Below are 56645 nucleotides of genomic sequence, written 5' to 3' on the forward strand. Positions count from 1 at the left end.
GAAGACGTCGAAGGCGGCGTGCTCGAAGGCGTTGAAGCGCAGCGACGTGCCGCCGCCCGGCACCGGCGCGGCGAGGTCGGTGCGGGTCCAGTCGAGGATCGGCATGAAGTTGTAGCAGACCGTCGTCACCCCGCAGGCCGCGAGGTTGCGCAGCGACTGGCGGTAGTTGTCGAACAGCGGGGTCAGGTCACCCTCGCCGATCTTGATGGACTCATGGATCGGCAGGCTTTCCACCACGCTCCAGCGCAGGCCGAGCGAGGGGTCGGCGGCGATCATCGCCTTGCGCTCCTCGATCTCCTCGACCGACCAGACCACGCCGTAGGGGATCTGGTGCAGGGCGGTAACGATGCCGGTGGCGCCGGTCTGACGGATGTGGTTGAGCCGGATCACATCGTCCGGGCCGAACCAACGCCAAGTCTGTTCCATGGTCTGCTCCTTGAAGAAGAGTGCTGTGCCGAGTCCGGCGTGTCTCGATGGGATTCGTGGAAGGAGGCGCGTCAGCCCGCCGCCGATGGCGCGACCGATTGCACGACGGCGCGGGCGCCCTCGGCGTAGAGGCGGCGCAGCGCGTCGGTCACCGCGGCGGTGAAGCGCGGATCGCGCGGCAGGTCGTCGCCGAAAACGGCGCTCAGCCCGAACAGGGCGGGCGCCAGACGGTCGGCGTCCGGCCCCGCTTCCGCCGCCAGCTCGGCGAGCTTGGCGGCCATGGGGTCGCGCACGTCGATGGGGCGGCCGGCCTCGTCGGTGCCGGAGACGTAGCGCATCCAGCCCGCCACCCCCAGCGCCAGCCGTTCGATCGGCGCCCCGGCGGCCAGCCGGTCGCGGATGGTGCCGAGCAGCCGCTGCGGCAGCTTCTGCGTGCCGTCCATGGCGATCTGCCAGGTGCGGTGGCGCAGGGCGGGATTGCAGAAGCGCTCGATCAGCGCGTCCTTGTAATGGCCGAGGTCGGCGCCCGGCGGCATGTGCAGCGTCGGACCGGCCTCCTCGTCCATCAGGCCGCGGATCAGCCGGACAAAGGCCGGGTCGGCCATGGTGTCCGACACCGTCTCGTAGCCGGCGAGGTAGCCGAGATAGGCGAGCGTGGAGTGGCTGCCGTTCAGCAGGCGCAGCTTCATCGTCTCATAGGGATGGACGTCGGGAACCAGCTCCGCCCCCTCCAGCTCCCAGGCCGGGCGTCCGGTGGGGAAGCGGTCCTCGATCACCCACTGGCTGAACGGCTCGGTGACCACCGGCCAGGCGTCGCGCAGGCCAAGCCCGTCCGAGACGCGGTCGCGGTCGGCGTCGGTGGTGGCCGGCACGATGCGGTCAACCATGCTGTTCGGGCAGGCGACGTTCCCGGCGAACCACGTCCCCAGAGCGGGGTCGCGCAGCTCGGCGTAGCGGCGCAGCAGGCCCGCGGCGGTGTCGCCGTTGCTCGGCAGGTTGTCGCAGCTCAGCACCGTGAAGGGCTCCACCCCGGCGGCGCGGCGGCGGATCAGCGCCTCCACCAGGAAGCCGGGCACGCTGCGCGGGCGTTCCGGGTTGGCGAGGTCGTGGACGATGTCCGGATGGGCCTCGTTCAGCGCGCCGGTCGCCGGATCGTGGCAATAGCCCTTCTCAGTGACGGTCAGGGTGACGATGCGGACGGAGGGGCGCGTCAGCAGCTCCAGCACAGCGGCGGGGTCCTCCGGGGCGACCAGCAGCCCGGTGACCGAGCCGACCACCCGCAGCCGCTCGCCGGCGGCGTCGCGCACGGCGACGGTGTAGAGGCCGTCCTGCGGCTCCAGCGCGTCGCGCGTGTCGGGGCTGCGCAGGCTGACCCCGGCGATCCCCCAGGGGCCGAAGGATCGGGCCAGGGCGGCGTCGGTGTAGACGGCCTGATGGGCGCGGTGGAAGGCGCCGATGCCCAGATGGACGATTCCGGTGGTCAGCGCGGCACGGTCATAGCCGGGACGCTGCACGCCGGGGCGCAGGGAGGGCAGCGTGTCGGGGCTCAGGCGCATGGAACACTCCGCATGACGGCTTTCAGGTCTCGAAAAAGTGGCTGTTGGTTCGGGCGATCTCGTCCACCGCGGCGAAAACGGTGCGCAGGTGGGCGCGCATGGCCTCCTCCGCCCCGTCGGGGTCGCGGGCGGCGACACGGTCCACGATGCTCTGGTGTTCGCCGACGATCTTCGCCGCCCAGCCTTCGCTGTGCAGCGACAGGAAACGCACGCGGTCGAGCTGGGCCTTGACGGCGACCAGCAGGTCCCACACCGCCGGACGCCCGGCGATGCGGGCCAGTTCGGCGTGGGTGGCCTCGTCGAGGGCGAAGAATTCGGCGTGGCGGTCGGGCGCCATCACCGCGCGGTGCGAGTCGAGGAGCCGGGTGAGCGCGGCGACGTCCGCCGCCTCCGCCCGCTCGGCGGCCAGACGCACGGTCCGGCATTCCAGGGTCTCACGGATGAACTGGCTGTCCGACACCGCGCCGAGCTGGATCGGCGCCACGAAGGTGCCAACCTGCGGCACGATGCGCAGGAACCCCTCGTCGGCCAGCCGGCGGAAGGCCTCGCGCACCGGGGTGCGGCTGACGCCGTAGCGGGCGGCAACGCGGGTCTCCGAAATCCCCTCGCCGGGGCGGATCTCCCCCGACAGCACGGCGGCGCGCAACGCCTCATAGACCCCGTGCAGGCGGGGGCCGCGGATGTCGGTGGGGGCGGCGGAGGTCGGCGTGTCGGTCATGGCGTCCATCGCGTCAACTTGCATACTAGTATGCCATCACGAACAGCGCCTGACAAGAGGTGCAGTGCGGGCCGTACGGACAAGCGCGATTTGCAGGCAATTGGTCCAAGGGCAATTATAGTTGCTATGGTCAATTTTCCGCTAAACGGAATAAATTGCGCAATCCCCTGACCACCGGGATGATGCGGGACCTATGGTCTGGAGCCCGCGGAGCACAGGCCGGCAAGGCAGCCAGCGGGCGAACCATTCATGGGAGGAATCGATGTCCAAACGCTTTTCCCTGCTGCTCTCCACCGCGGCGGTTCTGGCAACGCTCGGCACCCTGCCGGCCTACGCCGCCGACCCCGCCCTGGAAGCCAATGTCCGCAAGACGGTAAGCCCGCAGGCCCAGCCCTGGCTCGCCGATCCGGCGGTCGTCGACGCCGTCAAGGCCCAGAACACCGCCCACAAGGGCCTCGATCAGGCCAAGATCGACGCCATGGACAACGACTGGAAAGCCGCTGCCAAGGCCAAGTCCGCCAACCCCACCTATGACAAGATCGCCGCGAACCCCGTCACCAAGCGCCTGAAGGAGGTGACGGACAAGAGCAACGGCCGGATCGTCGAGATCCTGCTGATGGACAACCGTGGCCTGAACGTCGCCCAGACCGGCGGCACCTCCGACTATTGGCAGGGCGACGAGCCGAAGTGGCAGAAGGTCTACAGCAACGGCTCCGACCTCTACATGACCGATCCGGAGAAGGACGCCGAGACGAACGCCATGCTGACCGAGGTCAGCGTTCCCGTGCTCGATCCGGCCAGCAAGGAAAAGATCGGCGTGGCGATGATCGTGCTCGACACCAACAAGCTCGGCAACTGACGACGCGCCATCGGACCGGCGCAATCGCGCAGGACAGGCCCCCTCCCCCGTCGGGACAGGGCCCGTCCTGCGGTCAAGGTTGCCCTTTCATGGCCATGGGCCTCCTGGCAATGGGCGGAAAGCCGGGCGCGACAAGCCTTCCGCCCGCCCTTGCGGGCGGGAGCCTGCTGGCGCAAAGGCGGCTTCGACAGCTTTCCGCGGGTGTTCGGCGGAACTTCACGGCATAACGGATGTCCCCTGGACCGCAACGCCCCCCGCCATGCCGACACAAAACCAAGCCCCCGTGACCGAGGCCGAATGGTGGATCTGGACCGCCGAGGGCGCCCTCTTCGCCAAGAGCTGGACGCCGGAGGCCGCCGGCGCCGCGCCGATCATCCTGTTCCATGACTCCCTCGGCAGCGTGGACTTGTGGCGCGGCTTCCCGCAGCGGCTGGCCGCCGAGACCAACCGCCGCGTCATCGCCTACGACCGGCTCGGCTTTGGACGCTCCGACGCCCATCCGGGGCGGCTTGCGTTGGACTTCGTCGCCGCCGAGGCGCGGGACAGCCTTCCGCCGCTGTGCGACCAGCTCGGCGTGGCGGCGTTCGTCGCCTGCGGGCACAGCGTCGGGGGCGGCATGGCGGTCGAGACGGCGGCGCGCTTTCCGGAGCGCTGCCGCGCCCTCGTGACCATCGCCGCTCAGTCCTTCGTGGAAGAAAGGACGCTCGCCGGCATCCGCGACGCCAAGCGCGATTTCCAGGACCCCGCCAACGTCGCGCGGCTGGCGCGCTATCACGGCGACAAGGCCCGCTGGGTGCTGGATGCCTGGACGGAGACGTGGCTGTCGCCGGAATTCGCCGGCTGGACGTTGGACCGGGCCCTGGCGGCGGTGCGCTGCCCGGTTCTGGCCCTGCACGGCGACCGCGACGAGTACGGGTCCAGCGCCCACCCCGAACGCATCGCGGCCGGGCGGGGAGCCGCGAAGCTTCTCCCCGACACCGGCCATGTGCCGCACCGCGAACAGGAAACGCTCGTCGTCGACGCGATCCGGAGCTTCCTGGACGGGCTTTGACGCGTCCGCTCAGGCCGCCAGGGGCGACAGCATCGCGCTGTGCGCCAGGATGCCCAGCGTGTGGCTGGCGATCATCCGCTCTTCGTCGGTGGGGATGACGAAGACCGGGACGCGGCTGTCGGCGGCCGAGATGCGCGTGGCCCGGGCGCGGTTCGCCGCCCCGTCGATGTGAACGCCGAGCCAGCCCAGCTTCTCCGCCACCCGCGCCCGCACCGGGGCGGAGTTTTCGCCGACGCCGGCGGTGAAGACCACCGCGTCCAGCCCGCCCATGGAAGCGGCCAGCCCCGCCGCCTGCTTGGCGACCTGGAAGCAGAACAGCTCCACGGCCTCCGCCGCCTGCGGATTCTCGCTGTCCAGCAGGGCGCGCATGTCGTTGGAGACGCCGGAGACGCCGAGCAGGCCGGACTTGTGGTAGAGCAGCCGCTCCAGCTCGTCGGGTCCCATGCCCTTCTCGCGCATCAGATAGATCAGCACGCCGGGGTCGAGGACGCCGGGCCGCGTGCCCATGGGCAGGCCGTCCAGAGCGGTGAAGCCCATGGTGGTGTCGACGCTGCGGCCAGCGCGCATGCCGCACAGGCTGGACCCGCTGCCGAGATGGCAGACGACGACGCGGGCCTCGGCCAGCTCCGGCGCGATCTGCGGCAGGCGCTGGGCGATGTACTCGTAGGACAGGCCGTGAAAGCCGTAGCGGCGCACGCCCTCGTCGGTCAGCTCGCGCGGCAGGGCGAACATCTGGGCCTGCCAGGGCCGCGTGCTGTGGAAGGCGGTGTCGAAGCAGGCGACCTGCGGCAGCTCCGGATAGACCTCGGCCAGCGCGGTCATCGCCGCGATGTTGTGCGGCTGGTGCAGCGGGGCCAGCGGCACCAGGGCCTCCAGCTCCGCCAGCACTGCCGGGGTCAGCCGGACCGGCGCGTCGAAGCGGGTGCCGCCATGCACGACGCGGTGGCCGGCGGCGACCAGCCGCACGTCGCGCAGCTCGTGCCGCATCCAGGTCAGCAGGAAGCCGAGCAGCCCGGCGCGGTCGCCGGGGCCGACCTCGTCCAGGATGCCGTCGGCCAGGACGTGGCGGGCGGCGTCCTTCGCCTCGAAGCGCGGGGCGGTGCCGATGCCGGAGATCTGGCCGGTCAGGACGGCCTCCAGATCGCTCCTTCCGGCGCCGCAGAAGACGGAGAATTTCAGGCTGGAGGAGCCCGCGTTGATGACGAGACAGGCGTCACGGTGCGACATGGTGTGATCCTCACTCCGCGGCCAGGGGGGCAGCCAGGGGAGCGGCAACGGCGTTGAGCGCGAGGGCGGGACGGCGCGCGGCGGCCACCAGCGCCGCCACGGCGCAGGAGGCGAGGCGGGTGCGGACGTTGTCGGCGCGGCTGGTCAGGATGACCGGGACCCGCGCGCCGAGAACGATGCCCGCCGCGTCGGCGTTGGCGAGGAAGGAGAGCTGCTTGGCCAGCATGTTGCCGGCCTCCAGGTCGGGGACGAGCAGGATGTCGGCCTGTCCGGAGACGGGGGACGTGATGCCCTTGATGCGCGCGGCCTCGGCGCTGATGGCGTTGTCGAAGGCCAGCGGGCCGTCGAGGATGCCGCCGGTGATCTGGCCGCGGTCGGCCATCTTGCAGAGTGCGGCGGCTTCCAGCGTGGTGGCGATCTTCGGGTTGAGCGTTTCGACCGCCGACAGGATGGCGACGCGCGGCGTCTCGACACCCAGGACCTTGGCGAGGTCGATGGCGTTCTGGACGATGTGGACCTTGTCCTCCAGCGTCGGGTAGATGTTGATCGCCGCGTCGGTGATCAGAAGCGCCCGCGGGTAGGTCGGCACGTTCATCACGAAGACGTGGCTGATGCGGCGGCTGGTGCGCAGGCCGGTCTCCTTGCGGACGACCTCGGCCATCAGCTCGTCGGTGTGCAGGCTGCCCTTCATCACCGCCTCGGCCTCGCCGGTGCGGGCCAGCGCGACGGCCGCCGCGGCGGCGGCGTGGCTGTGTTCGACGTCGACCAGACGGTAGCGGGCGATGTCCAGCCCGTGGGCGGCGGCCAGCGCGCGGATCTTCGCCGCCGGGCCGATCAGGATGGGGTCGATCAGGCCGGCTTCCGCCGCCTCCACCGCGCCCTTCAGCGAGCTTTCGTCGCAGGGATGGGCGACCGCCGTGGCGACCGGCTCCAGCCCGTCGCACTTGCGCAGCAGCGCGTCGTGCTTGTCGTGGCGGATCATCTGGATCTGCGGCAGCGCGTGGGCGGCGCGGCGGACCTTGCGGGTCGGCGCCACCACCTCGGCGGTCCCGGTCACCACGACCTCGCCGTCCTGGTTGGTGCACAGGCAGTCGAAGACGACGATGTTCGTGTCGGCCCGCTTCTCGCGCACGGTGACGGTGGCGGTGATGACGTCGCCCAGCCCGACCGGGCGGCGGAAGCGCAGGTCCTGGCCGGCGTAGACGGTGCCGGCGCCGGGCAGCCGGGTCCCCAGAACGCCGGAAATCAGCGCGCCGGACCACATGCCATGGCCGATCACCTTTTGAAAGCGGCTGTCGGCGGCGAATTTCGCGTCCAGATGAACCGGATCGATGTTGCCGGAGACGGTGGCGAACAGCTCGACGTCCATCACGGTCAGTTGCCGCGCGATGCTGGCGGACTGCCCGACCACGATCTCGTCGAAGGTGACGTTCTCGATCGGGGCCGCCTCGGTCGGCACCACAGGAAGGTCGCCGCTGGTTTCACCATTGGCAGTCATTGCAGAACACTCCGGATGAGAGAAATAGGCATGATGCTGCCCGTTTCAGCCGATCCCTCCCGGCGCGCGCCTTGCTGAAAGGGGAAGCGCGTCTTGCCGTCTTCTTCTGTGAGCGTCTTTTTGTGTACTGATATATTAGCGCAAGAGGCGGTGCGGCGCAGCAAATCCGGCATCACCGGACACTTTGCCGCAGCCGCCTTCCCTTGGACCGTTACGCCTTGAGGATGCCGCGTCCGGCGAAGCGGGATGCTGCGCCGAGCATCTCCTCGATGCGGATCAGCTGGTTGTACTTGGCCAGACGGTCGGAGCGCGACAGCGAGCCGGTCTTGATCTGGCCGCAGTTGGTGGCGACCGCCAGATCGGCGATGGTGCTGTCCTCGGTCTCGCCGGATCGGTGCGACATGACCGCCGTGTAGCCGGCCTTGTGCGCCATGTCCACGGCTTCCAGCGTCTCCGACAGCGTGCCGATCTGGTTGACCTTGACCAGGATCGAGTTGCCCACGCCCTTCTTGATGCCGTCCGCCAGACGCGCCGGGTTGGTCACGAACAGGTCGTCGCCGACCAGCTGCACCTTGTTGCCGATGGCGTCGGTCAGCGCCTTCCAGCCCTCCCAGTCGTCCTCGGCCATGCCGTCCTCGATCGAGATGATCGGGTAGCGGCCGACCAGATCGGCCCAGTAGGACACCATCTGCTCCGGCGCCAGCGACTTGCCCTCGCCGGCCAGCTCGTACGTGCCGTTCTTGAAGAACTCGGTCGAGGCGGCGTCGATCGCCAGCATGACGTCGTCGCCCGGCTTGTAGCCGGCGGCCTCGATCGCCTTCATCACGAAGCCCAGCGCATCCTCGGTCGAGGCGAGGTTGGGGGCGAAGCCGCCCTCGTCGCCGACGTTGGTGTTGTGGCCGGCGTCCTTGAGCTTCTTCTTGAGCGCCTGGAAGATTTCCGAGCCCATGCGGATGGCCTCGGCGCCGGTCTCGGCGCCGACCGGCATGACCATGAACTCCTGGATGTCGATCAGGTTGTCGGCGTGGGCGCCGCCGTTGATGATGTTCATCATCGGCACCGGCAGCAGGTTGGCGAAGGCGCCGCCGACGTAGCGGAACAGCGGCAGCGCGGCCTCTTCCGCCGAGGCCTTGGCGACGGCGAGCGAGACGCCGAGGATGGCGTTGGCGCCGAGGCGGCCCTTGTTGGGGGTGCCGTCCAGCTCGATCATGGCGAGGTCGAGGGCGCGCTGGTTGGAGCCGTCGAGGCCGGCGATGGCGTCGAAGATCTCGCCGTTGACCGACTCCACGGCCTTCAGCACGCCCTTGCCGCCGTAGCGGGACTTGTCGCCGTCGCGCAGCTCCACCGCCTCGTGCGCGCCGGTCGAGGCGCCCGACGGGACGGCGGCGCGGCCGAAGGCGCCGGATTCGAGCCGGACGTCCACCTCGACGGTCGGGTTCCCACGGCTGTCGAGGATCTCGCGGGCGTGGATTTCGGTGATGGCGCTCATGGCGGGGTGTGGACCTTGATCTGGAGGGTGGATTTTTTGGGGAGGTGGTCGCAGCGGAGCCCCCACCCTTCCCGCTTCGCGGGCCCCTTCCCTCCCCCGCTGGGCGGGAGAGGGAGTTCACCCCCTCCCCTGCGTCAGCGGGGGAGGGTTAGGGAGGGGGCAATACGCCCCAACTCAACAGCTCTGCTACGCTTCAATGCGCCCCATGGAAGGTGCGGCTGATGACGTCCATCTGCTGCTCGCGGGTCAGCTTGATGAAGTTCACCGCGTAGCCCGACACCCGGATGGTCAGCTGCGGGTACAGCTCCGGATGGTCCATGGCGTGCAGCAGCGTCTCGCGGTCGAAGACGTTCACGTTGATGTGGTGGCCGCCCTGGCCGAAATAGCCGTCCAGCATGCCCACCAAGTTATCCACCCGCTCGCCCTCGGTCGGACCCAGCGCGCCGGGCACGATGGTGAAGGTGTAGCTGATGCCGTCCTGGGCGTGGGCGTAGGGCAGCTTGGCCACCGACGCCATCGAGGCGATCGCCCCCTTGCGGTCGCGCCCGTGCATCGGGTTGGCCCCCGGCGCGAAGGGCTGGCCGGCCTTGCGCCCGTCCGGCGTGTTGCCCGTCTTCTTGCCGTAGACCACATTCGAGGTGATCGTCAGCACCGACTGCGTCGGCACCGCGTCGCGGTAGGCCTTCTGCTTGCGCAGCAGACCCATGAAGGTCTCGACCAGCCACACCGCGATCCCGTCGACCCGGTCGTCGTTGTTGCCGAAGGCCGGATAGTCGCCCTCGATGACGAAGTCGGTGGCGAGGCCACGCTCGTCGCGCACCACCTTGACCGTGGCGTGCTTGATCGCCGACAGGCTGTCCGCGACCACGCTCAGGCCGGCGATGCCGCAGGCCATGGTGCGCAGCACGTCGCGGTCGTGCAGCGCCATCTCCAGCCGCTCGTACATGTACTTGTCATGCATGAAGTGGATGGCGTTGAGCGTGTTCATGTAGGCGCGCGCCAGCCACTCCATCATCGGCAGCAGGCGGGCGACCACCGTGTCGTGGTCGAGCACGTCGCCGGTGATCGGCGCGAAGGCCGGGCCGACCTGCTCGCCCGACACCTCGTCGCGACCGCCGTTGATGGCGTAGAGCAGCGTCTTGGCGAGGTTGGCGCGGGCGCCGAAGAACTGCATCTGCTTGCCGATGCGCATGGCCGAGACGCAGCAGGCGATACCGTAGTCGTCGCCCCAGTAGGGCCGCATCAGGTCGTCGTTCTCGTACTGCACCGAGCAGGTCTTGATCGACGTCTCGGCGCAGAATTTCTTGAAGCCCTCCGGCAGGCTTTCCGACCACAGCACCGTCAGGTTCGGCTCCGGAGCGGGCCCGAGGTTGTTCAAGGTCTGGAGCATGCGGAAGCTGTTCTTGGTCACCAGCGTGCGCCCGTCGAGCGCCATGCCGCCGATGCACTCCGTCACCCAGGTCGGGTCGCCCGAGAACAGCTGGTCGTATTCCGGCGTGCGCAGGAAGCGGACGATGCGCAGCTTGGTCACGAACTGGTCGATCAGCTCCTGCGCTTCCTCCTCGCTCAGCAACCCGTCGCGCAGGTCGCGCTCGACGTAGACGTCGAGGAAGCTGGAGACGCGGCCGAGCGACATGGCCGCGCCGTTGGCCTCCTTCACCGCCGCCAGATAGGCCAGATAGGTCCACTGCACCGCCTCGCGGGCGTTGGCCGCCGGGCGCGACACGTCGAAGCCGTAGGACTTGGCCATGGCGGCCAGTTCCTTCAGCGCCTTGATCTGCTCGGTGATCTCCTCGCGCAGGCGCAGCGTGTGCTCATCGATGCGGTCGACTTCCAGGCTCTTGTACTGCGCCTTCTTGTCCTCGATCAGGAAGGTCGCGCCGTAGAGCGCCAGCCGGCGGTAATCGCCGATGATGCGCCCGCGCCCATAGGCGTCCGGCAGGCCGGTGATGACGCCGGATTTCCGGCAGCGCAGCATCTCGTCGGTGTAGACGTCGAAGACGCCGTCGTTGTGCGACTTGCGCAGGCCGGGGAAGACCTCCTCCAGCTTGGGCGAGGGTTTGAAGCCGTAGGCCTCCAGCCCGTTCTTGACCATCCGCCAGCCGCCGAAGGGCATGATCGCGCGCTTCAGCGGCTTGTCCGTCTGCAGCCCGACGACGAGCTCAAGCTCCTGGTCGATGTAGCCCGGCGCGTGGGCGGTGATCGCGCCGAAGACCTCCGTGTCGGCGTCGAGCACGCCGCCCTTGGCCGCGCGCTCCTCCTTCAGCAGGGCGGTGACCTTGTCCCACAGGGCCTTGGTCCGTCCGGTCGGGCCGGTCAGGAAGCGCGAATCCCCGGCGTAGGGGTGGACGTTGCGGACGATGAAGTCGCGGACGTTGACCTCTTGCTGCCAGACGCCCGGAACGAAGCGGCGCCAGGGGCGCTCGGCTTGCTGTTCCGGTGTCTCGACGAGTCCGTCTCTCAGCAGGGTGTCCATGATGTCTCCTCACGAAAAGGCGTCTGGGCGGCACGCGCCGCGTCGCTGATCGACCCTGGAGGCCCCCCAGCGGAGGGGTCGGAAGACCGCCGGACCCCGCGCGGGGCGGGTGCTGCGGTGTGGCAACGGGCTGTGAAGCCGGCAGGGCCAAAAGTCATTCTGTAGTTTTGCTACATAAACCGGATCGGCGAGGCGCGCAAGGCAAAAGCGGTTGATTTTCCACGTTCTTTGATGAAGTTACTGTGACGGAACGCCGCATCGTCGGCGGTCCCGCTCTGTGGGAGAGCGCGGGCGATAGCGCCCTTCTATCTCGCGATGTAGTTTTGCTATCCGTGCTACAGTGGCGGACGGACGGAACGGGGAACAGGCCGATGCTGGCGAGGATCATGGCGGTGCGCGACGGGCTCCGTCCTTCGGAACGGAAGCTGGCGGACTGCGTGCTGGCCCAGCCGGGCGAGGTCATCACCCTGTCGATGGCCGACATGGCCGAGCGCGCCGGGGTCAGCGAGCCGACCATCGCCCGCTTCTGCGGGGCGCTGGGCTGCAGCGGCTTCCGCGAGTTCAAGATCAAGCTGGCCCAGGACATCGCCGCCGGCATGCCCTTCATCGACCAGGAGGTCAGCCCGGGCGACCGCGCGGCGGGCATCGCGGGAAAGGTGTTCGACCGCACCCTGGCGACGCTCATGCAGGTGCGCAACAACCTGTCGGCGGAATCGGTGGACCGCGCCGCCGACCTGCTGGCCGGGGCGCGGCGAATTGAGTTCTACGGCTCCGGCAACTCCGGCACGGTGGCGCAGGACATCCAGCGCCGCTTCTTCCGGCTGGGCATCCCCACCGTCGCCTACAGCGACGCCCACGTCTATTTCGTGTCGGCCCTGTCGCTCGCCCCCGGCGACGCGGTGGTCGCCGTGTCCAGCTCGGGCGGCACCCGCGACATGCTGGAGGCCGTGCAGAACGCGCTGTCGTCCGGGGCAACGGTCGTCGCCATCACCCGCTCCGGCTCGCCGCTGGCGCAGCTCGCCACGGTCAGCCTGCTCGCCGACGTCGCGGAAGACTTCGACATCCACTCGCCCATGACGTCGCGCATCAGCCATCTGGTCCTCGGCGACATACTGTCGATTGCCGTGGCGCTGCGCAAAGGCGACGCCCTGCGAGAGCGGCTGGAACGTCACAAGCAGGCGCTCAGCCGCCACCCTCGCGAGCAATAAATACTAGTATATTAGTTTGAGGGCAAGCCGCCCCGCCGGGTGCCGCGCGTCCTGTGCCGTTCTGCCGCAGCCACCCCACGCAAAAGGCACCCGCGCAGCAAAAAGCCCGGCCCCGTTTCCGGGACCGGGCCTTCCGCTTCCAGCCGCAGCCGAACCGTCAGTCGCCGGCGTGCATCGGCTCGGCACCCTGCAGGGGGTGGGCGCCGGCGCGCTTGCTGCCGAACAGACGGTAGACCGCGACGAAGAAGACCGGGACGAAGAGGATCGCAAGCACGGTGGCGGAGATCATGCCGCCCATCACGCCGACGCCGATGGCGTTCTGGCTTTCCGAACCGGCGCCGCTGCTGGTCGCCAGCGGCAGCACGCCCAGCACGAAGGCCAGCGAGGTCATGATGATCGGGCGCAGGCGCTGGCGGCACGCCTCGATGGCGGCGTCCTTCAGATCCATGCCTTCGTCGTAGAGCGCCTTGGCGAACTCCACGATCAGGATGGCGTTCTTCGCCGACAGGCCGATGGTCGTCAGCAGGCCCACCTGGAAGTAGACGTCGCTGGGCAGACCGCGCAGCGTGGCGGCGAGCACGGCACCGATGACGCCCAGCGGCACCACCAGGATGACCGACACCGGCACCGACCAGCTCTCGTAGAGCGCGGCCAGGCAGAGGAACACGATCAGCATGGACAGCGCGTAGAGCGCCGGGGCCTGCGACCCGCTCAACCGCTCCTCGTAGGACAGGCCGGTCCATTCATAGCCGACGCCCGGCGGCAGCTTGGCCATCATCGCCTCCATCTCCTGCATCGCCTCGCCGGAGCTGACTCCCGGCGCCGCGGAGCCCTGGATGTTGAGCGAGGACATGCCGTTGTAGCGCTCCAGCTTCGGCGAACCGTAGGTCCATTGCGCCGTGGTGAAGGCGGAGAAGGGGACCATCTGCCCCATGCCGTTGCGCACGTACCAGCGGTCGACGTCGCTCGGCTGCATGCGGTAGGGGGCGTCCGCCTGGAGATAGACGCGCTTCACGCGCCCCCGGTCGATGAAGTCGTTGACGTAGGAGGAGCCCCAGGCCGCCGTCAGGGTCGTGTTGACGTCGGTCAGCGACAGGCCGAGCGCGCTGGCCTTCTCGCGGTCCACCGTCAGCTTGAACTGCGGCGTGTCCTCCAGACCGTTCGGGCGGACGCCGACCAGCTTGCCGTTCTGCGCCGCGAGGCCCAGAAGCTGGTTGCGCGCCTGCATCAGCCGGTCGTGGCCGACGCCGCCGCGGTCCACCAGCTGGAGGTCGAAGCCGGTGGCGTTGCCGAGACCCGGAACCGAGGGCGGCATGAAGGCGAAGACCACCGCGTCCTTGGCCTTCGACAGGGCGCCCATGGCGCGCCCGGCGATGGCCGTCGGCTTGCGGTCGGCGGACTCGCGCTCGCTCCAGTCGCGCAGCCGGACGAAGGCCATGCCGGCGTTCTGGCCGCGGCCCGCGAAGTTGAAGCCGGCGATGGTGAACAGGCCCTCGACGCTGTCCTTCTCCTGCTCCAGGAAATAGGTCTCGACCTGCTTGGTGGTCTCCAGCGTGCGCTCGATGCTGGCGTTCGGCGGGGCCGACCACAGCACGAACATCGTTCCGCGGTCCTCCTGCGGCAGGAAGGAGGAGGGCATCTGGAGGAACAGGTAGGCCAGACCGCCGACGATCAGCGCGTAGGCGAGGCCGTAGCGCCCGAGCCGCGACACCGCCCCACGCACGCCGCGCAGATAGACACGGCTGCTGGCGTCGAAGCCGCGGTTGAACAGGCCGAAGAAGCCGCGCTTGGCGTGGCCGTGGCCCTTCGCCACCGGCTTCAGGATGGTGGCGCAGAGCGCCGGGGTCAGCACTAGGGCGACCAGCACCGACAGCGCCATCGCCGACACGATGGTCAGCGAGAACTGGCGGTAGATGGCGCCGGCGGAGCCCCCGAAGAAGGCCATGGGGACGAACACGGCGGACAGCACCAGCGCGATGCCGATCAGCGCGCCAGTGATCTGGCCCATCGACTTGCGGGTCGCCTCGCGCGGGGGCAGCCCGTCCTCGCTCATCACGCGCTCGACGTTCTCCACCACCACGATGGCGTCGTCGACCAGCAGGCCGATGGCCAGCACCATGCCGAACATGGTCAGCGTGTTGATCGAGAAGCCGAACAGCGACAGCACGCCGAAGGTGCCCAAAAGCACCACGGGGACCGCGATGGTCGGGATCAGCGTCGCCCGGAAATTCTGCAGGAACAGGTACATCACGACGAAGACGAGGATGATCGCCTCGATCAGCGTCTTGACGACCTCGTGGATCGACAGCTCGACGAAGGGCGTCGTGTCGTAGGGGTAGATGACCTCCAGCCCTTCCGGGAAGAAGGCCGACAGCTCCGCGATGCGCGCCTTCACCGCCGCGGCGGTGTCCAGCGCGTTGGCCCCGGTCGCCAGCTTGACGCCCAGGCCCGCCGCCGGCTTGCCGTTGTAGCGGGCGGTGATCTCGTAGGTTTCCTGACCGATCTCGATCCGCGCGACGTCGCGCAGCCGCACCTGCCCGCCGTCGGGATTGACGCGCAGCAGGATGGCGCCGAACTCCTCCGGCGTCTGCATGCGCGACTGCGCCATGATGGTGGCGTTGATGCGCTGGCCGGGCACCGCCGGGGCGCCGCCGAGCTGGCCCGCCGAGACCTGCGCGTTCTCCGCCTTGATGGCGTTGGTGACGTCGATGGTGGTCAGCTGGTGGCTGTTCAGCGCGTCGGGGTCCAGCCAGATCCGCATGGCGTGCTGCGGCCCGAACACGGTGATGTCGCCCACGCCCTCGACGCGGCTGATCGTGTCCTGGAGGTTGGAGGCCACATAGTCGGCGATGTCGCCCTGGCTCAGCCGCCCGTCGCTGGACACGAAGCCGGCGACCATCAGGAAGTCGTTGCCGGCCTTCGACACCTGGAGGCCGCGCTGCTGCACTTCCTGAGGCAGGAGCGGCACGGCGAGCTGGAGCTTGTTCTGCACCTGGACCTGGGCGATGTCCGGGTTGGCCTCCGGCTCGAAGGTCAGGGTGATGGTGACGTTGCCCGACGAATCGCTGTTCGAGGACATGTAGCGGAAGTGGTCGAGCCCGGTCATCTTCTGCTCGATGACCTGGGTGACCGTGTCCTCCAGCGTCTTCGCGGACGCGCCGGGGTAGCTGGCGGTGATGGACACCGTCGGCGGGGCGATCTTCGGGTACTGCTCGACGGGCAGGCCAAGGATGGCCAGACCGCCCGCCAGCATGATGACGATGGCGATGACCCAGGCGAAGACGGGCCGGTCGATGAAGTATTTCGACATGGATCGGTCCTCGGTTTCAGCGCGCCTGCGGTCCGGGCAGGGCCGCCACGGCGGCCTGCGCCGGGACCGGCTTGACCTCGCCGCCCGGCTTCACCTTCTGAAGCCCCTCGACCACGATGCGCTCGCCCGCCTTCAGACCGTCGGAGACCAGCCAGGCGTTGTTGATCGCCCGCTCGGTCTTGATGGTGCGCGGGTTGACCTTGTTGTCGTCGCCGACGACCCAGACGCGGGCCGAGCCGTCCGGACCGCGCTGCACCGCCTCCTGCGGCACGGCCAGCGCGTTCTCGGCCACGCCCTGCTCGACGCGGGCGCGCACGAACAGGCCGGGCAGCAGCTCCTGGTTCGGGTTCGGGAACACCGCGCGGAGCTGGACCGAGCTGGTGCCCGGATCGACCGACACGTCGGAGAACTGAAGCTCGCCGCGCTGGGGATAGGGAGCCTCCGCCGCGTGCAGGAACAGCGAGACGGGGATCTTGCCGGGCTCGGCCGGGCGGATGCGCCCGCTCGCCATGTCCTGGCGGAGCTGCATGAGCTGCGAGGCGGTCTGGGTCACGTCCACATAGATCGGGTCGAGCTGCTGGACGGTGGCGAGCGCCGTCGCCTGGTTGGCGGTGACCAGCGCGCCTTCCGTCACGGCGGACTTGCCGATGCGGCCGGAGATGGGGGCGAAGACCTTGGTGTAGTCCAGGTTGATGCGCGCCAGATTGTAGGCGGCCTTGGCAGCGGCGAGCTGCGCCTCGTTCTGCTTCAGCGCGGCCATGGCGTCGTCGTAGTCCTGCTTGCTGACGACGCTGTTCTTGACGAGGTCGTTGTAGCGGCCGGCCTTGTTGCGGGCGGCCTGCAGGTTGGCCTCCGCCTTCTGGATGTCGGCCTGGGCGACGGCGAGGTTGGCCTCGTAGGTGGCCGGGTCGATCTGGTAGAGCTGGTCGCCCGCCTTGACGTCGCCCCCCTCGGTGAAGAAGCGCTTCAGCACGATGCCGCTGACCTGCGGGCGGATCTCCGCCACGCGGAAGGCCGCGGTGCGGCCCGGCAGTTCGGTGGTGACGGACAGGCTCTGCGGCTGGATGGTCGCCACCGCGACCTCCGCCGGACCGGGCGCCGGCTGGCCCCCGGCAGCGTGCTTCTTGTCCTGGCAGGCACCCAGCACCACGGTCAGGGAGGCCGCCACGGCAAGAGACAGAAATGCGTTCCTGTTGAACATCCGTTCCTCGTGAAAACGCCGTGATGCGGCGATGAAATGTCCTAATGAGCCAGGAATCTTCCACGTTCCGCCCGGCTTTTTTCGGGACCGGCGGAAAAGGCCGGTGCGAAATGACCCCTTTATTCGTACTGTCTCATACAGTACACTGTACCGGACGATACATTCAGAACGACCGTTCGCGCAAGGGGGAACCGCAATGCCCGACAAGGGGGCATCCACACCGTTTCAGGGCGGAATCGCCGGCGCCGGAATCGCCAGCCTCGGCATCAACAGCTTCGACACGCCCGGCTGCGGCCCGCGCGGCCAGGCGCGTTGCCGGGCGCTGCTCGACGCCGCGGCGGCGCTGTTCGTGGAGAAGGGATTCGCGCTGACCTCGCTGTCCGACATCCTGCGGCAGGCCGGCGGGTCGCGCACCACGCTCTACGAGCATTTCGGCGACAAGGAGGGGCTGTTCCGCGCGGTGATGGAGCGCCACTGCGACCGCGTGCTGGAGGAGATGTCGGCCACGCGCGCCGCCGGGCCGGCGGCGATGGCCGAGGGGCTGGAGGAGAATCTGTACCGCGTCGGCCTGCACATCGCCGGCACGCTGACCATGCCGGAAACCACCGCCATCCTGCGCATCCTGGTGTCGGAGGGCGGGCGCATCCCCGACATCGCCCGGGCCTTTTTCCAGGTCGGCCCGGAGAAGACCATCGGCTGGCTCGCCGATTGCTTCCGCGAGTGGTCCGAGGCGGGGCGCCTGCGCATCGACGATCCGGAGGGAGCCGCCCACGCCTTCATCGGCATGGTGGTTGGCGACCTGCTGACCAAGCGGCTGATCCTTCCCGACGAGCCCGTCTCCATGGAGGAGTTGGAGCGTTACGTCCGTCAGTCCGTGCGGTTGTTCCTCGCAGGGACGCGGCCCTGACCGTGGACGGTGAGTGTGGGGAGAGCGGCGTATTGCCGTCTTGCCAGCGGGGACGGCAAAGGCCATAGCTCCCGCGACGATGCGCGCGCTTGCTGTGGCATTGCCCCCACCCCGGCCCTCCCCCGCTTCGCGGGAGAGGGTGCCCCTCCGCGAAGCGGCGGCAGTCCCCTCCCCTGCGAAGCGGGGGAGGGTTAGGGAGGGGGCAAGGGCCGCCAGCGCCTAAGGAAAAACCGATGGACCGGGGAAGCGTTAGGGAATTGATCGACAAAGACTCATCCACGGTCGGCCCACGCGGCCGGGCGCGCCGGCAGGCCCTGCTCGACGCGGCGGCGGCGCTGTTCGTGGAGAAGGGCTTCGAGAAGACCACGCTGACCGACATCATCGGCCGGGCCGGCGGCTCGCGCGCCACCCTCTACGAGCATTTCGGCGACAAGGAGGGGCTGTTCCGCGCGATGATGGAGGAGAACAGCGCCCGCATCCAGGAAGGGCTCGCCGCCATCCAGGCCGACGAACGGGCCGCACCCGAGGACGGGCTGACCCGCTTCGCCCTGCACATCGTCGCGGCGCTGTTCGACGACCGCACCATGGCCATCATCCGCGTACTGGTGTCGGAGGGCGGGCGCATCCCCGACATCGCCGAAGCCTTCTTCCGCATCGGCCCGGAAACCGCCCAGCGGCGGCTGGCCAATTATCTGGCGCGGCAGACCGCCGCCGGCACCCTGGCCGTCGCGGAGCCGGAGACCGCCGCCCGCGGCTTCATCGGCATGATCACCGGAAACATCCTGCTGCGCCGCCTGATCCTGCCGGACCAGTCCCTCTCGTTGGAGGAGGTGGAGCGTTACGTCGGACGCGCCGTTGCCCTCTTCCTGGCGGGCGCCCGCCCCCTTCCAAACAGGCGTCCGGACCCTTCCTAACAGGCTCCCGCCCGATGGTGGAGCACTGACCTTAGGCCGAGGGTCGCACGGCCGGGCACAGGAAAGCGTTAGGACCGAAGGACAGGCGTTGCAACATACTTCAGTATGTTAGGGTTCACACGATCGTTTCCCTCATCCCAACGGCCCCCGGGCCGGGACGGTCGATCGTGTCCATGGTTCGCTGGCTTCTGCTGCTCGTCTTCACCCTGGCCCCGCTGATCGGGTTCGAGGTCTATTCCCACACCCGGCTGCGGGTGGAGCGCGAGGCCGAACTCGGCCAGGAGGCGGTGCGCCTGCTCGACCTGATCCAGACCGAACAGCAGCGGATCGTCGACGACATCGAACACATCCTGGCCACGCTGGCGGAGGCGAACATTGCCGGCTCCGGCTGCCAGGACACCATGGAACGGCTGCGCCAGCGCCTGCCCAGCTATCTGACGCTGGGCTTCGCCGACCGGACCGGAATCATCCTGTGCTCCACCGACCGGCGCAGCGTCGGGACCGGCAGCGCCGACCAGCCGCAGATCCGGCAGGCCCTAGCCTCCGGCCTCTTTTCCGTGGGGGAGTATGTCGCCACCGAGGGGCCGCGCCGCCGCGCCCTGCCCTTCGCCCTGCCCTACGCCCGCGGGGGTGGCCAGGGAGATCAAACCGGACCGGCCGTCGTCACGGCGCTGCTCGATCTCGATTGGCTGCGCCAGTATCAGGCGCGCAAGCCGCTGCCGCCGAACGTGACGGTCCTGCTGGCCGACCGCGGCGGCACCGTCCTCGTCCGGGTGCCGGACCTCCAGGGAATCGTCGGCCAACCGCTTCCCGAGCGGCTCGGCCTTCTTCTCAGCGGCACGGAGACGGCAACGGCGCTGACCGAGGGGCTGGACGGGAGGCCCCGCGTCACCGCCTATTCCCCGCCCGGCGCCAACGGAAGCGGTCTCGCCATCGCCGTGGGGATCGACCGGGCCGCCGCGCTGCGCAGCGTCGACGTGGCCGCGCTGTGGTCCTGGTTCCCCTTCTCGCTCATCCTGCTGCTCACCCTGACCGGCACCGCCTGGGCCATCGGGCGCCTGACCCGCCAGCGCGAGACGGAGCGGTCGTTGCTGAAGGCGGTGCTGGAGCATCTGCGCGCCGGCGTGGTGGTGGCCGAGGCGCCCACCGGGCGGGTGATCCTGCACAACAGCGCGGCGGAACGGCTGATCGGCCAGCCCCTGGGCCGGATCGACCGCGTCGAGGACTATCCCCGCCCCTTCACCAGCGTCGCGGACAGGTCTTCGGAGACGTCCGCGGAGCTGCCGCTGGTCCGCGCCCTGCGCGATGGCGCGGTGGTGCGGCAGCAGGAGCTGCGCCGCGACACCCCCGCCGGCCCGATCACCTGTCTGGCCGACGCCGAGCCGGTGCGCGACCCCGACGGCTGCATCACGCTGGCCGTCGTCACCCTGACCGACCTCACCGAGCGCAAGGCCGGCGAGGAGGCCCTGCGGCGGAGCGAGACCCGGTTCCGCGAGCTGGTCGAGAACACGCCGGTGATGATGTGGATCAACCGGCCGGACGGCGGGCGGGAATACTACAACGCCGCTTGGCGCTCCTACACCGGGCGCAGCCTGGAGCAGGGCGAGCGCTGGTCCTACATCCACCCCGCCGACTATCCCCGGCTGCTCGACAGCCGCGAGCGCGGCATCGCCGCGGGCGAATCCTACGGCTTCGACGTGCGCATGCAGCGCCATGACGGGACCTACCGCTGGCACGTCTGCCGGATCAACCCGATGCGCCAGAACGATCAGATCATCGCCTGGGTGGGCACCGCGGTGGACGTGCACGACAGCCGCATGGCGCGCGATGCGGCGGAGCAGGCCGACCGTTCCAAGAGCCGCTTCCTGGCGGCCGCCAGCCACGACCTGCGCCAGCCCATGCAGTCCATGTTCTTCTTCGCCGAGGCGCTGCACAGCCACGTCCATTCCCCGCGCGGGCGCGACGCCCTGGCGATGCTGGAGCGCGGGATGGAGACGCTGAAGGGCCTGCTCGACAGCCTGCTCGACGTCTCGCAGCTCGACGCCGGGGTGATCGAGCCGCGGATCGAGGACATCGCGGTCAAGCCGCTGCTCGACGACATCGGCTCCTCCTACGCCCCGGTCGCCGCCGCCAAGGGTCTCGATCTCCAGGTGGTGAACCATCACGACCTGACCGTGCGCAGCGACCGCAACCTGCTGGGGCGCATGGTGCGCAATCTGGTGGAGAACGCCATCCGCTACACCGAGCGCGGGGTGATCCGCCTGGAGTGCCACCCCCTGGACGGCCACGCCGGCATCCAGGTGCGCGACACCGGGATCGGCATTTCCGGCGAGCAGATGTCCTGGATCTTCGAGGAGTTCTATCAGGTCGGCAACCCCGAGCGGGACCGCAACCAGGGGCTCGGCCTCGGCCTCGCCATCGTGCAGAAGCTGTCGGCGCTGCTCGGCCATCCGGTGGAGGTGCGCTCCGAACTCGGCAAGGGGTCGGTGTTCCGCATCTCCGTCCCCCTCGGCGAGGCCGTGGACAGCCCGGCCCCGTCTCCCCCGGCCCGCGTGCCGGAGCGCGGGCGGCTGGCCGTCCTGATCGACGACGACGCCATCGTCCTGATGGGGCTGCGCTCGATCTTCCAGGACTGGGGCTACGACACCATCGTCGCCTCCTCCACCGAGGAGGCGCTGGAGCGGCTGCGGGCAGCCGGGCGGCGGCCCGACGTGATGGTCGCCGACTACCGGCTGCGCGAGCACAAGGTGGGCACCGAAGCCATCCTGAAGATCCGCGAACTGGCCGGCGCACCGGTCCCCGCCGTCCTGCTGACCGGCGATTCCGGCCCAGACGTGATGCAGGAGGCCGAACGGCACGGGATCGGCCTGATGTTCAAGCCGGTCACCGCCCGCCTGCTGCAGGAAGCGCTGACCCGGCAGACCGGCACCGCCGCGTGACGGTGCGCAGCGGGCCGAATCTTCCGACGACCAGCTCTTCCAACAACCGGTTACAGCCCCCGCACCGTCTGGAGCCCCCGCCGCACCTGCTCCGAATCGTAGGGCTTGCGCAGGACCAGCACGTCGCGGAACTCCTCCGGGAAGATCGCGGACTCGCCGTAACCGGTGGCGAACAGGAAGGGGATGCCCAGCTCGCGCAGCCGCTCCGCCACCGGGAAGGAGGTCTCGGTTCCCAGATTGACGTCGAGAAGCGCCATGCCCGGCGGGTCGTCGGCGATGGCGACCAGCGCCTGACGGACGCTCGCCACCGTCTCCACCCGGTCGGCGCCCAGCTTCAGCAGCATGTCCTCCGCGCTCATCGCGATGATCATGTTGTCTTCCAGAAGCAGAACCGTCCCGCCCAGCGGGACATCCGCCGCCGCGCAGGGCGTCACCGCCGCCTCGATCACCGCCTCCGGGCGTTCCGGCGCCACGCTGACGTGGATGGCCGGTATGGTGAAGCGCGCCTTCAGCCCGGCCAAGGCGTAGGTCACCGTCGCCTCGCCCTTCAGCTCGTGCGGGACCGAACGCTCGATGATGGTGGTGCCGAACCCCTGGCGCGTCGGCGCCTGCACGGGCGGGCCGCCGCTTTCCTCCCAGCAGAGTTCCAGGGCGTCCCGGTCGTCGAAGCTCCAATGGACCTTCACCCGGCCGCCACTGTCGGCGAAGGCGCCGTATTTGGCGGCGTTGGTCACCAGCTCGTGCATGATCAGCGCCATCACGGAGAGGGCCGGCGGCGACAGCAGCACCTCCGGCCCCGACAGGACCACCCGGTCCGCCCGGCTGCCCAGATAGGCGTCGACCTCCGCCGCGATCAGGGGACGCAGGGGCGAGGGTTTCCAGTTCTCCGCCGTCAGCTGGTCGTGCGCCCGGGCCAGCGCCTGAATGCGCCCGCCGACGATCTCCGCGAACTCCTCGACACGGGTGACCCCGGCCCGGCTCTGGGCCAGCAAGGCGCGGACGAGGCTGAGGATGTTGCGGACCCGGTGATTCAGCTCGGCAATCAGCAGCTCCTGCCGCTCGCGGGCCGTCCGGCGCTCCTCCTCCGCCTGGTCGGCCAGCCGCAGCACCACCTCCATCAGCGTGACCCGCAGGGAGTCGGCGATGCGCAGGTCGGCCTCCGTCCAGGGCTCGGACTGGCCGTGCACCGTTTCCTTCCACGCCTCGAAGCTCTTGCGCGGAGTCAGGCGCTGCCCGTTGGGGCCGGGCTCGACGGGCTTGTCCGGGTTGCCGGCCCAGGTGACGGTGCGGACCGATTCCCGGCGGAAGAAGATGATGTAGTCGCGCGGCTTGCGCGACACCGGGATGGCCAGCATGCCGGCGGCGCGCTCGGTGAAATCCTGCGCCGGCGGGTGGACCTGCCCGATTTCGCCGGTGGCGAAGACGCGGCTGGCGTGCGTGCGGTTGAGCATGCGCACCAGCCCGAGCAGTTCCTCCGGCGTCGGGGTGGTGCCCTCCACAAGGATCTGGCCGCCCAGCACGATGGCGAAGCCGTCGCTGCGGATGTAGTGGCCGACCTCGCCGCGCAGCCGCTCCAGATTCTCCATGGAGGAGGCACCGTCCGCCATCACCGCCATGATGCGGGTGTGGAGCAGGCGCGCCTTGGCCTCGTAGGCCTCCTCGCGGTCGCGCTCGACGCCCTCCAGAAGGAAGGAGAACATCTGGCCGTACAGCTCGGCCGCCGTGCGCCGCTCCAGCGACAGCCGCCGTGGCACCATGTTGTGACAGGCGAACAGACCCCACAGCTTGCCGCGGCGCAGAATCGACACCGACAGCGAGGCCGCAACGCCCATGTTGCGCAGATACTCGCAATGGATGGGCGACACGCTGCGAAGCACGCTCATCGACAGGTCGAGCGGTTCGCCCTCCGGTCCGACCGGCGGCAGGATGGCTGCGGGCGGGGCATCCACATCATTGATGCAGCGCAGCCAGTTCCGCTCGTACAGCGCGCGAGCCTGCTTCGGGATGTCCGATGCCGGGTAGCGCAGCCCCAGATAGGAGGGCATGCCGCGCACCGCGGATTCCGCGATCACCTCGCCCGCCCCGTCGCGGTCGAAACGGTAGATCATCACCCGGTCAAAGCCGGTCAGCGACCGCAGCTGCCGCGCCGCCTCGCGGCAGCAGGAGTCGAAATCGGGGGTGCGCTGGAGCCGCCCGATCATCGCGCGGACCATGGAACCGACGTCCAACTCGCTGTCCGGCTCGCTCGGCTCCGCCTCGATGATGATCGACTGGCCGGACAGATGGACCGCGATGTCCAGCGGCAGCGCGTTGGCCGACAGCTTCACCCGGAAGGCGCGCTCCACCGACCCGTTGATCAGGGAGAGCTGGAGCCGGCCACGGATGGCGTGCAGCGCTTCCTCGTCCATCACCTCGGTCAGGGGAAGCCCCAGCAGGGCGTCGGGCTCCACCCCCAGCCACGCCCCGATGTTGGACGAAGCGTGCTTGACGATCCAGTCCGTCGACAGCGCGATCAGGAATCCGCTTGGTTGGATGGACCCGACGAGATGGATCGGCTCCCGGTCGCAATTGCTCAAGTCTACGCCACCGTTCATAGCCGCACCGCCCGCGTCATTCGGCCACCATCGTCATTGTTCCGGCGTTCCTCAAATTTGTTCCATGCATCCGGATGGGCCGATGATTTGCCGATCCCTTGGCTTATTCCATGCCAACACACCGAAGCGGACTTAAAGCACGTCGTGTCCCTAAAATAATCCAAAATCGGAAAGGGACCAATGCCGCCGCTCTCGGCAAAAAGCCTTACGCCGGCGGCCGCTCCACCCGATGGACGTCTGCGACATTTTGGCCGAAAGGCCGGGCCACCTTACGAAACGGGCTTGCCTTTCAATCTGATATACTAGTATTTTATTTGCGAAGGACAGACGCGCAGCCCGGCCGGCCCAAGCCCGCCCGCGCCGCGAGCGCATCCCCCAGGACCGCACCGACCGCCGCGCGCCGCATCCGTCACGCCGGCTCTGGCGCGGCGGTCTTACCGATGAACGCCCGCGCGCCGCGCCCGCCGTCCCCGCCCTCTTTTGCGGAGCCCGTTTCGATATGACCGCCACCTCCCCGATCCGCCGCTTCCGGCAGACGAAGATCGTCGCCACGCTGGGTCCGTCCTCCTCCTCGCCGGAGATGATCCGCTCGCTGTTCGAGGCGGGCGTCGACGTCTTCCGCCTGAACTTCAGCCACGGCTCCCACGACGACCACGGCGCCCGCGTGCGCGCCATCCGCGCCCTGGAGCGCGAGCTGGAGCGGCCGATCGCCATCATGGCCGACCTCCAGGGGCCGAAGCTGCGGCTCGGCCGCTTCGCCGACGGTTCGGTGGAGCTGACGGTGGGCCAGCGCTTCCGCCTCGACCTCTCCACCGAGCCGGGCGACGCGACCCGCGTCGGCATGCCCCACCCGGAAATCTTCGCCGCCCTGCGCCCCGACACCGACCTGCTGCTCGACGACGGCAAGGTGCGGCTGCGCATCGCCGCGTGCAGCCCGGAGCACGCCGACACCGTCGTCGTGGCTGGAACGAGGCTGTCCGACCGCAAGGGCGTGAACGTCCCCGACGTGCTGCTGCCGCTGTCGCCGCTGACCGCCAAGGACCGCGCCGACCTCGTCTTCGCGCTCGACCAGGAGGTCGACTGGGTGGCGCTGTCCTTCGTCCAGCGGCCGGAGGATGTGGCCGAGGCGCGCAAGCTGATCGCCGGGCGCGCCGCCCTGATGTCCAAGCTGGAGAAGCCGCTGGCCATCCAGCATCTGGAGCGCATCGTCGAGCTGTCGGACGGCGTGATGGTCGCCCGCGGCGATCTCGGCGTGGAGATGCCGCCGGAGGACGTGCCGAGCATCCAGAAGCGGATCATCCGCGAGGCGCGCAAGGCCGGCAAGCCGGTGATCGTCGCCACCCAGATGCTGGAATCGATGATCGGCGCCCCCGCCCCGACCCGCGCCGAGGCGTCGGACGTCGCCACCGCCGTCTTCGACGGCGCCGACGCGGTGATGCTGTCGGCGGAGACCGCGTCGGGCGCCTACCCGGTGGAGGCGGTGTCGATGATGGACCGCATCGCCCGCCGGGTCGAGCATGATGACCTCTACCGCACGATGATGGACGCGCAGCACGCCGACCCGCAGGAGACGGCCGCCGACGCCATCACCGCGGCGGCGCGGCAGGTCGCCCACACCATCCACGCGGCGGCCATCGTCACCTACACCACCAGCGGTTCCACGACGCTCCGCGCCGCCCGCGAGCGGCCGGAGGTGCCGATCCTCTGCCTGACCGCGACCGTCGCCGCCTCGCGCCGTCTGGTGCTGGCCTATGGCGTGCACAGCGTGCTGACCGAGGACATCCAGAACTTCTCCGACATGGTGCACAAGGCGACCCGCATCGCCTACGCCCACGGTCTGGCGGAGGACGGGCAGCGGCTGGTCATCACCGCGGGCGTGCCCTTCGGCATGCCGGGCTCGACCAACATTCTGCGCATCGCCTGGGTGGAGCGCCCCGTCCTCTCGGCGGGCGCGCACACGCAGTACGCGCAAGAGTCGCGGTCAGATCAATTGACCCCGGTCATGGCCGACGCCGGGGCCTGACATAGGATGGCACACAGCGCCGGTGCCGCATGAAGCGGACACCGGCGCCCATTCACGAGGTGCCTCATGCTCAGCCCGATTACCCCCCAACCCGCGCACGCCGCCGGGACGGGCGCGTCGGTCCGCGGCTGGGTCCATTCGGTGGAGACGGGCGGTACGGTCGACGGACCGGGTTTGCGCTACGTCCTGTTCCTGGCCGGATGCCCGCTGCGCTGCCAATACTGCCACAACCCCGACACCCGCCACATGCACGACGGGTCGCCGGCCCAGTCCTCGGACGTGCTGGCCGACATCGCCACCTACGCCGATTTCCTGCACCGCGCCCATGGCGGCCTGACCATCAGCGGCGGCGAGCCGCTGGTCCAACCGGAATTCTGCGCGGCCATCTACCGCGGCGCCAAGCAACTCGGCCTGCACACCGCGCTCGACACCTCGGGCTTCCTCGGCAGCCACGCCGACGACCATCTGCTGGCCGACGTCGATCTGGTGCTGCTGGACATCAAGGCGTTCAAGGAATCGACCTACCGCGCGGTGACCGGCGTGCCGCTGCGCCCGACCCTGGAATTCGCCGAGCGGCTGTCCGCATTGCGCAAGCCGATCTGGCTGCGCTACGTGCTGGTCCCCGGCCTGACCGACCATCTCGACGAGATCGAGGGGCTGGCGGAATTCGCCGCCGGCCTGGAGGTGGTGGAGCGGGTGGATGTCCTGCCCTTCCACAAGATGGGCGAATTCAAGTGGAAGCAGCTCGGCCTGCCCTACGCGCTGGCCAACACCGAACCTCCCCCGCCGGAGCTGACCGAGCGGGTGCGCGGCATCTTCCGGACGCAGGGCCTGAAGGTCGTGTGAGACGCCGTACGAGACGAGGAGCACCTTTATGGACACGCATTCCTTTCCGGAGGCGAACCCACACGCCTCCCCGGCCATCTCCACTGCCGCCGCCCCGCCCGCGTCCTCCCTCGACGCGCTGATGCCCGACGCCATCGCGCTCGCGGCGGAGAATCTGGGCGTCAAGAAGGCCAACTACGACGGCGCGACGCTGTTCGCCCTGGCCGTCCTGGCCGGCGCCTTCATCGCGCTGGGCGGCCTGTTCGCCACCGTCGCCATGTCGGGGGCGGAGGGCATGCTGCCCTACGGAGTGACCCGGCTGCTCGGCGGCCTGGTCTTCTCACTGGGGCTGATCCTGGTCATCGTCGGCGGCGCCCAGCTCTTCACGGGCGACGCGCTGATGGTCATGGCCTGGGCGAGCGGGCGGGTGAAGACCGGGCGGATGCTCCAGGTCTGGACCACGGTGTGGATCGGCAACTTCGTCGGCGCCGCCGGCACGGCGCTGCTGGTCTTCCTGTCCGGGCAATACGCCTTCGGCCACGGGGCGGTGGGCGCCTCGGCGCTCTACTTCGCCACGGCCAAGGCCGGGCTGCCCGCCGGGCAGGCCTTCTTCCTGGGCATCCTGTGCAACGTGCTGGTCTGCCTGGCGGTGTGGCTGGCGCTCGGCGCGCGCAGCGTGACCGACAAGATCATGGCGATCGTTTTCCCGGTCAGCGCCTTCGTCGCCGCCGGCTTCGAGCACTGCGTCGCCAACATGTATTTCGTGCCACTGGGCCTGCTGATCGAATGGGGCGCCCCCGCCTCCTTCTGGGCCGACCTTGGCCGCGCCGCGCCGGTCATCCCGGTGGGGCAGTTCCTGCTGAACCTCGCCGCGGTGACGCTGGGCAACTGGTTCGGCGGCGCGGTGCTGGTCGGCGCCGTCTACTGGTTCATCTACCGCCGCCCGAGCCGCCGCACGGCGCATTGAGCGGCGTTGTTTGCCCCCACCCCGGTCCTCCCCCGCTCTCGGCGGACCAAAGGTCCGCCTGCCGCGTCAGCGCAAACCTTAGGTTTGCGCGAGAGCTGCGCGGGAGAGGGTGCCTTCCGCGAAGCGGCGGCAGTTCCCTCCCCTGCGAAGCGGGGGAGGGTCGGGGTGGGGGCAAGGTTTCACCAACGAACCACCCCCGGGGCACCCATGGCCCAGCCCATCCCCACCCATCTCCAGGCGCGCAGCGGCATCGTCTCCATGCTGCTGGCGGTGTTCCTCTACGCGGTGCTGAACGCGCTGGCGAAGCATCTCGCGGCGGACTACCCGCTGGCCGAGGTGACCTTCTTCCGCAACGCCTTCGCCCTGCTGCCCGCCACCGCCATGCTGGCCCGCGCCGGCGGCTGGCGCGGCCTGCGGACGGAGCATCTGGGCGGCCATTTCTGGCGGGCGGCGATCGGCCTGACCTCGATGGTGCTGCTGTTCCTCTCCTACCACCTGATGCCGATGGCCGACGCGGTGGCGCTGTCCTTCTCCGCCCCGCTGTTCCTGACCGCGTTGTCCGTGCCGGTGCTGGGGGAGCGGGTCGGCCCCTACCGCTGGGGAGCCGTGGCGGTGGGTTTCGCCGGGGTGCTGGTCATCGTGCAGCCGGGAAGCGGCATGCTGAACACCGGCGCGCTGGTCGGGCTGAGCGCCGCCGTCGCCTACGCCTTCGCCATGATGGCGATGCGGCAGCTTGGGCGGACGGAGGCGCCGGTCACCACCGTCTTCTACTTCACCGCCTTCTCCACGCTGCTCAGCGCCGTCGCCCTGCCCTTCGTCTGGACGATGCCGACGGCGGAGGGCTTCGCGCTGATGGCGGCGATGGGGCTGGTCGGCGGCGGCGCCCAGTATTTCGCCACCCGCGCCTACGCGCTGGCCCCGGCGGCGGTCATCAGCCCCTTCAACTACGCCGGAATCCTCTGGGCCTGCCTGTTCGGCTGGCTGTTCTGGGGCGACTGGCCGGGAACGCATGTGCTGGCCGGGGCCGCCATCGTCATCGCCAGCGGCCTGCTGATCCTGATCCGCGAGACGCGCCGCCGGCCCGAAGCGGAGGCGTGCGACACTTCGCCTGGGGTGTCCCCCACTTTGCCCCTCAGCACCGGACGCAAACACTAATATATTAGCTTTTATGGTTTCCTGCGGAGCGCCGACCCGTGCGCCCCGCCCGCCCGACGAGGTGGCTCATGCCATCGGATTCCCTCACCGCCATCCCGCCGCGGCAGCGCCGGCTGGCAACGGCCCGGCCCGCGCCGCGCTCCGCCTCCCTCATCTACCGCGACCTGCGGAACGACATCCTGGGCATGCGCCGACGACCCGGCGAGCCCATTGCCGAGGCCCGCATCGCCGCGGCCTACGGCGTCAGCCGCACCCCCGTGCACGAGGCGGTGCTGCGGCTGGCCGACGAAGGGCTGATCGACGTCTTTCCGCAGTCGGGCACCTACGTCTCGCTGATCCCGGTCGCCGCTCTGCCGGAGGCCGGGGTGATCCGCAAGGCGCTGGAGGAGGCTGCGGTGCGGATGGCCGCCGTCCGCGCCACCGCCAGCGACATCGCCCGGCTGCGCGCCGCGCTGGCGGAGCAGCGCGATCTCTGCGCCGCCTGCGACCGCGACGGCTTCCACGAAGCCGACGAGAGCTTCCACGCCCTGCTCGCTGAGGTCGCCGGATTCCCTGGTTTCTGGACGCTGGTGGAGCAGGTGAAGGTGCAGGTCGACCGCTGCCGGCGCCTGACGCTGCCCGTCCCCGGCCAGATGACGAAGGTCATCGCCGAGCACGACGCCATCGTCGAGGCCGTCGCCGCCCACGACCGCGAGGCGAGCGTCCGGGCGCTCGGCGCCCATCTCGACGAATTGCGCTTGGCAATCGACGATTTGCGCGCCGCCGCACCGCTTTATTTCACCGACGCGCCCACCGCTGCGGGGCGTCAAACCCCAGCCCGGCTTTAATCCCCACCCGGCTTGCGACATTTTGGCGTCACGCGTTCCGACCTCCGTTTTGCGCTTGCCTTGAAAGCTGATATATTAATATAACTAGCGCAGCGGGATGTAGCACGGACGTGAACAACCGACGCCGCCCGCTCACCCGACAACACCAGGGCAGCCGCGCGGAAGAACGCCGCGGGCGCTTCGGAACAAAGGACAAGAACCGCCCAGCTTCACCCCCGTCGGCACACGCCGATGGCGCCGGGATTTTGCGCACTCATCCCCTTCGGGATTCTTTTTTGCCCTCCCCTTCGCAGCGCTATTATTCGAGGCGCACAGCCGAACAGCCGGGGGCTTCTTCCGAACGCTCGAACCATTCGTTTGTCCATTTTCGGCGGGCCGACACCCCGCCTCCGCTCCAACAGACACTTCTCCTAAGGCAGGAGTACGGTCCATGAAGAACAGTTTCCGCCGCCTCGGCATGGCGCTGCTGGCCGCCTGCGCCGCGGGCGCGCTGCTCGCCGCCCCGGTCTCGGCCCGCGACTTCCGGTCGGCCGACATCCACCCCGGCGACTACCCGACCGTCGAGGCGGTCAAATACATGGGCAAGCTGCTCAGCGAACGCAGCAACGGCAAGCTTGGCGTGAAGGTCTACCCGAACGGCGCGCTGGGCAACGAGCGCGACACGATCGAGCAGATCAAGATCGGCGGCCTCGACATGATGCGCATCAACGTGGCGCCGCTGAACAACGTGGTGCCGGAGTCGATGGTCGTCGCCCTGCCCTTCATCTTCCGCGACACCGACCACATGCACGCCGTTCTGGACGGCCCGATCGGCGACGAGATCCTCGCCGCCATGGAAAGCCAGGGGCTGATCGGTCTGGCCTTCTACGACAGCGGATCGCGCTCGCTCTATTCCAAGAAGCCGGTGTCGTCTCTGGCCGACCTGAAGGGCATGAAGATCCGCGTCCAGCAGTCGGACCTGTTCGTGTCGATGATCGAGGCGCTGGGCGCCAACCCGACGCCGATGCCGATGGGCGAGGTTTACACCGGCCTGAAGACCGGCATCATCGACGCGGCGGAGAACAACTACCCGTCTTACGAATCCTCGCGCCACTTCGAGGCGGCCAAGTACTTCACCCGCACCGAGCACGCGATGGCGCCGGAGGTGCTGGTCTTCTCCAAGGTCACCTGGGACCGCCTGTCCAAGGACGATCAGGCCGCCATCCGCAAGGCCGCCAAGGACTCCGTCCCCTACATGCGCAAGCTGTGGACGGAACGCGAGGAGGCCTCCCGCGCCATCGTCGAGAAGGCCGGCTCCCAGATCAGCGACGTGAAGAACAAGCAGGAATTCATCGACGCCATGAAGCCCGTGTTCGCCAAGTTCGCGAACACGCCGAAGCTGCAGGGCCTCGTCCAGCGCATCCAGGATACGAAGTAAGGCACGCGGTCGCGGCGCCGGCCAAGTCCGGCCGGCGCCGCCCCCCGCGGGAAGGACGGCATCATGAGCATCGAACTTGAACTGGAAGAGGTCCGCCCCCTCGCCGCCCCACGCTTGTTGACGCGGGTGAACGCGCGGCTGGCATGGTCGGGGATGTGCGTGGCGATGGTCGGCCTGATGGCCATCGTCTGTGTGGTGTTCTATCAGGTCTTCGGCCGCTACGTGCTGAACGACTCGCCGACCTGGGCGGAGAGCCTGGCCATCGTGCTGGTCCTCTACGTCACCCTCATCGGCGCCGCCGTCGGCGTCCGCGACGCCGGGCACATCGGCCTGGAATCCTTCCTCGTCATGCTGCCCGACGCCATCCGCCGCAAGGTCGAGATCGTCATCTACGCCCTCGTCGGCGTCTTCGGCGCCTGCATGGCCTACAACGGCTGGGTCCTCGGCACCTCCGTCGCCGCCTACTACATCCCCAACCTGCACGTCTCCGAAGCCGTCCGCTACATCCCGCTCGTGCTCTCCGGCGTCCTGATCGTGCTTTTCGCCATCGAACACGTCGTCGCCATCATCCGCGGCGAGGAGGTCGCACCATCATGGAACTGACCATCCTTTCCATCAGCTTCTTCGGCTTCCTCGTCCTGGGCATCCCGGTCGCCTTCGCCATCGGCCTGTCGGCGCTCTGCACCATCCTCTACGAGGGCCTCCCCGTCGCCGTCATCTTCCAGCAGATGATGTCCGGCATGAACGTCTTCTCCTTCCTCGCCATCCCCTTCTTCGTCTTCTCCGGCGAGCTGATGCTCCACGGCGGTGTGGCCGACAAGATCGTCGCCACCGCCAAGAACATGGTCGGCCACATCCGCGGCGGCCTCGGCATGTCCAACGTCGTCGCCTGCACGCTGTTCGGCGGCGTCGCCGGCTCCCCCGTCGCCGACGTCTCGGCCATGGGCGCGGTGATGATCCCGATGATGAAGCGCGAGGGCTACCACGCCGACTACGCCGTCAACGTCACCACCCACGCGGCTCTCGTCGGCGCGCTGATGCCGACCAGCCACAACATGATCATCTACGCGCTGGCCGCCGGCGGCAAAGCCTCCATCGGCGCGCTGATCGCCGCTGGCATCGTCCCCGCCCTGCTGCTGATGGTCTGCAACCTGGGTGCCGCCTACTACGTCGCGGTCAAGCGCGGCTACCCCGCCGGCACCTTCCCGGGCTGGCACATCCTGGGCCGCTCCTTCGCCGCCGCGGCCCCCGGCCTGCTCATCGTCGTCATCATCCTGGCCGGCATCACGTCGGGCGTCTTCACCGCCACCGAGTCCGCCTCCATCGCGGTGATCTACGCGCTGCTGCTCACCACCTTCGTCTACCGCACGCTGACCTGGGAGCATTTCCTGGCGGCGGCGGCCAAGACGGTCAAGACGACCGGCGTGGTCCTGCTGCTGATCGGCGTCTCGACGATGTTCCAGTACATCATGGGGCTGTATCAGGTGGCCGAGATCACCGGCGAGCTGATGGCCGGCATCTCGACCAACCCGCTGGTCATCTTCCTGCTGATCAACATCATCCTGTTCCTGCTCGGCACCTTCATGGACATGGCGAGCACGATCCTGATCTGCACGCCGATCTTCCTGCCCATCGCCATGCAGTATGGCATGGACCCGGTGCAGTTCGGCATCGTCATGCTGATCAACTGCGCGCTCGGCCTCAACACGCCGCCGGTCGGCACCACCCAGTTCATCGGCTGCGCCATCGGCGAGGTCTCGGTCGGGCAGGTCATGCGCTCCATCACCCCCTTCTACGGCGCGCTCTTCCTCGCCCTCCTCCTCGTCACTTACGTCCCATCCTTCTCCCTCTGGCTCCCGCACATGCTCATGCGCTGACCGGGCGCCCCCAACCGCACAGCAAGGATACCGCGGGGCGCTCCGATCATCGGGCGCCCCGCTGCAATGGAGACGAATCATGATGACCGCCGAACTCTGGCCGCAACTCGTCGCTTTCGGGCAGGTGGTCGCCATCGACCTTGTTCTGGCCGGCGACAACGCCATCGTCGTCGGCATGGCCGCCGCCGCCGTCCCGGCCGAGCAGCGGCGCCGGGTCATCCTGTGGGGCATCAGCGCCGCCATCGTGCTGCGCATCATCTTCGCGCTGATGACCACCCAGCTTCTCGCCATCATCGGGCTGACCTTGGCCGGCGGCGTGCTGCTGCTCTGGGTCTGCTGGAAGATGTTCCGCGAGCTGCGCTCGCAGGGCGCCGACGAGATCACGCCGGAGGAGGCGCTGGACGCCCCCGACGTCCTGCCTGGAACGGCCTCCCTCAGCAGCAACGCGGCGGTGGCCGCCGCCAGCAGCGTCTCCGTGGGCGCCGCCGTCTGGCAGATCGTGGTGGCCGACGTGTCGATGTCGCTTGACAATGTGCTGGCGGTGGCCGGTGCTGCCAAGGAGCATCCGACCGTGCTTGTGCTCGGTCTGCTGCTCTCGGTGGCGTTGATGGGTGCCGCCGCGAACGTAATCGCACGTGTTCTGCACAAACATCGCTGGATTGGTTGGATCGGTCTTGCGATCATCACTTATGTTGCGCTCGACATGGTCTGGCGGGGCTCGAACGAGGTTCTGGCCCACACGGCCTGGCTCGGCTGACGGGAAGTGGGGACAAGGCCCGCCGCGGACGGCGTGCGGCGGCGCCAAGAGAAGCAAGACCGCCGTTGGGGAAGAGATGACATGTCCAAACCGTTAGGAATTGCCCAGGATAAGGCGGGGCGCCCAAGCCGGCTGGGAGGCGTTCAGGGGCGCCTGTTCACCGGTGTCGGCGCCGTGGTGTGCTGCACGCTCGTCGCCATCGGGGTGGCGCTGACCGGGTACGCCGGCTTCGGCCGGACGCTGCAGGTCATCACCGCGGAGGCCGTGCCGTCCGCGCTCGGCGCCCTGCGGGCCGCCCAGCACGCGGGCCGCATCGACGCGCTGGCTCCCGCCTTCCGCTCCGTCACCAGCAAGGAGGAGAAGGCGGACCTCGCAGCGCGCATCGCCATGGAGCGGCAAGACTTCGAACGCGAACTGCGCGATCTGGCCGAGCTTGAGCAGAGCAGCGCCAACGCCGCGTCCCACGCCGGCGGTCCGTCCGAAACCGCCGCCGCCAGCAGCGCCGCCCAGGCCCTGCTCGCCAACGTCACGCTGCTCGATCAGGCGGCGGACAAGCGGATCGGGCTGAGCGACCACCGCGCCGAACTGCTGGAGCAGGTGGTCGCCGCCACGCGGCGCCTGTCCCAGCTCGTGGCGCCCTGGAAGTCGATCCACAGCAGCGGCGTGGACATGCAGCGCGCCGCCTTCCGGGACGACACCCGTCCGGCGGAAGAGCGGCTGCAGGCCGGCGAGGAGTATCTCCAGACCGAGGAACAGCTTACCCTCGTCCGCAGCATCGACGACGGCGCCACCACCGTCCGCGGCCTGCTGACCGAAGCCGCCGCCAGCTCCGACGCGAACCGGCTGTCGATCATCGAGGCGCAGACCCGCATCCTCGTCACCACCATGACCGCCAGCTCGAACCAATTGCCCGAGGCCTCACGCCAAGCGATGGCGGAGCCGCTGAAGGCGATCGAATCCCTCTCGATCGAGCCGGACGGGCTGATCCCCACCCGTCTGGCCGAGTTGGAAATCCTGAAGGCGCAGCGCGACCTGCTGACCAACAACCTGAGCCTGTCCGAAACGCTGTCCATGGCGGTCGTGAACCTCGTGCACACGCAGGAGGGCGCCATCACCACCGCCGCCGAGGACAGCGAGAAGGCCCTGTCCAACGGCACGATCCTGCAGATCGGGGTCGGCGTGGTCAGCCTGCTGCTGTCGGCGCTGGTCATCCTGGTCTTCGTGCGCCGCATGGTGGTCCGACGCCTGCTCACCCTCCAGGGCGGAATGGAGAAGATCGCCGCCGGCGACCTCGACGTGACGGTTCCCGCCGGAGGCCGCGACGAGATTTCCGCCATGGCCCGCACGGTGGAGGTCTTCCGCGAGAACGCCCTCGCCAAGCGCCGCCTGGAGGCCGAGCAGATCGAATCCGCCCGCCGCGCCGAGGAGGACCGCAAGCGCTCCCTGGAGGAGATCGCCAACAGCTTCGAAGGGGCGGTCGGCAGCGTGGTCAGCCGCTTCGTGGCGGAATCCACCGAGATGGAGGAGAGCGCCCGCAGCATGTCGGCCACGGCGGAGGAGACCAACCGCCTCGCCACCAGCGTCGCCGCCGCGACCGAGCAGACCTCGGCCAACGTCGAGACGGTCGCCGCGGCGTCGGAGCAGCTCACCAGCTCCATCGAGGAGATCACCCGCCAGATCAGCGAGTCCACCAACATCGTCCGCGAGGCGATGACGCTGGCCGAGCGCGCCAACGGGCAGATCGGCGGCCTTGCGGACTCCGTGCAGAGCATCGGGCGCGTCGTCGACCTCATCAACGACATCGCCAGCCAGACCAACCTGCTGGCGCTCAACGCCACCATCGAGGCGGCGCGCGCCGGCGAGGCCGGCAAGGGCTTCGCCGTCGTCGCCAACGAGGTGAAGGCGCTGGCCGCCCAGACCGCCCGCGCCACCGGCGAGATCGCCGCCCAGGCCGCGGGCATCCAGAGCGCGACCGGCGAGGCCGTGCAGGAGATCCAGGCGGTCGTCCAGGTGGTCACCCGCGTCGGCGCCATCGGCGCCACCGTCGCCGCGGCGGTGGAGGAGCAGAGCGCCGCCACCAAGGAGATCGCCCGCAACGTCCATCAGGCGGCGCTGGGCACCTCCGAGGTGACGCAGACCATCGCCGGGGTCAACGCCGCCGCCGACCGCAGCGGCACCGCCGCACGCACGCTCCTCGACAAGGCCCACGACCTCGCCGACGGCGCCAACGCGCTCAACCGCGAGCTGTCCGGCTTCCTCCAGCGCGTCCGCGCGAGCTGACGGGAACGCCCTTCCCCGCACCGTCGCGGGGAAGGGCGTTTTCCTTTATTCCGAAATCACGATCTGGCGTTCGCGCCCGCCCTTGCCGACGATCTTCAGCACGCGGCGGCCGCGCTCGTCGCGGCTGGATTCGTCCAGCACGACCCGCCCCAGGGCGGCGAGCAGATGCAGAAGCTCGCTGTTCGAGGCCACCCCAAAGCCTTTGCGAAGCTCCGCCAGCAGGACCTCCGTCTCATCGCGCGTCGTCACGGGCCCTGCCCTCCGGCTTTTGATTGCGGTCCCCAGCCTGCCGCAGGACGGGCGCCGCTGTCGAGTGCCCTGAGACGAGGGTTCTGAAAGCGGAAGAGGACGGCTTGCCAGCGCGCCCCGCGGCCACTACGGTCACTGCCCGTATCGTCACCCCCGCGCCCGACGGCGCCGGCGGACCAGTCAGGAGAGGCAGCATGGCAAAGACAGGCAACGGGCGGAACGGCGCGGACAAGCCGGCCTCCGGAACCTTCACGGGCACGCCGGCGGACCGCCTGGTCCGCTATTGGCGCAACAGCGACCGCCGCTTCGACGAACTGCTCGACGAGACGCTGGACGCGGGCCGCCAGGCGGTGCTGGAAGCCGCGCTGGACAAGCTGCGCGAGGAGGAACAGCCGGAGTTCCTCGACGAGGTGGAGACCATCGCCGAATCCGTCCGCCGCACCGACGCCCAAGGCGACGACATGATCGCCACCCTCTTCTGGCTGGCGGTGGAGGTGTCCGGCGACCTGTCGCAGCCACCCGCCGCCGCGGCCATCGAGGAGGCTCTGGATTCCACCGGCCTGCTGGAAACCGCCGCCGACACCCGCCTGCTGCCGGTCTGGCTGGAGCCGGAGGCGCTGGTCTATCTGGAGGCCGCCGACCGCCGCACCCTGCTGCTGCGCCTGCTGGACTCGACCGACGCGGCGCTCCGCTTCGTCCGCGAGGCCGACCTGCTGGCCGATCCGGCGGACGCCGGCACCCGTCTGGTCGGCGTCGTCGGCCTGATCGAGGAGGAGGCGGAAGCCGTCGAGGCGGCCGGCGAGGACGCGGTTCCCGATTTCCTCGGGCTGGCCCGCATCGGCGAGGACGGCGAACCCGAACTCGACCCCGCGGAGGAGACCCGCATCCGCGAAGCGCTGACCCGCTTCACCGCGGCCATCCAGGGCGCCGACCCGCGCGTCCAGCGCTGCGAGCCGGCCGGCGGGCTGAACGACCTGCTCGACCTGATCGCCGAGGCCGATTGGACGGACAACGGCGAACTGGCGGAACTCGCCTCCTTCATCGACGTGGCGAGCGACGAGACGGCGGACGCCGTGGTGGACGCGGTGGTGACCAGCACCGCGCACGGCCTGTTCGTCCGCGCCTTCAACGCCGACGGGCGGCTGCTCGACGAGCGGGCCTTCACCCTGCAGGGCGACGAGGCCGCCCAGGCCGTCACCCTGCTCCAGCAGCGCTGCCGGAGCGTGACCAAGGAGTAAAAAGAGGCGCATTCCGGGCGTCTTGTGGCGGGACGCCCCTTCGCCACCCTGTTGTTCGGCGCGGAAATCGGGTACACCCCTATTGGCAACCCGGTTTCCTGTCCCCACCCCAGTCTTGGAGCTTCTTCGATGCGCGACCAGTCACTCTCCATCGCCGAGGCGGCGGCCTGGCTGAAGTGCTCGGAAGCCGAGGTGGAGGAACTTGTGCAGGCGGGCCGGCTGCGCGCCGACCGGATGGAGCCGGCGATCGACCGGATCTCGCTCAACACCGTCATCGTCCTGGCGGAGAGCCTGCCGGTCGAACGCCGCATCTTCGAGGTGCGCGAGGCCGCCGGTCGGATGGACTCCTCCGAATCCCGCGGCCACTACCCGTCCCGCCCCTCCGGCGGCATGGACCAGCGCCCGCCGGTGGTCGTCGAGCGCCGTCCCTCGCGGTCCTTCACCCCCCGCTGATCGCGTCAGCCAGGGTTCCGGTCTGAACCAGGCGCCGCCGGGCGGAGACCCCGACGGCGCCCGAGTCCTGTCGGCTCACACCAGTTCGACGCGCAGCGCGGTCGGGCCGCCGTCGCCCGACACGGCGACGAAACGCACGTCCTCGCCGTCGGCCACCACCTCAAGCCCGGACTGGCGCAGGATCGCCCGGTCGAAATAGACACCGATGCCCGTCTCGTCGTCCCACGGGTCGATCAGGCCGGATTGGCTGTCCAGGTTGTACCAGCGCACGGTGCCGTAGATCATCTCACCGGTGGCCACCGGCATCAGGGCCGGGGCCGGCCGCTCGCGCCGCGGCTTGGGCTCGCGGACGGCGGCCGGGGCGGGGCGGGGCGCCTGGGGATCGCCGGCCTCGGCCTGACGCTGGCGGCGCTGCTTCGGCGCGCGGGCCGGCTTGGCCTCCGCCGGGTCGGCGGGGGTGATGGAATGGATGGCCACGACCTGCGGCCCCTTCGGGGTCTCGGCGATGTCGCAGACGAGGCCGGTGCCTTCGGTCAGCGACACCTCGCCCAGCGAGGCGAGAACCCGGGAATGCAGAAACGCCTCACCGCTTCCGTCGGCGAAGCGGACGAAGCCGAAGCCCTTGTCGGCCTTGTACCATTTGACGACCGCCGTAACCTGCTGCTTTTGCTCTTCGCTCACTCTGGACACTCGATGCATGGAGGACAACCGGTCCAACAGTGACCGGATTTGGCGATCCGCGCAATGCGGCATCCGTTCGCCGCCCCCGCAATCGCACCTCGATTTCACTCTTGTCCCAAGGGGCCGAGCGACGCGACCGGGCGCCGCTCCAGCGGCCGGCTTCAGCAAAAGAGCGGAAAATTTTAAGTAAACGCCTGAAAACGCTCTTTAAATCCGCTTTAAAAGCCGCCCTGTACTCTCGCTTCCGAAGTCCATCGCGGAGAATCCCGTGGCTCGCTTTCGGCCCAACCGACTTGAGATGAGGATCTCCCGATGAGCCTGTTCAGCGCCATGCGGTCCGGTGTGAGCGGGATGTCCGCGCAAAGCTCGCGGATGGCCGCCATTTCGGACAACATCAGCAACTCCGCCACCATCGGCTACAAGCGCGCCGCGGTCGACTTCTCGACGCTGATGACCTCCTCCGGTGCGACGAGCAACTACGCCGCGGGCGGCGTGCGCTCCAACGTGCACTATCAGGTGTTGAAGGACGGGACCATCCAGGGCACCCAGTCCGCCACCGACATGGCGATCGAAGGGCGCGGCTTCTTCGTCGTCGGCGACAACGCCGGCAACACCGGAACGTCGCCCAGCTACGCGCTGACCCGCGCCGGCAGCTTCCTGCCCGACGACCAGGGCTTCCTGCGCAACAGCGCCGGCCAGTATCTCCAGGCCTGGAAGCTGGGTCCGGACGGCAGCCTGCCCGCGGTGAACCGCAGCAGCTTCGACGGGCTGAGCGCCGTCTCCATCGCCGGGCTGGCCTATGGCGGCAGCAAGACGACGCAGATGAGCTTCGCCGGCAACCTGCCGGCGCAGTCTGACGGCACCTCGAGCTTCGACACCTCCACGTCCCTTTACGACGGCCTCGGCAACCCGCTCGACGTCAAGCTGAGCTGGCAGAAAACCGGGAACCCAGCCGATCCCAACGAATGGAGGCTGACGGTCACACCGCCACCCGGCTACACCGCCGACCTTCCCAGCACCACGATTTCCTTCGCCGCCAGTGGCGACGCCTCCGGTCTGCCGACCAGCGCACTGCCGCAGATCACCCTTACCTCTCCGGCCAGCCCGACGTCCGATACGATCAAGCTGTCCATCGGCAACCTCACCCAGCTCAACGGCGATTACGTGCCGCAGTTCATGGGCGACGGCGCCCGCGCCGGCCGCGTCAGCACGGTGGACGTCGACAAGGCGGGCACGTTGTGGGCCGTCTACGACAACGGCGCCCGCCAGCCGCTCTATCAGGTGCCGGTCGCCGACGTGGTCAACCCCGGCGGTCTGGTCCCGCAGGACGGCAACACCTACACGCTGGGCATCGACAGCGGCACGATGACGCTGAGCAACGGCAACAGCGGCACCACCGGCTCGGTCGCCGGCTACGCGCTGGAGCAATCGAACGTCGACATCGCCGAGGAGCTGGTGTCGCTGATCGAGACGCAGCGCGCCTATTCCTCCAACGCCACGCTGGTGCGCACCGCCGACGAGATGGTGGACGAGACCACCCGTCTGAAGCGCTGACGGACGGGAAAGGGGATAGCCCGCCATGAGCCTCCAACTGGCCCTCAGCGCCGCCCTCTCCGGGCTGCGCGCGACCCAGCAGCAAGCCGCGCTGGTCTCGCACAACATCACCAACGCCACCACCGCGGGCTTCGTCCGCAAGGATCTGGCCGTCTCCACCGCGATCAGCGGCGGGCGCGGCCAGGGCGTGCGCGTCGACGGCGTGCTGCGCAGCGTGGACGAGTTCCTGATCCGCGACGCCCGGTTCGAGCAGAGCCGCTACAGCGCGCAGGAAACCCGCGCCTCGGCGCTGGCCGACTACGCCACCGCGCTGGGCCAGCCGCAGGACGAGCGGTCCGTCTCCACCGCCCTGGCCAAGCTCCAGCAGTCCTTCAGCCAGCTCCGCAACCAGGCGGACAACGAGGCGGCGCGCACCGCCGTGGTGGATTCCGCGGAATCGCTGGTGCGCCGCCTGCACGACACCGCCGCCGCCGCCATCACCGTGCAGAACGACGCCAAGGCGCGGCTCCGGTCCTCCGTCGACGAGGTCAACCGCTCGCTGGTCCGCATCGGAGAGCTGAACAGCGCCATCGCCACCCAGAAGGCCAAGGGCGCCGAGACCAGCGACCTGATGGACGAGCGCGACCGGCTGCTCGATCAGGTGTCGAACGAGATCGGCATCCGCACTCACACCCGCGAAAGCGGGGAGGTCGTGGTGATGACCCGCAACGGCCAGACGCTGCTCGACCGCGAACTGCCGGCGGGCGCCCAGCCGCTTCAGTTCATCGACGGCGACCTGCTGGCCGGCGGCAAGATCATCTCCGGCAACCCGGACCAGGACATTCAGAGCGGGCGCATCATGGGCTATGTCCAGACCGCTCATCAGGACATGCCTCGGGCTCTGGCCCAGCTCGACGAGCTGGCGGCGGGCATCATTCAACAGTTCGAAGCGGCGGAGTCCGAACCCGGAACGACCGGCCTGTTCGTCATGGCCCCCGGCAGCGGCGGACCAGCTTCGCGCATCGCCGTCAACGGCGACATCCGCAGCAACCCCTGGAAGGTGCAGAGCGGCGTCCGGGCCGGTGCGCCCCTGGCCCCTGGCGACACCACGCAGATCGACCGTTTCCTCAACGCCTTCTCCGTCACCCGCAGCTTCGGCGATCCGGACCTCCCGTCCACGGCGACGCTGGGCGACTACGCAACCGGCATGGTCTCCACCCAGCAGGGCTACCGCACCACCGCCGAGTCCGAGATGAAGACCCGCAAGATCAGCGCCGACGCGCTGCAATCGGCGCGTCTCAACCGCGACGGCGTGAACGTCGACGACGAAATGCAGAAGCTGCTGCTGATCGAGCAGAGCTACGGCGCCAGCGCCCAGGTGCTCCAGGCCGCCGGGCGGATGCTCGACACGCTGCTCCAGATCCGGAACTGACGCCATGCTCTACAACGCCGTCTCCACCCTCGGCCTTTCCAAGCGCCTCCAGACCGCCAACACCGAGCTTCAGCTCGAACGGCTGCGCAACAACGACGAGATCGCCAGCGGCAAGCATTTCGACGTCGCCAAGGCACTGGGTGCGCGCACCGGGCAGGCCATCGCGCTGCGCAACCTGTATGACGAGACCGACCAGACCCTGAAATCCACCGCCCTGCTGCAGGGGCGGCTGGGCACCATGGACAGCGCGCTGACCAACATCCTGTCCGCCGGGCAGGACGTCCTGGCCGCCGCCTCGGTCGGGCTGGGCCAGCCCTCGCCCACCGGCAGCTCGCTCCAGGTGCGGGCCCGCGCCATGCTGGAGCAGGTGGTTGGCATGCTCAACGCCTCCTCCGGCAACGGCTACCTGTTCGGCGGGGTGGAGGTGAAGGCCGCCCCCATGCGCGCCGTGCAGGGCGACGAGTCCGGCCTGCCCTCCCCCATCCAGATCGTGCAGGACACCATCGCCGCGGCCACCGGAGGCACCGCGTCGCCGCAGACCCCGGCCGAGACCGCTGCCGCCGTGGCGGCGCTGGACGACCTGTTCGCGACACCGTCGGCCGCGCCGCTCGGCTTCGAGGGCGGGTTCTACCAGGGGGCGCCCTCGACCGCGCCGCGCCTCAGCGCCCGGCTCGACCGCACGACCGAGATCCCCTATGGCATCCAGGGCAACGACCCGGCCATGCGGGACCTGCTCCAGGGCCTCTACATGCTGGCCAGCGTCGACACCAGCCAACTGCCGCTGGACGCCTACAAGCCCTACATGGAGGCCGCGGTCGCCAAGGTGTCGGGCGGCATCGAGGGGGTACGCGACGCCACCGCGCAGCTCGGCATCCACCGCGCCCAGCTCGACGACATCGCGGCGATGAACACGACGCAGCTCCGCGTTCTCAACGACCAGCTCGACGCGATGGAAAGCGTCGATCCGGCGGAGGCCAGCCTGCGCATGAACCAGCTCGAGGTGCAGATCGAGGCGACCGCGGCGGCCACCGCCCGCATCGCCCGGATGAGCCTCACCAATTACCTGTAGGGCGGCCCGGCCTCCCTGCGGGATGATGAAAGACGGTCTGATGAAGCATGGCCCGACGAAGCTTGGCCCGATCCGCCGCACCCTCCGCGTGGCCGCGCTGGCCGCGGCCTGCCTGCTGGCCGCCGCCGCCGTGGCGGAGGAGGGGCTGGCCCAGACGCGGGTGAAGGATCTCGTCACCTTCGACGGGGTGCGCCGCAACCAGCTCATCGGCTACGGCCTCGTGGTCGGGCTGAACGGTTCGGGCGACCGGCTGATCAACACGCCCTTCACCGAGCAGAGCCTGAAGGGCATGCTGGAGCGGCTGGGCATCAACACCCGCGACGAGGTGCTGCGCACCCGCAACGCCGCGGCGGTGATGGTCACGGCCTCGCTGCCGCCCTTCGCCCGCCAGGGCACGACCATCGACATCACCGTGTCGGCGCTGGGCGACGCCACCAGCCTGCTCGGCGGCACGCTGCTGGTCACGCCGCTGCTGGGCGCCGACGGGCAGGCCTACGCCGTGGCCCAGGGGTCGCTGTCGGTCAGCGGCTTCTCGGCGGGCGGGGTGGCCGCGAACGTGACCAAGGGCGTGCCGACCAGCGCCCGCATCGCCAACGGCGCCATCGTCGAGCGCGAGCTGAAATTCGCGTTGGACGAGACGACCGGCGTGCGCATGGCCCTGCGCAATCCCGACTTCACCACCGCCAACCGCATCGCCGACGCGGTGGCGCTGCGGTTGGGCAGCAGCGCCGTGCATGTGCTGGACGCGACCACCGTCGATGTGCGCATCCCGCCCCGCTACACCGGCGCGGTCGCCCGGCTGATCGGCGACATCGAGCAGCTCACCGTGCGCCCGGACGGCATCGCGCGGGTGGTGGTGGACGAGCGCAGCGGCACCGTGGTCATCGGCGACGATGTGCGCATCAGCCGCGTCGCCATCACCCAGGGCAACCTGACCGTCCGCGTGGTGGAGACGCCGCAGGTGTCGCAGCCGCAGCCCTTCTCCGACGGGCAGACGGTGGTGGTGCCGCGCACCGACGTGCAGGTGCAGGAGGGCAACGGGCGCCAGTTCGTCACCATCGGCGGCAATGTCAGCCTGCAGCAGCTCGTCAACGGGCTGAACGCGCTGGGCGTCGGGCCGCGCGACATGGTCGCCATCCTCCAGGCGATCAAGGCGGCGGGTGCGCTGCACGCCGATCTGGAAATCATCTGATCCTCTCCGGCCGGACGACGACACGATGGACATCTCCCCCCTTTCCCCGACCGCCCAAACCGCGCGTTCCGCCGCCGCGACACCCGCCGCCCAAACCCGATCCGCCGAGAAGGCCGGGCAGGAGTTCGAGGCGCTGATGGTCGGGCAGATGCTGGAGTCCATGTTCGCCGGCATCGAGACCGGCAGCGCCTTCGGCGGCGGCCAGGGCGAGCGGACGTGGCGCAGCTTCATGCTCCAGGAATACGGCAAGGCCATCGCCGAGGCCGGCACGCTGGGGATCGGCCGCATGGTCGAGGCCGACGTGGCCCGCCTCTACGGCCAGACGAGCGAAGGAACCAAGGGATGAGCCGCCGTTTCAAGGACCTGATCCGCGAATTCGCCCCCGACGCCAAGCCGGTCGAGGACGCCGCGCCCGCCGTCGCGCCGGAGCCCGAGAGTCCCGCGCTGGCCGACGGGCCGACCGCCGTGGTGATGACGGAGTTCCTCGACACGGTGGCGGAGTTGAGCGTCCTGCTCGACGAGGAGACGGCGGCACTCGCCGCCGGCGAGCTGGAAGGGCTGGAGGTCTACGCCCGGCGCAAGCAGGCGATGGCCGACCGTCTGGGCGGCATCATGACCCAGGCGCAGTCGGGCACCCTGCGGCTGAACGACGACCTGCGCGCCATGATCCTGGAGCGGGTGGAGCGGCTGGACCGCGCCATCAACGACAACGCGGCGGGGCTGGTCGCCATGCGCAAGGCCGTGCTGTCGATCAACCGCAGCCTCCTCGTGGCCCTGGAGAAGGCGGCCAGCGATGGCCTTTACGCCCCCTCCGGCCACGCGGTGCGCCCGGTCGAGCTGTCGGCGTCGGGCCTGAACGCGGAGCTGTAGGGCGGGTCCACCATAGCCCTCTCCCCTCTGGGGAGAGGGTGGCCCGAAGGGCCGGTGAGGGGGTTGCGCGCGGCGGTACGTTCGGCAAAAGCGCAACCCCCTCACCCTTCCTCTCCCCAGAGGGGAGAGGGGATTGAAAGACGATGGCTTTGCGGAGGGTTCCGCCGCCGGATGCGGGCCGCTATAGTCCGGCGTCCGCTTGGCCGCATCTTTCCAAGGCTTCCGTATGCCCGCAACCGACCGCGCCGGCCCCCCGTCGCTTGCCGTCTTCACCCATGGCGAGCTGATCGGCGACGCGCTCATTAAGATTCCCTTCGTGCGCGCCCTACGGGGGTTGTTCCCGGACCACCGGATCACCTGGATCACCACCGAAGGCACCCATCTGGCGACCACGCTGCGCCCGATGATGGACGGACTGATCGACGAGTTCCGCGCCGACACCGGCATCGGTCGCAACCCGCTCGGCCTGCTGAAGCCCATGCCCATCAAGGATCGTTTCTCGCTGGTGCTGGACACCCAGGCGCTGCCCTGGCGGACGCTGCTGGCGCGGCGGTTGAAGCACGACCTGTTCGTCTCGGCCTGCGCCGGCTACCGCCTGTCGGACCGCCGCCCGCCGCCCGGCTACAAGGAGCCGCGGCACGTGCTGGACCGCCTGTTCGACCTGCTGGAGGTCGCCGGTGGGCGCCGCCCTCCGCTGGACATGGCCGTTCCCATCCCGGCCGAGGCCGAGGCCGAGGCGCGCGCCGTCCTGCCCGACGGGCCGGGCTACATCGCCATCGCGCCGGGGGCGGGCAAGCGGGTGAAATGCTGGCCGTTGGACCGCTTCGTGGAGCTGGCCCGCGCCCAGGTCGCCGATGGGCGGGTGCCGGTCTTCATCCTCGGCCCGGCGGAGTTGGACTGGCTGCCGGAACTGCGCGCCGCCGTGCCGCAGGCGCTGTTCCCGCTCCAGGACGCCGAACTGGCCGAGCCGCGCTATTCCCCGCTGCGCACCATCGCGCTGACCCGGCGCTGCGCTGCGGCGGTCGCCAACGACAGCGGGACCAGCCACCTGTTCGGCCTCGCCGATGTGCCGCTGCTGACCCTCTACGGCCCGACCATCGCGGAGAAGCTGCGCCCGAAGGTGACGCGGGGCACGGTGCTGACGGCCTCGACCTTCGGCGGGCGCGAGATGGAGCGCATTCCCGTAGATGCGGCGATCAAGGAGGTCGAGGCGCTGGTCCGTTCGTAATCCAGCAAACACCTTCGGGCCACCCTCTCCCCAGGGGGGAGAGGGGATTACAGAGGGCAGCGGTCCGGCTCTCGGGTCAGCGCTTCACGGCGGGTGTGATCTCCCCCGCCTCCTCAAGCCGCCGCAGGCAGGCGACCAGGGCGCGCTGGAAGTTGCGGCCCTCGGAGGGCAGGTTGACGCCCTGGCCGGTCGTCCAGAACTCCACGAAGGCGCAATCGGCCGCACGGTCCGCGGTCGGCCATTCGACGGTCACACCCAGCCCAAGCTCCGCCGTGCGGCGGCGGCTGTCGGTGACCAGGATCTTCGTTTCCCAATGCATCCCGCCGCTGCCCGCCTCGGCGCGGCGGTGGCTCCACAGGCGCAGGTAATCGCGGAAGCTCTCGGACGCGCGGTCCTGCTGGACGTAGCTGCCGCGGTCCACCACCGAGGGCGCGAGGCGCAGCGTGTAGCGGGCCTGGACAAGAGCCTGCGTCACTTCCGCAATCAGCCGGTCCATCTCGGCGAAGCTGCGCCGCACGTTGTCGGCCAGCGCGGTGGCCAGCGCCTCCCCCTTCAGCGCGCCGGAGGCGGCGCGGTCGGAACGGTACATCTCGAACAGGTCGTCGCTGTCGCTCATGGCCGTGATGCGCCGCGGAAGGGGAGGATGTCCTTCGTCTACCGCCAAACCCGTTGAGAAGACATTAAGCTGATTTCCAAACCATCCGGCCGCCACCCCAATCCACCCGCCCCGCTACGCCCGTTGCGCCGGCTGCGCGGCCCCACCGTTCTTCAGGCGCAGCACATACATCATCACCTCAGCCACCGCTTGGTAGTGCTGGAGCGGGATCACCGCGTCGACCTCCGACGCGGCGTAGAGGGCGCGGGCCAGCGGCGGGTTCTCGATCACCGGAACGCCGTTCTCCTCGGCCACCGCGCGGATGCGCAGCGCGACGAGGTCGGCCCCCTTGGCGAGGCAGACCGGCGCCGGCATCTTGGCGCGGTCGTATTCCAGCGCCACGGCAAAGTGGGTCGGGTTGGCGATGACCACCGTGGCGCGCGGCACGTTCGCCATCATGCGGCGCTTCGAGCGGTCGCGCCGGATCTCGCGCAGCTTCGCCTTCAGATGGGGATCGCCCTCGGTCTGCTTGAACTCGTCCTTCAGCTCCTGGAAGGTCATGCGCAGGCGGCGCCGCCATTCCAGCCGGTTCCACAGCACGTCCACGGCGGCCATCACCACCGTCGCCAGGAGGACGGCCAGCAGCAGCCGCAGGGTCAGGTCCCGCAGCAGGTCGGGAAGCGCCGCAACGTCCATGCCCACGATCCCCTCCGTCCAATCGATGTAGGGCGCCACGGCGAACCAGACGGCGCAGGCGATGATCGCCAGTTTCACGAGACTCTTCACGAATTCGACCAGCGCGTGGCGCGCGAAGATGCGCCGCCAGCCGCTGAGCGGCGACAGGTGAGACAGCTTGGGCCGGATGCGGTCGCTCGCCGCCAGCAGCGGCCCCTGCCCCACCGCCGACACCACCGCCCCGCCGACCAGCAGGCCGAACACCGGCAGCATCGCCACCGCCACACCGCCGATCAGCCAGCGCAGGCTGTTCATCACGTCGTAGGGACCGCCGTCGAGCCGGATGTCGTTCGGATTCTCGATCAACGGCAGCAGCACCTCGGCGATGCGGGAGGCGGCGAGCGGCCCGCCCGCCGCGGCGATCAGCCAGGCCGCCGCCATGGTGGCCGCCAGACCGACGTCGCGGGCGCGAGGGACATCGCCCTTGTCCATCGCCTCGCGCAGCCGTTTCTCGGTCGGCTCCTCGGTTTTCTGTTCCTCGTCCTGGCTGTTGTCCGACATCGCCGCCCCCTCACCGCCCCCTTCTCATCGCCCGCCGAGCCAGCCGGCCAGCGCCGCCAGCGTGGCGGTGACCATGGCGCCCGCCGTCACCAGGAAGACCAGCATCCCGCCGCCGACCATCGCCGGGGTGGCGACGAAATAGACGGGCATGGAAGGCATCACCCGGTTGACCAGCGCCAGCGCCATGTTGGCGATCATGCCGAACACCAGGAAGGGCGCCGCCATCTGCACCCCCAGCCGGAAGGTGACGCCGACGAGCTGGGCGTAGCGCCCTGCCACCATGCCGGGATCGGGCAGTTGCGCCGCCGGCCAGCTTCCGTAGGAGCGCACCAGCGCGTCGATCATCAGGTAATGGAGGTCGAGCGCGAACAGCAGCGCCAGCCCGGCGATGACCAGCGTGCCCGACAGGATCGACCCGCTCTCGAACCCCGCCGCGTCGGTGCCGAAGGGGTTGGCTAGGCCCATCGCCTGCGCGGCGATGTTGCCGGCGACCTGGAGCGAGGCCAGGAACAGCTTGGCCCCCAGCCCGAGGAAGGCGCCGGCCACCGTCTCCGCGAAGATCTGCTCCAGCATCACCGCAGCGTCCGGCGGCAGTCGGTCGGGCAGGCCGGGCACCGTCGGGGTCAGTGCCAGCGCGACGGGAATCGCGATGCACAGCCGCACGCGCGGCGGCACCGCCAGCTCCCCGAAGCCCGGCAGCAGGCTGACCGCCGCCGCGACCCGGGCGAAGACCAGGAAGGCGCGGTAGACCTCCAGGCTGAGCAGATCGGCGAGCGTGTCCATCACCGTTCTTTCCTTCCCGGTCCTTCACACCTGGTCGATCGTCTTGACGGACACCTTGCGGTGCAGTTCGGCGTGGCTGATGACCGGGGTCATCGGGCTGACCCGCTCCAGCAGCGAGCGCACGAAGGGCCGCACCTCCGCCCCGACCAGCAGCGCCGGCCAGACCTGCGGCGTGGCGTGCTTTTGGATGGTGATGCGCAGCGCCGTCAGGAACTCCTGCACCTGGGTCGGCGGCATGGCGAAGCGGCGGTCCTCGCCTTCGGCGATGACGCTCTGCTGGAGCGCCTGCTCCCAGCGCGGGGTCAGGACGATGACCGGGACGAAGCCGTCGGGCGCCGTCAAAGACTGGCAGATCTGCTGGCCGAGCCGCGCCCGCACATGCTCGGTGACCAGCGTGATGTTGCGCGTCCAGTTCACCGCCTCGGCGATGGCCTCGACGATGGCCGGCAGGTTGCGGATCGACACCCGCTCCGCCAGCAGCGCCTGGAGCACGCGCTGCACCACCACCAGCGTGATGCGCGACGGCACCATGTCGGAAATCAGCTTCTGGTACTCCCGCCCCAGCCCGTCGAGCAGCTTCTGCATGGCGGCGAAGGTCAACAGGGTCGAGAGATGGTCCTTGATGACCTCGGTCAGGTGGGTGGTGATGACGCTTTCCGGGTCGACGACCGTGTAGCCCTTGGCGATGGCCTCCTCGTGCCGCGCCGGGTCGATCCAGCGGGCCTGAAGGTTGAAGGTCGGCTCCCGCGTCGCCTCGCCGGGCAGGTCGGGGGCCGCCCCGCCGGACGGGTCGATGGCGAGAAGCTGCTTGGGCCGCACCTCGCCGCTCGCCACCTCGACGCCCATCACGCTGACGACGTAGCCCTTGGGCGGCAGGAAGCTGCTGTCCTTGATGCGCACCGACGGCAGGATGAAGCCGAACTCCTTGGCGAAGCGCTTGCGCAGCGTCTTCACCTTGCCGGTCAGCGGGCCGTTCTTGTTGAGGATCAGCGGGACGAGGTGGTTGCCGACCTCCACCTTGACCTCGTCCACCTTCAGCATGTCCTCCACCGCCTCCTCGGCGGGGGCGGTGGGTGCCTTGCGGCTTTCCTCCAGCCGTGCCAGCGCGGCGCGGCGCATCTTGCCGCGCATGGCGTACCAGCCCGCCGCGCCGAAGCCGCCGCCGAGCAGGACGAAGGGCGCGGCGGGCAGGCCCGGCGTGACGCCCAGCGTGACGAGCAGCCCGCCCGCCACCATCAGCGCCTTGGGATAGCCGCCGAGCTGGGCGAGCACCGCCTGATCGGCGGAGCCGACGTTGCCGCCCTTGGTCACCAGCAGGCCGGCGGCCAGCGAGACGACCAGCGCCGGGATCTGCGTCGCCAGACCGTCGCCCACCGTCAGGATGGTGTAGACCGACGCCGCGGATTCGAAGGACATGCCCTGTTGCGCCATGCCGATGGCCATGCCGCCCAGCACGTTGATGGCGGTGATGACCAGCCCGGCCACCGCGTCGCCGCGCACGAACTTCGACGCGCCGTCCATGGCGCCGAAGAAGGTGCTCTCGTCCTCCAGCTCCTTGCGGCGGCGGCGGGCCTCGACGTCGTCGATCATGCCGGCGGACAGGTCGGCGTCGATGGCCATCTGCTTGCCGGGGATGGCGTCCAGCGTGAAGCGCGCGCCGACCTCCGCGATGCGGGAGGCGCCCTTGGTGATGACGACGAAGTTGATGACGATCAGGATGGCGAAGATCACCACGCCGATCACGAAGTTGCCGCCCATGATGAACTGGCTGAAGCCCTCGATCACATGGCCGGCGGCGGACGGGCCGGTGTGCCCATGGCTGAGGATCAGGCGGGTGGACGCGATGTTCAGCGCCAGCCGCAGCACCGTGACGACCAGCAGCACGGTCGGGAAGGACGAGAAGTCCAGCGGCCGGGAGATCCACAGCGAGACCATCAGGATCAGCACGCTGACCGCCAGCGACAGCGCCAGCCCGAGGTCGAGGAACCAGGTCGGCACCGGCAGGAACAGCACGGCCAGCACCAGCACGATGGCCAGCGCGAACAGCACGTCGCGGTTCGCCAGCCCGGCATCGCCGAGGCTGGTCATCCGGTTCCGGAAGGTGTCCGTGAAAGCCATGCGGGAACTCCAGGGTGCGGCACCGTTGGTACGCTAGCGCCCCGCGGTAAAACCGGCTTTTACGTCTGCGCTACTGGGCGGTCGGCAGCAGCGGCTTCACCGCCGCGTTGGCGTAGAGGCTGGACAGGAAGGACAGGCGGCCAAGCTCGGCCCGACCCCAGGCGGGCAGTGCGCCGGGGGCGGCTTGGGAACTGGCCATTTGAGGGCCGGCGGCCAGCGTCTTCAGGTAATCCATGGCGCCGGCCACCCAGCGCCGGTTGCCGCCGACCCGCTCGCGGTAGGCCGCCCCGCGCTCCGACTGGGCGGAGTGGTAGCGGGCGATGGCGGCGTCCAGCGAACCCTGCGCGCGGTGCAGGTCGCCGAGGAAGCGCGCGGCGTAGCGGGCGTTGGCGCGCGGGTCGAAGGCGGTCTCCAAGTCGGGAAAGGCGTCGGGGTGCCATTTCAGGTTCACCTGGAGGCACCCCACGTCGATGGAGCGCGTGCCCCGCGCTTGCGCGGCGCGCACGAAAGCGATGGCCTCCTCCCGCGTCGGGAAGTAGCTGGAAGCGCCTTCGGTGTTGACGGTCCAGGGCCAGACGGTGAACAGCCGGTCGGCGGTCATCCGCCCGGCCTCGGTGAAGCCCATGGCAAGCAGCATGTGGTCGGTCACCCCGGCCTCGCGCTCCGCCGCCAGGATGGCGTCGATGCAGGCGGCCTCCGGCGGCAGGCTGCGCGCGGGCAGGACGCGCGGCGCGTAGAGGGCGGTGGACCAGGTGCCGATCTGCGCGGCCGGCGGCTTCACCTCCGCGGCGGTCGCGGTTCCGGCCAGGAGCCCGGCCAGGAGCAGCATCGCCAGTCCGGCCAGCCGGCGCATGTCACCGCACCGAGACGATCAGGCTGCCCAGCCGGTCAGCGTAGGTGGTGAGCGCGCCGTACATGAAGGGCAGCGCCAGCACGGTGGTGACCAGGATGGCGACGATCTTCGGCACGAAGGTCAGCGTCATCTCCTGCACCTGGGTCAGCGCCTGGACCAGCGAGATCGCCACGCCCACCAGGACCGCGATGACCAGCGGCGGCGCGGCGATCAGCAGCATCGTCCAGATGCCCGTGCGCAGGACTTCCAGCACGTCGGCTTCGTTCATAGGGGTTCTCCTGGGGAAGCGTGTTGCCCCCACCCTTCCCATGCTGCGCATGGGCCCCTTCCCTCCCCCGCTTCGCAGGAGAGGGACCGAATCCCCTCCCCTGCGAAGCGGGGGAGGGTTAGGGAGGGGGCATTACGTCCCAACACACGCGCTCAAATCGCCATCCGCATGACGTCCTGATAGGCCTGCACCATGCGGTCGCGGATCGACACCACCGTCTGCACGGTCATCTCGGCGGCGAGCACGGAGCGCACGACCTCGTGCGTGCCGGCCTTGCCGGCGACGGCGGCGACGGACATGCGCTCGCCCTCGTTCAGCGTCTCCACCGCCTGCGACACCTGCCGGTCGAGGAAGGCGCCGAAGCTGCTCTCCGCCGACGCTGCCGTCTCGGCGGGCGCCGATCCCGCAGCAGCTGTGGTGGGCGGGGTGGCGAGCGAGGCGGCGGGCGCCGGCTGGGCCAGGGGCGCGCGGTGGAGGCCGTAGGCGGCGGCGGCGCGGCCGATGGGTTCGATCATGCTCTGGATCTCCTCAGCCGCGCAGAAGGTCGATCATGCGGCTCATCATGCTGCGCGACTGCTCGATGACGTTGACGCTCGCCTCGAAGGACCGGCTGGCCTCGCGCATGTCCATCATCTCGATCAGCGGCTGGACGTTCGGGCGCTTGACGTAGCCCTTCTCGTCGGCGGCGGGGTGCGAGGGTTCGTAGACGAGCTGGAAGTCGCTGCGGTCGCGCCCGATCTGCTTGACCTTCACGATCTCCGACCCGGCGGCGCGGTCCATCGTGGTGGCGAAGGAGACGGTCTTGCGGCGGTAGGGATCGCCGCCCGCCGTCATGGCGGTGGAATCGGCGTTGGCGATGTTCTCGGCGACCACGCGCAGCCGGGTGCCCTGCGCCTGCAGGCCCGAACTGGCGATCCGCATCGTCGCGGCCAGGGGATCGGTGAGCATGGGAAGGGCCTCCGAAGTCGTCAGCCGGCGCGCCAGGCGGCGCGCAGGATTTGCAGGTTGCGCTGGAACAGGCCGGCGGTCAGGGCGAAGGCGTCGCGCGTCTCGCTGCCCTTGTTCATCTCCTGCTCCAGCGACACGGCGTTGCCGTCCGGCGTGGTCTCCCACTGCTCGGGCTTGCGCGCCTCCTGCACCGCGCCGGACGGGTTGAAGCCCGCCAGGTGCATGGGCGAGGTGAGCGCGGGCGCCACCGACTGCGGGCCGTCCATCAGCGCCGCGAAGGGCTTCAGGTCCTTCGGCTGATAGCCGGGCGTGTTGGCGTTCACGACGTTGGCGGCGATCAGCTTCTGCCGCTCCGCCAAGTAATCGAGGCGCGCGCCGGTCAGCCGGAACACCGAAATATTGCTAAAATCCATTGGAACGGCCCTATCGCAAAGCCGGAAGGCAAGGCACGGTCAATATGACCCCCGGCGTTTAAAACCGGATTTAAAATCCTCGTGGCAGGATCACCGCATTCCGACACGGCGGAGACGTCCCGGCGATGCGCGTGCTTTCCAACCTTCTGTCCGAGATCGAGCGGATGCCGACCCGATCCTGGCGCGGCGAGATCCGCAGCGCCACCGGCATGACGCTGGAGGTGGAGGGGCTGCGCCGCGTCCTGGCGGTGGGCGACAAATGCTGGGCGGAGACGGCGCGCGGCCAGCGCCTGCTGTGCGAGACCATCGGCTTCCGCCAGGGCCGCACGTTGCTGATGGCCTTCGACAACCTCGACGGCGTGGCGGAGGGCTGCGCCGCCGTCACCGACGACACCGCCTTCACGCTGCGCCCCGGCCCCGGCTGGCTGGGCCGCGTGGTCAACGCGCTGGGCGAGCCGATCGACGGGTGCGGCCCCCTGCGCAACGGCCACCACGCCCGCCCGTTGCGCGCCGCCCCGCCGCCGGCCTACGCGCGCCGCCGGGTGGGGCCAAAGATGGACACCGGCGTGCGCGCCATCGACGTCTTCACGCCGATCTGCCGCGGCCAGCGCATGGGTGTCTTCGCCGGGTCGGGCGTCGGCAAATCGACGCTGCTGTCGATGGTCGCCCGCCACGCCGGGGCCGACGCGATCGTGATCGGGCTGGTCGGCGAGCGCGGGCGCGAGGTGCAGGAGTTCATCCAGGACGATCTGGGGGCGGAGGGCCTCGCCCGCTCCGTCGTCGTGGTCGCCACCTCGGACGAGCCGCCGCTGATGCGCCGGCAGGCAGCATATCTCTGCCTGACCGTGGCGGAGGAGTTGCGCGACCGCGGCCTGCACGTTCTCTGCCTGATCGACAGCGTGACGCGCTTCGCCATGGCCCAGCGCGAGATCGGCTTGGCCGCCGGGGAGCCGCCGACCGCCAAGAGCTACCCGCCCAGCGTCTTCGCGGAACTGCCCAAACTGATGGAGCGCGCCGGGCCGGGACAGGAGGGCCAGGGTGACATCACCGGCATCTTCACCGTGCTGGTGGACGGCGACGACCATGACGAGCCGATCGCCGACGCGGTGCGCGGCATCCTCGACGGCCACGTCGTTCTGGACCGCCGCATCGCAGAGCAGGGGCGCTACCCCGCCGTCAACGTGCTGCGCAGCGTGTCGCGCCTGCTGCCCGGCTGCCACACGGCGGAGCAGAACGCCCTGCTGCGCCGCGCCCGCAGCCTCGCCGCCACCTACGACAACATGCGGGAGCTGGTGCGCATCGGCGCCTACAAGCAGGGCACCGACGCGGAGGTGGACGACGCCGTCGCGCTGAACCCGGCGCTGGAGGAGTTCCTACGCCAGGGCAAGGACGACGCCACGCCGTCCCCCGACTCTTTCCACATCCTCGACCGCATCCTCGCCGTTCCCGCCGGAGCCACGCCATGACCAACGCCTCCGCGCTCGCCGCCCGCGCGCTTGCCCCGACCACCGCCGCACGGGACGCCGTGAAGGCCCCGACCAAACAGGAGACGGCGGATCACGGTCTGGATTTCGGGGACCTGCTGGACGCGGTGAATCCGCTGCAGCACCTGCCGGGGGTGTCGCAGGTCTACCGCCACGCCACCGGCGACGAGATCGGCCTGCCGGCGCGGCTGGCCGGCGGCTTCCTGTTCGGCGGCCCCATCGGCCTGCTGGGCAGCGCCGCCATGGCCGCCTTCGAAGCGGTGACCGGCGACGACCCGCTGGGCCACCTCGTCGCGCTGGCGGAGGGCAGCTCGGACGAGACGAAGGCTCCGGCGAAGGACGCGCCGTCCAGCGCCCCGCCCCTGCCCTTCCTCGCCGGTCCGGCGCAAGAGCCGCAAACGGAGCCAACGCCGGACCATCGCCCATCCCCCGCCGTGCTGGCGGAAGCGCTCGCCCGCAAGACGCCGGGCAGCGACGCCACGGCGGACACGCCGGCGCCCAAGGCGGAGCAGCCCGCCCCGCAAATCCTGGCGAAGCTCTACGAACTGCATGCCACCCAGCCGGCGGACCGCCCGGCCGTCCGGCTCTGACCCGGCTCAGCGCAGCGCCTTCGCCAGCGCGTCCATGAACAGCCGCACCTTCGGCGGCACGAAGCGCGCCGAGGGGTGGACGCCCCACACTGCCAGCGGCTCCAACGCCCCGTCGGACAGGGTGAGCGCCACCAGCGCGCCGCGCGCCACCTCGTCGCGCACGTCCCACTCCGACAGGACGGCGATGCCGAGCCCGGCGAGGCAGATGTCGCGCAGCCCCTCGATGGAGTTGGCGGTGAAGCGCCCGCGCACCCGGATGCGCCGCTCCCGCCCGTCCCCCGCGAAGCTCCAATGGGTCGTGCCGGACAGGCACAGGCACTCGTGCTCCGCCAGATCGGCGACGGCGGCGGGCGTACCGCGGGCCGCCAGATAGCCGGGCGTGGCGTAGAGCCCCCGCGGGTTGTCGGCCAGCCGCCGCGCGATCAGCGCGCTGTCTTTCAGACGCGCGATGCGGATGGCAAGGTCGATGCCCTGCCCGACGATGTCCACCACCGTGTCGGTCAGCAGCAGATCGACCGAGACCTGCGGGTTGTCCGTCAGGAACTCCGCGACCACCGGCACCACCACCTTGCGCCCGAAGGCGGCGGAGGCGGTCAGCCGCAGCAGCCCCGACGCCCCGGCGGAGGACGGTCGGACGCTGGCCCGCGCCGCCGCCTCGTTCTCCAGCATCGCCTGGGCGAAGGGCAGCATCGCCTCCCCTTCCGGCGTCAGGGCAAGGGAGCGGGTGGTCCGCTGCATCAGCCGCGCGCCCATGGCCTCCTCCAGCGCGGCCAGCCGCCGCGTCGCCATCAGCGGCGAGATGCCCAGGCGCCTTGCCGCCCCGGCCAGGCTGCCGGCCTGGGCGGCTTCCACCAGAACGGCGAGTCCGGCAAGGTCCATTGCTTCACTTTTTGATGCACAGGCCGTTCATT

General features: G+C 69.6%; 49 protein-coding genes (1 of these 49 cut by a window edge). 27 read left to right on the forward strand and 22 right to left on the reverse strand.

Going from position 1 to position 56645, the window contains the following annotated elements:
* The 3 genes from uxuA to ACWPN5_RS08745 form a co-directional block, all read right to left on the reverse strand.
* Window positions 1-426, reverse strand: the beginning of a protein-coding gene (uxuA, locus tag ACWPN5_RS08735; RefSeq protein WP_145689291.1) for a mannonate dehydratase. 771 nt of this gene lie to the left of the window's left edge; only the first 426 of its 1197 coding nucleotides appear in the window; its start codon is at window positions 424-426; its stop codon lies off the left edge, out of view.
* A gap of 71 nt (window positions 427-497) precedes the next feature.
* The gene (locus ACWPN5_RS08740; RefSeq protein WP_492295201.1) at window positions 498-1982 is read right to left on the reverse strand and encodes a mannitol dehydrogenase family protein; all 1485 of its coding nucleotides are present in this window, start codon (window positions 1980-1982) and stop codon (window positions 498-500) included.
* Between the two features lie 22 nt (window positions 1983-2004).
* Window positions 2005-2700, reverse strand: coding sequence for a GntR family transcriptional regulator (locus tag ACWPN5_RS08745; RefSeq protein ID WP_247888454.1), 696 nt, complete (start codon window positions 2698-2700; stop codon window positions 2005-2007).
* A gap of 262 nt (window positions 2701-2962) precedes the next feature.
* Between ACWPN5_RS08745 and ACWPN5_RS08750 the strand changes: the two genes are divergently transcribed.
* Both ACWPN5_RS08750 and ACWPN5_RS08755 read left to right on the forward strand, forming a co-directional pair.
* The gene (locus tag ACWPN5_RS08750; RefSeq protein WP_145689296.1) at window positions 2963-3559 is read left to right on the forward strand and encodes a PDC sensor domain-containing protein; all 597 of its coding nucleotides are present in this window, start codon (window positions 2963-2965) and stop codon (window positions 3557-3559) included.
* Between the two features lie 259 nt (window positions 3560-3818).
* A complete protein-coding gene (locus tag ACWPN5_RS08755) occupies window positions 3819-4610 on the forward strand; it encodes an alpha/beta fold hydrolase (RefSeq protein ID WP_492295202.1) in 792 nt (263 codons plus the stop codon).
* A gap of 9 nt (window positions 4611-4619) precedes the next feature.
* On the opposite strand, the gene ACWPN5_RS08760 is transcribed toward ACWPN5_RS08755, so the two are convergent.
* From ACWPN5_RS08760 to pflB, 4 genes are all read right to left on the reverse strand, one after another.
* Entirely contained in the window at window positions 4620-5837 is a 1218-nt protein-coding gene (locus tag ACWPN5_RS08760; RefSeq protein WP_492295203.1) for an acetate/propionate family kinase, read from the reverse strand.
* Window positions 5838-5847: 10 nt separating this feature from the next.
* On the reverse strand, window positions 5848-7335 hold the full coding sequence (locus ACWPN5_RS08765; RefSeq protein ID WP_492295204.1) for a bifunctional enoyl-CoA hydratase/phosphate acetyltransferase: 1488 nt from the start codon (window positions 7333-7335) through the stop codon (window positions 5848-5850).
* A gap of 211 nt (window positions 7336-7546) precedes the next feature.
* Window positions 7547-8824: a phosphopyruvate hydratase gene (gene eno / locus ACWPN5_RS08770; protein WP_492295205.1), complete on the reverse strand. Its 1278-nt coding sequence runs from the start codon at window positions 8822-8824 to the stop codon at window positions 7547-7549.
* Between the two features lie 193 nt (window positions 8825-9017).
* Window positions 9018-11300, reverse strand: coding sequence for a formate C-acetyltransferase (pflB, locus tag ACWPN5_RS08775; protein ID WP_492295206.1), 2283 nt, complete (start codon window positions 11298-11300; stop codon window positions 9018-9020).
* 371 nt (window positions 11301-11671) lie between these two features.
* Between pflB and ACWPN5_RS08780 the strand changes: the two genes are divergently transcribed.
* On the forward strand, window positions 11672-12508 hold the full coding sequence (locus ACWPN5_RS08780) for a MurR/RpiR family transcriptional regulator (RefSeq protein WP_145689302.1): 837 nt from the start codon (window positions 11672-11674) through the stop codon (window positions 12506-12508).
* Between the two features lie 157 nt (window positions 12509-12665).
* Here ACWPN5_RS08780 and ACWPN5_RS08785 read toward each other — a convergent pair whose 3' ends face one another.
* Both ACWPN5_RS08785 and ACWPN5_RS08790 read right to left on the reverse strand, forming a co-directional pair.
* Window positions 12666-15818, reverse strand: coding sequence for an efflux RND transporter permease subunit (locus ACWPN5_RS08785; protein ID WP_492295207.1), 3153 nt, complete (start codon window positions 15816-15818; stop codon window positions 12666-12668).
* Between the two features lie 16 nt (window positions 15819-15834).
* Window positions 15835-17019: an efflux RND transporter periplasmic adaptor subunit gene (locus ACWPN5_RS08790; protein ID WP_137107096.1), complete on the reverse strand. Its 1185-nt coding sequence runs from the start codon at window positions 17017-17019 to the stop codon at window positions 15835-15837.
* 196 nt (window positions 17020-17215) lie between these two features.
* Here ACWPN5_RS08790 and ACWPN5_RS08795 point away from each other — a divergent pair, with 196 nt between their 5' ends.
* The 3 genes from ACWPN5_RS08795 to ACWPN5_RS08805 all read left to right on the forward strand — a co-directional run bounded on the left by ACWPN5_RS08795 (window position 17216) and on the right by ACWPN5_RS08805 (window position 21779).
* The gene (locus ACWPN5_RS08795) at window positions 17216-17926 is read left to right on the forward strand and encodes a TetR/AcrR family transcriptional regulator (protein ID WP_145689305.1); all 711 of its coding nucleotides are present in this window, start codon (window positions 17216-17218) and stop codon (window positions 17924-17926) included.
* A gap of 257 nt (window positions 17927-18183) precedes the next feature.
* Entirely contained in the window at window positions 18184-18840 is a 657-nt protein-coding gene (locus tag ACWPN5_RS08800; protein ID WP_492295208.1) for a TetR/AcrR family transcriptional regulator, read from the forward strand.
* Between the two features lie 173 nt (window positions 18841-19013).
* Window positions 19014-21779 carry a hybrid sensor histidine kinase/response regulator gene (locus ACWPN5_RS08805; RefSeq protein WP_145689410.1) on the forward strand — a complete coding sequence of 922 codons (2766 nt, stop codon included), beginning with the start codon at window positions 19014-19016 and terminating at the stop codon, window positions 21777-21779.
* Between the two features lie 50 nt (window positions 21780-21829).
* Here ACWPN5_RS08805 and ACWPN5_RS08810 read toward each other — a convergent pair whose 3' ends face one another.
* Window positions 21830-24355 carry an HWE histidine kinase domain-containing protein gene (locus ACWPN5_RS08810; RefSeq protein WP_492295209.1) on the reverse strand — a complete coding sequence of 842 codons (2526 nt, stop codon included), beginning with the start codon at window positions 24353-24355 and terminating at the stop codon, window positions 21830-21832.
* 517 nt (window positions 24356-24872) lie between these two features.
* Here ACWPN5_RS08810 and pyk point away from each other — a divergent pair.
* From pyk to ACWPN5_RS08860, 10 genes are all read left to right on the forward strand, one after another.
* Window positions 24873-26396 (forward strand): pyruvate kinase, encoded by a 1524-nt coding sequence (gene pyk / locus ACWPN5_RS08815; RefSeq protein WP_492295210.1) that lies wholly within the window; start codon window positions 24873-24875, stop codon window positions 26394-26396.
* Between the two features lie 66 nt (window positions 26397-26462).
* Complete coding sequence (pflA, locus tag ACWPN5_RS08820; RefSeq protein ID WP_145689309.1) at window positions 26463-27242, forward strand: pyruvate formate-lyase-activating protein; 780 nt, start codon at window positions 26463-26465, stop codon at window positions 27240-27242.
* Between the two features lie 28 nt (window positions 27243-27270).
* Window positions 27271-28188, forward strand: a complete 918-nt coding sequence (locus tag ACWPN5_RS08825; RefSeq protein ID WP_492295211.1) for a formate/nitrite transporter family protein — start codon at window positions 27271-27273, stop codon at window positions 28186-28188.
* 207 nt (window positions 28189-28395) lie between these two features.
* On the forward strand, window positions 28396-29343 hold the full coding sequence (locus ACWPN5_RS08830) for a DMT family transporter (RefSeq protein ID WP_492295212.1): 948 nt from the start codon (window positions 28396-28398) through the stop codon (window positions 29341-29343).
* 68 nt (window positions 29344-29411) lie between these two features.
* Complete coding sequence (locus ACWPN5_RS08835; protein WP_492295213.1) at window positions 29412-30170, forward strand: GntR family transcriptional regulator; 759 nt, start codon at window positions 29412-29414, stop codon at window positions 30168-30170.
* Window positions 30171-30600: 430 nt separating this feature from the next.
* On the forward strand, window positions 30601-31587 hold the full coding sequence (locus ACWPN5_RS08840) for a TRAP transporter substrate-binding protein (RefSeq protein ID WP_492295214.1): 987 nt from the start codon (window positions 30601-30603) through the stop codon (window positions 31585-31587).
* A gap of 63 nt (window positions 31588-31650) precedes the next feature.
* On the forward strand, window positions 31651-32190 hold the full coding sequence (locus ACWPN5_RS08845) for a TRAP transporter small permease (protein ID WP_137143040.1): 540 nt from the start codon (window positions 31651-31653) through the stop codon (window positions 32188-32190).
* On the forward strand, window positions 32181-33464 hold the full coding sequence (locus ACWPN5_RS08850) for a TRAP transporter large permease (RefSeq protein WP_492295215.1): 1284 nt from the start codon (window positions 32181-32183) through the stop codon (window positions 33462-33464). Before ACWPN5_RS08845 ends, ACWPN5_RS08850 begins: the two co-directional genes overlap by 10 nt.
* Window positions 33465-33543: 79 nt before the next feature.
* On the forward strand, window positions 33544-34221 hold the full coding sequence (locus ACWPN5_RS08855; protein ID WP_145689315.1) for a YjbE family putative metal transport protein: 678 nt from the start codon (window positions 33544-33546) through the stop codon (window positions 34219-34221).
* An 81-nt stretch (window positions 34222-34302) separates the two neighbouring features.
* Entirely contained in the window at window positions 34303-36501 is a 2199-nt protein-coding gene (locus ACWPN5_RS08860) for a methyl-accepting chemotaxis protein (protein ID WP_492295216.1), read from the forward strand.
* Window positions 36502-36546: 45 nt separating this feature from the next.
* Here the strand turns inward: ACWPN5_RS08860 and ACWPN5_RS08865 are convergent, their stop codons facing one another.
* Window positions 36547-36750: a hypothetical protein gene (locus tag ACWPN5_RS08865; protein ID WP_014199687.1), complete on the reverse strand. Its 204-nt coding sequence runs from the start codon at window positions 36748-36750 to the stop codon at window positions 36547-36549.
* 194 nt (window positions 36751-36944) lie between these two features.
* On the opposite strand from ACWPN5_RS08865, the gene ACWPN5_RS08870 reads away from it, so the two are divergent.
* The gene (locus ACWPN5_RS08870; RefSeq protein WP_492295217.1) at window positions 36945-37988 is read left to right on the forward strand and encodes a hypothetical protein; all 1044 of its coding nucleotides are present in this window, start codon (window positions 36945-36947) and stop codon (window positions 37986-37988) included.
* Between the two features lie 129 nt (window positions 37989-38117).
* Window positions 38118-38441, forward strand: coding sequence for a hypothetical protein (locus ACWPN5_RS08875; RefSeq protein ID WP_014199685.1), 324 nt, complete (start codon window positions 38118-38120; stop codon window positions 38439-38441).
* Between the two features lie 75 nt (window positions 38442-38516).
* Here ACWPN5_RS08875 and ACWPN5_RS08880 read toward each other — a convergent pair whose 3' ends face one another.
* Window positions 38517-39122, reverse strand: a complete 606-nt coding sequence (locus ACWPN5_RS08880) for a cold-shock protein (protein ID WP_492295218.1) — start codon at window positions 39120-39122, stop codon at window positions 38517-38519.
* A 312-nt stretch (window positions 39123-39434) separates the two neighbouring features.
* Here ACWPN5_RS08880 and ACWPN5_RS08885 point away from each other — a divergent pair, with 312 nt between their 5' ends.
* The 7 genes from ACWPN5_RS08885 (at window position 39435) to ACWPN5_RS08915 (ending at window position 46446) form a co-directional block, all read left to right on the forward strand.
* Window positions 39435-40676: a flagellar hook protein FlgE gene (locus ACWPN5_RS08885; protein WP_492295219.1), complete on the forward strand. Its 1242-nt coding sequence runs from the start codon at window positions 39435-39437 to the stop codon at window positions 40674-40676.
* A 25-nt stretch (window positions 40677-40701) separates the two neighbouring features.
* Window positions 40702-42087: a flagellar hook-associated protein FlgK gene (gene flgK, locus ACWPN5_RS08890; protein WP_492295220.1), complete on the forward strand. Its 1386-nt coding sequence runs from the start codon at window positions 40702-40704 to the stop codon at window positions 42085-42087.
* Window positions 42088-42091: 4 nt separating this feature from the next.
* Window positions 42092-43156: a flagellin gene (locus ACWPN5_RS08895; protein WP_492295221.1), complete on the forward strand. Its 1065-nt coding sequence runs from the start codon at window positions 42092-42094 to the stop codon at window positions 43154-43156.
* A gap of 40 nt (window positions 43157-43196) precedes the next feature.
* On the forward strand, window positions 43197-44348 hold the full coding sequence (locus tag ACWPN5_RS08900; RefSeq protein ID WP_247888457.1) for a flagellar basal body P-ring protein FlgI: 1152 nt from the start codon (window positions 43197-43199) through the stop codon (window positions 44346-44348).
* A 25-nt stretch (window positions 44349-44373) separates the two neighbouring features.
* The gene (locus ACWPN5_RS08905; protein WP_145689323.1) at window positions 44374-44694 is read left to right on the forward strand and encodes a rod-binding protein; all 321 of its coding nucleotides are present in this window, start codon (window positions 44374-44376) and stop codon (window positions 44692-44694) included.
* The gene (locus tag ACWPN5_RS08910; RefSeq protein ID WP_200478937.1) at window positions 44691-45218 is read left to right on the forward strand and encodes a flagellar protein FlgN; all 528 of its coding nucleotides are present in this window, start codon (window positions 44691-44693) and stop codon (window positions 45216-45218) included. Before ACWPN5_RS08905 ends, ACWPN5_RS08910 begins: the two co-directional genes overlap by 4 nt.
* 226 nt (window positions 45219-45444) lie before the next feature.
* Window positions 45445-46446, forward strand: coding sequence for a glycosyltransferase family 9 protein (locus ACWPN5_RS08915; RefSeq protein WP_492295222.1), 1002 nt, complete (start codon window positions 45445-45447; stop codon window positions 46444-46446).
* 76 nt (window positions 46447-46522) lie between these two features.
* On the opposite strand, the gene ACWPN5_RS08920 is transcribed toward ACWPN5_RS08915, so the two are convergent.
* The 9 genes from ACWPN5_RS08920 to ACWPN5_RS08960 all read right to left on the reverse strand — a co-directional run bounded on the left by ACWPN5_RS08920 (window position 46523) and on the right by ACWPN5_RS08960 (window position 53660).
* Complete coding sequence (locus ACWPN5_RS08920; protein WP_492295223.1) at window positions 46523-47062, reverse strand: hypothetical protein; 540 nt, start codon at window positions 47060-47062, stop codon at window positions 46523-46525.
* Between the two features lie 114 nt (window positions 47063-47176).
* Window positions 47177-48277 (reverse strand): flagellar biosynthesis protein FlhB, encoded by a 1101-nt coding sequence (gene flhB / locus ACWPN5_RS08925; RefSeq protein WP_145689327.1) that lies wholly within the window; start codon window positions 48275-48277, stop codon window positions 47177-47179.
* A 24-nt stretch (window positions 48278-48301) separates the two neighbouring features.
* Window positions 48302-49060, reverse strand: coding sequence for a flagellar biosynthetic protein FliR (locus ACWPN5_RS08930; RefSeq protein ID WP_145689328.1), 759 nt, complete (start codon window positions 49058-49060; stop codon window positions 48302-48304).
* Between the two features lie 24 nt (window positions 49061-49084).
* The gene (gene flhA, locus ACWPN5_RS08935) at window positions 49085-51178 is read right to left on the reverse strand and encodes a flagellar biosynthesis protein FlhA (RefSeq protein ID WP_492295224.1); all 2094 of its coding nucleotides are present in this window, start codon (window positions 51176-51178) and stop codon (window positions 49085-49087) included.
* 70 nt (window positions 51179-51248) lie between these two features.
* Window positions 51249-52031 (reverse strand): lysozyme family protein, encoded by a 783-nt coding sequence (locus ACWPN5_RS08940; protein WP_492295225.1) that lies wholly within the window; start codon window positions 52029-52031, stop codon window positions 51249-51251.
* Window position 52032: 1 nt separating this feature from the next.
* Window positions 52033-52299: a flagellar biosynthesis protein FliQ gene (fliQ, locus tag ACWPN5_RS08945; RefSeq protein WP_014199655.1), complete on the reverse strand. Its 267-nt coding sequence runs from the start codon at window positions 52297-52299 to the stop codon at window positions 52033-52035.
* Between the two features lie 152 nt (window positions 52300-52451).
* Window positions 52452-52814 (reverse strand): flagellar hook-basal body complex protein FliE, encoded by a 363-nt coding sequence (gene fliE / locus ACWPN5_RS08950; protein ID WP_145689331.1) that lies wholly within the window; start codon window positions 52812-52814, stop codon window positions 52452-52454.
* A gap of 13 nt (window positions 52815-52827) precedes the next feature.
* Window positions 52828-53247: a flagellar basal body rod protein FlgC gene (flgC, locus tag ACWPN5_RS08955; protein WP_040137944.1), complete on the reverse strand. Its 420-nt coding sequence runs from the start codon at window positions 53245-53247 to the stop codon at window positions 52828-52830.
* A gap of 20 nt (window positions 53248-53267) precedes the next feature.
* Window positions 53268-53660, reverse strand: a complete 393-nt coding sequence (locus ACWPN5_RS08960) for a flagellar basal body rod protein FlgB (RefSeq protein WP_211111502.1) — start codon at window positions 53658-53660, stop codon at window positions 53268-53270.
* A gap of 125 nt (window positions 53661-53785) precedes the next feature.
* Between ACWPN5_RS08960 and fliI the strand changes: the two genes are divergently transcribed.
* Window positions 53786-55126 carry a flagellar protein export ATPase FliI gene (gene fliI / locus ACWPN5_RS08965; protein WP_200477968.1) on the forward strand — a complete coding sequence of 447 codons (1341 nt, stop codon included), beginning with the start codon at window positions 53786-53788 and terminating at the stop codon, window positions 55124-55126.
* Window positions 55123-55734: a hypothetical protein gene (locus ACWPN5_RS08970; RefSeq protein ID WP_492295226.1), complete on the forward strand. Its 612-nt coding sequence runs from the start codon at window positions 55123-55125 to the stop codon at window positions 55732-55734. Before fliI ends, ACWPN5_RS08970 begins: the two co-directional genes overlap by 4 nt.
* 6 nt (window positions 55735-55740) lie before the next feature.
* Here ACWPN5_RS08970 and ACWPN5_RS08975 read toward each other — a convergent pair whose 3' ends face one another.
* The gene (locus ACWPN5_RS08975; protein ID WP_145689334.1) at window positions 55741-56613 is read right to left on the reverse strand and encodes a LysR family transcriptional regulator; all 873 of its coding nucleotides are present in this window, start codon (window positions 56611-56613) and stop codon (window positions 55741-55743) included.
* Window positions 56614-56645 lie beyond the last annotated feature (32 nt).

It is taken from the genome of Azospirillum sp. UENF 211521 (genome assembly GCF_058780535.1).

Coding starts and splice junctions, on each gene's coding strand:
- ACWPN5_RS08970 (WP_492295226.1), top strand. CDS start 55,123: ATGACCAACGCCTCCGCGCTCGCCGCCCGCGCGCTTGCCCCGACCACC.
- ACWPN5_RS08940 (WP_492295225.1), bottom strand. CDS start 52,031: ATGCGCCGGCTGGCCGGACTGGCGATGCTGCTCCTGGCCGGGCTCCTG.
- ACWPN5_RS08910 (WP_200478937.1), top strand. CDS start 44,691: ATGAGCCGCCGTTTCAAGGACCTGATCCGCGAATTCGCCCCCGACGCC.
- ACWPN5_RS08885 (WP_492295219.1), top strand. CDS start 39,435: ATGAGCCTGTTCAGCGCCATGCGGTCCGGTGTGAGCGGGATGTCCGCG.
- ACWPN5_RS08905 (WP_145689323.1), top strand. CDS start 44,374: ATGGACATCTCCCCCCTTTCCCCGACCGCCCAAACCGCGCGTTCCGCC.
- ACWPN5_RS08795 (WP_145689305.1), top strand. CDS start 17,216: ATGCCCGACAAGGGGGCATCCACACCGTTTCAGGGCGGAATCGCCGGC.
- fliQ (WP_014199655.1), bottom strand. CDS start 52,299: ATGAACGAAGCCGACGTGCTGGAAGTCCTGCGCACGGGCATCTGGACG.
- ACWPN5_RS08960 (WP_211111502.1), bottom strand. CDS start 53,660: ATGGATTTTAGCAATATTTCGGTGTTCCGGCTGACCGGCGCGCGCCTC.
- ACWPN5_RS08760 (WP_492295203.1), bottom strand. CDS start 5,837: ATGTCGCACCGTGACGCCTGTCTCGTCATCAACGCGGGCTCCTCCAGC.
- ACWPN5_RS08975 (WP_145689334.1), bottom strand. CDS start 56,613: ATGGACCTTGCCGGACTCGCCGTTCTGGTGGAAGCCGCCCAGGCCGGC.
- ACWPN5_RS08875 (WP_014199685.1), top strand. CDS start 38,118: ATGCGCGACCAGTCACTCTCCATCGCCGAGGCGGCGGCCTGGCTGAAG.
- ACWPN5_RS08805 (WP_145689410.1), top strand. CDS start 19,014: ATGGTTCGCTGGCTTCTGCTGCTCGTCTTCACCCTGGCCCCGCTGATC.
- ACWPN5_RS08765 (WP_492295204.1), bottom strand. CDS start 7,335: ATGACTGCCAATGGTGAAACCAGCGGCGACCTTCCTGTGGTGCCGACC.
- ACWPN5_RS08830 (WP_492295212.1), top strand. CDS start 28,396: ATGGCCCAGCCCATCCCCACCCATCTCCAGGCGCGCAGCGGCATCGTC.
- ACWPN5_RS08750 (WP_145689296.1), top strand. CDS start 2,963: ATGTCCAAACGCTTTTCCCTGCTGCTCTCCACCGCGGCGGTTCTGGCA.
- flgK (WP_492295220.1), top strand. CDS start 40,702: ATGAGCCTCCAACTGGCCCTCAGCGCCGCCCTCTCCGGGCTGCGCGCG.
- pflA (WP_145689309.1), top strand. CDS start 26,463: ATGCTCAGCCCGATTACCCCCCAACCCGCGCACGCCGCCGGGACGGGC.
- ACWPN5_RS08930 (WP_145689328.1), bottom strand. CDS start 49,060: ATGGACACGCTCGCCGATCTGCTCAGCCTGGAGGTCTACCGCGCCTTC.
- ACWPN5_RS08920 (WP_492295223.1), bottom strand. CDS start 47,062: ATGAGCGACAGCGACGACCTGTTCGAGATGTACCGTTCCGACCGCGCC.
- eno (WP_492295205.1), bottom strand. CDS start 8,824: ATGAGCGCCATCACCGAAATCCACGCCCGCGAGATCCTCGACAGCCGT.
- ACWPN5_RS08850 (WP_492295215.1), top strand. CDS start 32,181: ATGGAACTGACCATCCTTTCCATCAGCTTCTTCGGCTTCCTCGTCCTG.
- ACWPN5_RS08870 (WP_492295217.1), top strand. CDS start 36,945: ATGGCAAAGACAGGCAACGGGCGGAACGGCGCGGACAAGCCGGCCTCC.
- flhA (WP_492295224.1), bottom strand. CDS start 51,178: ATGGCTTTCACGGACACCTTCCGGAACCGGATGACCAGCCTCGGCGAT.
- ACWPN5_RS08780 (WP_145689302.1), top strand. CDS start 11,672: ATGCTGGCGAGGATCATGGCGGTGCGCGACGGGCTCCGTCCTTCGGAA.
- flhB (WP_145689327.1), bottom strand. CDS start 48,277: ATGTCGGACAACAGCCAGGACGAGGAACAGAAAACCGAGGAGCCGACC.
- ACWPN5_RS08845 (WP_137143040.1), top strand. CDS start 31,651: ATGAGCATCGAACTTGAACTGGAAGAGGTCCGCCCCCTCGCCGCCCCA.
- ACWPN5_RS08915 (WP_492295222.1), top strand. CDS start 45,445: ATGCCCGCAACCGACCGCGCCGGCCCCCCGTCGCTTGCCGTCTTCACC.
- ACWPN5_RS08755 (WP_492295202.1), top strand. CDS start 3,819: ATGCCGACACAAAACCAAGCCCCCGTGACCGAGGCCGAATGGTGGATC.
- ACWPN5_RS08860 (WP_492295216.1), top strand. CDS start 34,303: ATGTCCAAACCGTTAGGAATTGCCCAGGATAAGGCGGGGCGCCCAAGC.
- ACWPN5_RS08840 (WP_492295214.1), top strand. CDS start 30,601: ATGAAGAACAGTTTCCGCCGCCTCGGCATGGCGCTGCTGGCCGCCTGC.
- pyk (WP_492295210.1), top strand. CDS start 24,873: ATGACCGCCACCTCCCCGATCCGCCGCTTCCGGCAGACGAAGATCGTC.
- flgC (WP_040137944.1), bottom strand. CDS start 53,247: ATGCTCACCGATCCCCTGGCCGCGACGATGCGGATCGCCAGTTCGGGC.
- ACWPN5_RS08855 (WP_145689315.1), top strand. CDS start 33,544: ATGATGACCGCCGAACTCTGGCCGCAACTCGTCGCTTTCGGGCAGGTG.
- ACWPN5_RS08785 (WP_492295207.1), bottom strand. CDS start 15,818: ATGTCGAAATACTTCATCGACCGGCCCGTCTTCGCCTGGGTCATCGCC.
- ACWPN5_RS08835 (WP_492295213.1), top strand. CDS start 29,412: ATGCCATCGGATTCCCTCACCGCCATCCCGCCGCGGCAGCGCCGGCTG.
- fliI (WP_200477968.1), top strand. CDS start 53,786: ATGCGCGTGCTTTCCAACCTTCTGTCCGAGATCGAGCGGATGCCGACC.
- pflB (WP_492295206.1), bottom strand. CDS start 11,300: ATGGACACCCTGCTGAGAGACGGACTCGTCGAGACACCGGAACAGCAA.
- ACWPN5_RS08740 (WP_492295201.1), bottom strand. CDS start 1,982: ATGCGCCTGAGCCCCGACACGCTGCCCTCCCTGCGCCCCGGCGTGCAG.
- ACWPN5_RS08745 (WP_247888454.1), bottom strand. CDS start 2,700: ATGACCGACACGCCGACCTCCGCCGCCCCCACCGACATCCGCGGCCCC.
- ACWPN5_RS08895 (WP_492295221.1), top strand. CDS start 42,092: ATGCTCTACAACGCCGTCTCCACCCTCGGCCTTTCCAAGCGCCTCCAG.
- fliE (WP_145689331.1), bottom strand. CDS start 52,814: ATGATCGAACCCATCGGCCGCGCCGCCGCCGCCTACGGCCTCCACCGC.
- ACWPN5_RS08900 (WP_247888457.1), top strand. CDS start 43,197: ATGAAGCATGGCCCGACGAAGCTTGGCCCGATCCGCCGCACCCTCCGC.
- ACWPN5_RS08825 (WP_492295211.1), top strand. CDS start 27,271: ATGGACACGCATTCCTTTCCGGAGGCGAACCCACACGCCTCCCCGGCC.
- ACWPN5_RS08790 (WP_137107096.1), bottom strand. CDS start 17,019: ATGTTCAACAGGAACGCATTTCTGTCTCTTGCCGTGGCGGCCTCCCTG.